This is a genomic window from Exiguobacterium sp. LL15 (assembly GCF_024436095.1).
GTDB lineage: Bacteria > Bacillota > Bacilli > Exiguobacteriales > Exiguobacteriaceae > Exiguobacterium_A > Exiguobacterium_A indicum.
In genome coordinates this window covers 1,735,762-1,793,308 of record NZ_JANFNX010000001.1, presented here as the reverse complement: position 1 = coordinate 1,793,308, position 57,547 = coordinate 1,735,762, and the positions used below count along the sequence as shown (strand labels likewise).

Here is a 57,547-nt window from a genome sequence, read left to right as displayed (position 1 = left end):
AGATTCCGCTCGGTCAGCTACTCTCAAACGGATTTCAGACGACACATGGTTCAATCCGACCAGCGCAAGACATCCGTTCGGCCCTTGCTCTTGCAGCAATCATCGTCCAAGCGAATCAAAACATGCAGCATGGCGGACAAGCATTCGCAACCTTTGACGATGATGTAGCACCATTCGTCGAAAAGACCTACCAACGCGAATGGACCAAACTACATGACCTCGTGCCGCATTGGAAGCGACGCAAGCGGGAGCGGCGCGCATGGCAGGAGACGTATGAAAAGACGTTTCAGGCGTGCGAAGCGTTCATCCATAATACGAATTCGATGCATTCACGCGGTGGGGGACAGGTGCCGTTTTTATCCGTCAATTATGGAACGAATACGACGCAGGCAGGTCGGCTCTTCCAGCGCGCCATGCTGACAGCGACGGAACGTGGGTTAGGAAGAGGGGAGACACCGATCTTTCCGATTCAAATCTTTAAAGTCAAACAAGGCGTCAACCTGTCACCGACAGACCCGAACTACGATTTGTTTCAACTTGCCACCCGCGTGACAGGAAAACGATTGTTTCCGAACTTTGCGTTTCTTGATGCACCATTCAACCGTCAGGAGCAACCAGGGGGAGCCGAGGTCGCGTACATGGGATGCCGGACCCGTGTGTTTGAAGATCGTGGAGACATTCCGTCCGTCACAGGGCGAGGGAACTTATCGTTTACGAGCATCAATCTCGTCCGTTTGGCACTTCAGAGTCAAACCGTCGATCAAATGTTCGAAGCCGTCCAAGAGACGACAAGACTTGCATGCCGGCAACTCATTGCGCGTTATGAGTTCCAGGCAAGTCGAACAGCTGACGCGTTTCCATTTTTATATCAACATGTCTGGAAAGACGGTGAGATGCTAAAAAGTACGGATCAGGTGGGTCCGGTCCTCAAGCACGGGACGTTAGCGGTCGGCTTCATCGGTCTCGCGGAATGTTTGACCGTTTTGACGGGCAATCATCATGGGTATTCCGAACTGGCGCACCAGATTGGTATTGCCTTGATTCAAGCGATGCGAACGGTCATCGACAACTATGGCGAGATGACGGGATTGAACTTCAGTTTACTGGCAACTCCAGCTGAAGGGTTATCAGGTAAGTTCACACGTCGTGATGCTAGTGACTTCGGTGAAATCAAAGGAGTGACCGATCAGCCGTATTACACGAATTCCTTTCATATCCCTGTCGATGCGCCCGTAACGATCCGTGAAAAGATTCAACTCGAAGCACCGTTTCATGCATTATGTAATGGTGGACATATCACCTATGTCGAGACAGATGGCGCCCTTGCCGGAAATCCACAAGCGATTGAAGACATCGTTCGTTTGATGGCGGAAGCTGGAATCGGCTATGGGTCAATCAATCATCCCGTCGATCGTTGTCTTGATTGTCGAACGGAGCAGACGATCGAGGATCAGTGTCCGGTTTGCGGAAGTAGATCGATCGAACGGATTCGACGCATCACAGGATATCTCGTCGGTACACTGGACCGTTGGAATGAGGCAAAACGGGCTGAAGAGCAGAATCGGGTGAAGCACGATGTTACGCGTTCTTTCCCTTCATCCTGATTCTGTCGTTGATGGACCCGGTCTGCGAACGGTCCTGTTTCTTGCCGGTTGTCCACACCACTGTGTCGGCTGTCATAATCCGTCCTCCTGGGACCCGACAGGTGGAGTGGAGTGGACGATTGAAGAAACAGTAGAACGGATTCAGGCGATCGGAAATCGTCGTTTGACATTGTCCGGCGGGGAGCCGATGCTTCAAGCGGCAGCACTTGTGCAACTACTTGAACGACTTGGACCAGACTATGACGTCATTTTATATACTGGCTATGTACTAGAGGAAATCTTAAGACGTCAACGATGGTATCCACTAATACTGCGACTAGATGGACTCATCGATGGTCCGTTCATCCTGTCGAAACTCGACCGAACGACACGTTTTCGGGGCAGCACGAATCAACGAATCTATGATCGACAGCAACTGCAAAAAAGAGTGTTACACGAAAACAAAAACTCCCCCGTCTGAATAGACAGGGGAGAAGCAAATCATGCATATTTTTGTTCTTGATCGACGGATTCGACGACTGCAAGTGTCGTCGTCCGTCGTTTTTTGATGAAGAACGATAAAATCAATGCCGCGAGTGCAAGTAACGTCGCGATGAAGAACGTATCATTGATCCCTTCGATCATCGCTTGCATCTGTAACCACTCCGGATTAGCAGCTTCTGGTTGTGAAGCGAATTCCGGGACGTGATGCTTCGTCCGCGACGTCATGATCGTCACGAGCAGACCTGAACCGATCGCACCCGATACTTGTGACAACGTATTGTTCAATGCCGTACCATGGGGCGTCAAGTGTTGCGGAATATGGTTCAATCCGTTCGTCATGACCGGCATCATGACCATCGAGATTCCAAGGAAACGTAACGTATACATGATGACGAGGAACGCATATGACGTATCCGCAGCGAGCTGACTAAACGAGAACGTCGTTAAGACCGTCAGTGATAAGCCGATGATCGCAAGGATCCGGGCACCGAATCGGTCGAACAGACGACCTGTGATCGGTGACATGATCGCCATGACGATCGCACCTGGTAACATCAAGAGACCAGAATGAAACGGTGAGATACCGCGAATCGTTTGGATGTAAATCGGCATCAAGATCATTGCGGAGAACATCGACATGTTCAAGACCATCGAAATTCCTTGCGATAAGGCGAACATCGGATAACGGAAAATCCCGAACTCAAGCATCGGTTCTTCGAGCATGAATTGGCGTATAATAAAGGAAGTCAGACTGATCACACCGATGATCAATGATCCGATGACCGTCCAAGATCCCCATCCAGCAGAACCAGCGGAACTAAATCCATACAACAAACCACCGAAACCAAAGCTTGAGAGAACGAGTGAGAACAAATCGAGTTTGAGTGTGCTACGAACTGTCTCTTTCTTCAATAAGAAGGCACCCGTGAACAGTACGAGTAATGCGATCGGTGTAACGAGATGGAACAACATCCGCCACTCATAATGTTCAAGAATCCAGCCGGACAATGTGGGGCCGATGGCTGGGGCGAACGTGATGACAAGTCCGAAGATCCCCATTGCTTGTCCGCGTTTCTCGATCGGGAAACCGGTCAAAAGAACATTCATTAATAATGGCATCATGATCGCAGAACCTGACGCCTGCATCATCCGCGCACCGAGTAGAAGCGGGAAGACGTGTGCTTGTCCAGCGATGATCGTACCGAGTGAGAACAGCGTCATCGCCGTCAAGAACAGTTGACGTGTCGAAAACTTCTGGACAAGGAAGGCTGACGTCGGAATCATGATTCCGTTGACGAGCATATAGCCCGTCGTCAACCACTGGGCGGTGCTTGCCTGAATACCGAACGATCCCATGATTGACGGTAAGGCGATATTAAGTAACGTTGAGTTCAGGACCGCAACGAACGCACCTGCCATAAGGACAGTTAAAATTAAATAAAGTCGTGATGATTGCTTGCTTGATTGCATTTCGTTATGCTCCTTTTGTACTACGAGTCTAAAATGTTAGACTTGAATTCTATGACTAACTTGGCTATCTTACCAGGCTAAGTCGAATGAATTCAAATTATTTGCTTCATACACTAAAATAAGTGATTGTTAAACCATTGCAATCATTTGAACAGAAAAGGACAAGACCATGAATCCAAAAAAGAAACAACTTCTAGATGCCGCCTATCAGCTATTCGTCGAAAAAGGATATCAATCGACGTCCATCCAGGACATTCTTGAGCACAGTAATGTTTCCAAAGGAACGTTCTATAACTACTTCTCCTCTAAAAATGAATTATTTATCGATGTATTCAATACCGTCTTTGAAAAGATGCGGACAGCGCGCAAGGAAATTCTCGTCGGACGAGATGTCTCGGATTATGAGACGTTCATTCAACAAGGTAACTGTTACTTGGAACTGATGCAAAAATATAAATTGTATACGTTGTTCGAAGAGGCGATTGCTTCAAATGAAAAAGAACTGAAGACGTTTATGGAGAATAACCGTCTTCTCGAGATCGAATGGACGTTTGAACGATTACGTGATTTATTCGGTCAGACGAAAGAACCGTATCTTCTAGATTTAGCGGTCATTTATACAGGAATGTTGCAATATGCGATGTACTTCTTCCGACAATCCGAACCGAACACACAACCGGAACGTGTCGTCCGTTACGTATTCAATCGATTGACGCATCTCGTCGAAGACGTCAGTCGGACGGAAGAACAGTTGATTCCGCCGCGCTTCCTATCCGTTTGGCTCGACCGTCCACAAGATGAAGTCGTCATTCGGAAGGATTTGTTTGAGAAGACGAGTGCGCATATGAAACGCTTGATTACCCTGTCATCGATTTCCGATGAATCGAAGGAAGCCCATGAAGAGGTTCTTGATTTCATCTATGAAGAACTACTCGAACGGAAGAAACCAAAAATTCATCTTCTACGCCGGGCACTCGAGACGATGGACGAAGATCCGGTCTTTGCGGGTCAGGAGATCATGGCAACCTATAAGGCGATGGTCGATGAGATTGCCCGTGTGCGGACCAAAACTTCCTAAAAAGGTTGCTTTTTGAAACTGACCAGATTACACTGAGACCATTCATGTTAGAAAAGGGGTCTCATCATCATATGTTTACTCAATGGAAAAAAGAGTGGTTCCTGCAACCAAAAGCGGATTTGCTGTCCGGAATCGTCGTTGCCTTGGCACTCGTTCCGGAAGCAATCGCGTTTTCGCTGATTGCTGGCGTTAATCCGATGGTCGGTTTATACGCTTCCGTCATCATTGCGATCGTCATCTCGATTGCCGGCGGTCGTCCCGGAATGATTTCAGCTGCGACCGGTGCGATGGCACTCGTCGTCGTCCAGCTCGTCAAGGACCATGGTGTCGATTATTTACTAGCTGCCGGTATCCTTGCCGGAATTCTACAAATCGCGTTCGGATTTTTAGGAATTGCTAAGTTATTACGGTTCATTCCTCGATCCGTCATGGTCGGATTCGTCAATGCTTTAGCGATTTTGATTTTCTCGGCACAACTGCCGCAGTTCGAAGGACAGAACTGGATCATGTACGCAATGGTCGCCGCATCACTCGCCATCATCTTGTTATTCCCACGCGTGACGAAAGCGATCCCGGCACCACTCGTTGCGATCACGATCATGACAGTGTTGACGGTCGTCTTCTCACTTGATACACGAGTCATCGGGGACATGGGGCAAATCGAAGCGGCGTTACCAAGCTTCTTCCTGCCGGATGTTCCGTTCTCGCTTGAGACGCTCCAAATCATCTTCCCGTATGCTTTGTCACTTGCATTCGTTGGGTTGATCGAATCGTTGCTGACAGCACGAATCGTCGATGAGATGACGGATACGACGTCGAACAAAGCGATGGAATCACGCGGACAAGGAATTGCGAACATCATCGCAGGTATGTTCGGTGGCATGCCGGGCTGTGCAATGATCGGTCAATCGGTCATCAATGTCACGTCGGGTGGGCGTGGTCGCTTGTCGACGTTGACAGCAGGTGTGTTTTTAATGCTGTTGATGTTTACGATGAATGATCTATTGATGACGATTCCGATGGGAGCACTCGTCGGCGTCATGTTCTTCGTCTCGTATGCGACGTTTGACTGGGGCTCATTCAAGATGCTCAAGACGTCACCGAAGAGTGATTCTGCTGTCATGCTCGCAACCGTTCTCGTCACCGTATTGACGAACGATTTATCAATGGGTGTTCTTGTCGGAATCTTGCTTGCTGCGTTATTATTTGCGTCAAAAATTTCTCGTATTCAAGTCGAGCGCAAGGAGCAAACAGATCGAGTCCGTTATACGATTCGTGGACCGTTGTTCTTCGCATCGACGACAGCATTTGCAGAACAGTTTCAGCTCGAAACTGATCCATCATCCGTCATCACACTTGATTTCTCAGCGTGTCACTTGTTTGATGATTCCGCTATCGAAGCAATCGAAAACGTCGTCTTGAAATACGAACGACTTGGAAAAAAAGTCGAACTCGTTGGATTGAATGAAGAGTCGCAGGCTCTTGTCGATCGACTAGCTCAGCGGATTGCGTAACGAATTTTATAAAAGGGGTGGCATTCCTAGGTACATTGGGAATGCCACCTCTTTCTATTGTCTCGACGAGTCATATACGCACTATGTATCCAATAATTGTATGATGTGATAAGGTGTAAGCTATTAAAAAAGAAAGTTATTATGAACTAACGTTAAAAACTTTAATTCAACTCACTTTAATAAGTAAACGAGGTTCACTAAATGAAAAATTACCATTTGAATAGAATACTCAATTTAAGGACAGTCGAAGCATATTTTTTGAGAGATGGTTATTTAACACCACCTATGTATTGCCTAATACTCATTGACTATCAACGTCCTAGCACTATTGACGATTTTCCTTATTTAAAAAATATTGATGGAATCTCGGAAGACGACTTTGGATATGATAATTTTATAAAAGCAATCATTATTTCACCTGAGGAAGTTACTCAAGAAACGTATGATGAATTATGTACCGTGGCAGGTGGTTTTTTAGAGGATAAAGAAGAGTGTCGATGGAATTTGGATATTGAAGTTATTGGTAATTTCAAACATAAAAATAATTTGGATGACATTTTTCCTTTACTCCAAAATGTATTAGAAAAATACAAGTGTCCTATAAATATTCATCATATTCCTATAGAAAAATTTAACTTCTTATCACAGGAATAAATGAGTATGATGTTTTAACATTCAAACCTACTACTCGTCCGATATGATTTATAAGATATCTATATGATCTTCAACTGTTGAAACGAACTAAAAGTCAAAGAATGACTGAATACCATGTATGAATTATGTTTTATCACTAAAAATAATAGCGAAACGATTTGAGGATTGAACATGTGCTGGAGAGGATAAGTGCGACGTGCTTTCAGTTTCGCTATACTAGAAACAAAAGGGGGCATTTAGGATGAAATGGTTTCGATTTGAGCAAGAAGGAAAAGTAGGTATCGGGGTTGAACGGGATGGCTCTACATATGATGTGACGGCACAAGTCTATACGGATTCATTGTTTGAAGTGATTTCACGTGAGTTCGATGTTGATCTTGATTTAGATATCGCGCCACTACTTAAAGGGGATGTTCGAAAACTGGCACCGTATATTCCGGCACGAAACGTCATCTGTGTCGGCAAGAACTACGCCGATCATATCAAGGAGATGGATACGGCGGGAGCGGGGAAATTCGTCTTGTTCACGAAAGCACCGACATCGATCGTTGGTCCGTTCGAATCGATTGAGCGGCATGCGGATTTGACACAGCAACTGGATTATGAAGGTGAACTCGCCATCATCATCGGCACGACGGGGCGTGATCTGACACCTGAGAATGCACTTGATCACGTGTTTGGCTACAGTATCGTCAATGATGTGACAGCGCGGGACTTACAAAAAGAACACGTCCAGTTCTTCCGTGGCAAATCACTCGATGGGTTCTGTCCGTTCGGACCGGTCATCGTCTCAGCGGACAGCTTTGATCCGCGTGACGTCCTTGTCGAGACGCGTGTGAACGGGGAACTCCGTCAATCGGGATCAACGGCCTTGATGTTGCGTGATGTCGTAACGATTTTAGTTGAAGTGTCACACGGGATGACACTTGAAGCAGGGGACATCATTGCGACAGGCACTCCGGCTGGTGTGGGTCACGGCATGAAACCACCGGTCTACCTTCAGACAGGGGATGTCGTCGAAGTATCGATTGAAGGAATCGGTCGCTTGCAAAATGAAGTCCAGTGAACGAAGATGACTGAAATGACCGATTTTCATTCACCACTTTCCAAGTTGCTTTGGAAAGTGGTTTTTTATTTTGTGAAAATCATCAAAAATTTAAAAAATGATTGATTCTAACCAATAAAACAGTCATAAAATGACCGTTTTTGATGTATAATGAAACTATAAGAACGGTTTCATGTCGAAAAAAGTCGTATTTTGAACGTTTTATAAAGAATTTATAAAAATTTTGAACGTTTTTGATTGATTTTTAGATGTAAACGCTTTATATTAAAGATGCGGAGGGAAACCTTATGTTAACCAAAAAACGCCATCAACTCATCCTTGAGCTTTTAGCCCGAGAAGAAGTCGTCAAGATGCAAAAGATCGTCGAACAAACCGGTGCGAGTGAATCCACGATTCGTCGGGATTTATCACAACTCGAGACAGCAGGTCATCTGCGTCGGGTGCACGGGGGCGCGACAGCGAACCATTTGCAAATTGAAGAACCGAGTTATTTCGAGAAGAGTGACCAACACGTCGAAGAGAAGGAACGGATCGCGCGAGCGGCTGCCGATCTGATCGAAGACGGGATGTATGTCTATCTCGATGCCGGAACGACGACGCTTGCCATCGTTCCGTATCTCGAAGAGAAGGCGATTACGGTCGTAACGAACAGTCTTCCTCTAGCGAACACGTTACTCTATCACCGTATCCCGACGTTCGTCGTCGGAGGGCAACTCAAGCATTCAACGCAAGCACTCGTCGGTTACAACGCACGTGAAGGAATGTTGATTTACCATTTTGATGTCGCGTTCCTTGGGATGAACGGTGTTCATCCGGCACAAGGCTTCACGACACCAGATCCGGAAGAGGCACTCGTAAAGAAGACAGCGATCGAATTAGCAAAACAATCGTATGTACTCGTCGATGAGACGAAGCTGGATGCGATCAGTTTCAGTCGTGTGGCGTCCTTGCAAGCGGCGACGATCATCACGACGACATCCAGTGAGCAAGAAGCGAAATACAGTCAATACACAGAGGTGGTGAACGCGAAATGATTTATACACTGACACTCAACCCATCCATCGACTATTATGTCACGTTACCGGTATTTGAGGCAGGACAAGTCAATCGTGTCGAACAGGCGGAAAAAGTGGCCGGAGGGAAAGGGATCAACGTCTCTCTCGTCCTAAAAAACTATGAGGTGGAAACACAAGCACTCGGATTCCTTGGAGGAAGTACCGGACAATTCATTCGGACGGAACTCGAGAAACGAGGCGTGTTGACGGACTTCACACCGATTCAAGATGAGACGCGAATCAACGTAAAGATTCGCGCCGATCAAGAATCTGAGCTGAATGCAGCGGGACCGAAGATTCAACCGGAAGAGCTGGAGCATTTATTATCCCGATTCAAGACGATGGAAGCCGGTGACATCGTCGTCTTCGCAGGTAGTATCCCAAGCAGTCTGCCGCATGATCTCTATCGTCATATCGCGACGATCCTGAATGAACGGAACGTCCGCTTCGCTGTCGATACGACGAAGGAAGCGATGCTTGAAGTCTTACCGCTCGGTCCATTTTTAATCAAGCCGAATCACCATGAACTCGGTGAAATCTTCGACGTCGAGATTACGTCGAAGGAGATGGCCGTTCCATACGCCCAACAGCTCGTCGAGCGAGGTGCCGAGAACGTCGTCATCTCATTTGCAGGAGACGGAGCACTGCTTGTCAATCGTGAAGGTGCCTATACGGCAAACACACCGGCAGGGAAGCTCGTCAATTCCGTCGGTGCTGGAGATTCACTCGTCGCTGGATTCGTCGCCAGCCACGCGCTCGGTAAATCACCAGAAGAAGCGTTCCGCTATGCGGTGACGACTGGTAGCGCGTCTGCTTATTCCTTTGGTCTTTGTACGAAGGAAGATATCGATCGTCTCATCAAAGACGTCAACGTCGTTGAACTCATTCAATCCTAAAAGGAGTGTGACTACTCATGAAAATTACTGATCTCTTGACACGTGATACGATTCAGCTCGATTTACAAGCGTCATCTAAAGCCGCTGTCATCGATGAACTCGTCAACGTCCTCGATCGGGCAGGAAAACTGAACGATCGCTCGGCATATAAAGAAGCGATTCTCGCACGGGAAGCGCAAAGTACGACAGGTTTAGGGGAAGGCATTGCCATTCCACACGCAAAAACAGCAGCAGTCAAAACACCAGCGATCGCTTTCGGTCGTTCGGCAGGTGTTGACTACGAAGCACTCGATGGTCAACCAAGTCGGTTGTTCTTCATGATCGCAGCGGGTGAGAACGCAGATAATGCGCACCTTGAAACACTTTCGAAACTATCGGTTTATCTGATGGATATGAACTTCCGCGATACGATCCTTGCGGCTAAAACGAAAGACGAAGTCATCGCAGCAATCGAAGCGAAGGAACGTGAAGAAGAAGGTCCAGTTGACGTCTCAAGCGACAACGTTGACCAAGACGCACCGTATATCCTCGCTGTCACAGCTTGTCCGACAGGGATTGCACACACGTATATGGCGGCTGATGCCCTTCGCCAAAAAGCAGAAGAGATGGGTGTCCGCATCAAAGTCGAGACGAACGGATCGACAGGCGTCAAGAACGGTTTGACACAACAAGACATCAACGATGCGACAGCGATCATCGTCGCTGCGGATAAAGCGGTTGAGATGGATCGTTTCAACGGGAAACACGTCGTTGAAGTACCGGTCGCACAAGGAATTCGTAAACCACAAGAATTAATTAACCGTGCCGTCAAACAAGACGCACCTGTATACAAAGCGAGCGGTTCAAGCGAAAGTTCAAAACCAGCGCGTGGTGGATTCTACAAACACTTAATGAGTGGGGTATCCGCAATGTTGCCACTCGTCGTCGCTGGTGGTCTCTTGATTGCGATCAGCTTCTTCTGGGGAATCAACTCTGCGAACCCGGATGATCCGTCATACAACGAGTTCGCTGCTCAGTTAATGTCGATCGGGAAAGCTGCATTCGGTCTCTTGATTCCGATCCTCGCCGGATTCATCGCGATGTCGATCGCTGATAAACCAGGTCTTGCTCCTGGTCTGATTGCTGGTTTCCTTGCAAGCAACGGTAATGCTGGTTTCCTCGGTGGATTGATTGCCGGTTTCCTTGCTGGTTACGTCGTGCTCTTGCTCGTTAAAGTCCTCAAAGGTCTCCCAGCAGCACTTGAAGGAATCAAACCAGTCTTACTCTATCCATTGTTTGGTTCATTCATCACAGGGATGATCATGTTGCTCGTCATCAATGAGCCGATCGCGAAGTTCATGACATGGCTCACGGATTCGTTGAACGGGCTCAGCGGTGGGAACGCAATCCTCCTCGGTATGCTCGTCGCAGGTATGATGGCAATCGACATGGGTGGTCCAATCAACAAAACAGCATATGTTTTCGGTACAGCTGCTCTTACAGCAGGTAACACGGAAGTCATGGCAGCCGTCATGGCAGGTGGGATGGTTCCACCACTCATCGTGGCTTTCTCATCAACATTATTCGCACGTAAGAAATTCACACCGCAAGAACGTGAAGCAGGTATCGCTGCTTACGCAATGGGTGCATCGTTCGTCACAGAAGGTGCGATTCCATTTGCAGCAGCCGATCCACTCCGCGTCATTCCTTCAAGCGTCATCGGTTCAGCTATCGCTGGTGCATTGACGATCGTCTTCGGCGTCTTGCTCCCAGCACCACACGGCGGTATCTTCGTCTTCCCGTTACTTGATGGTCCATCAGGTACGGTCATGGCAATCGTCGGTTACGCGGGTGCGATCCTCATCGGTTCACTCGTCGGTGCGGCAATCCTATCCTTCCTCAAAAAACCACTTGTTGACCAATCGGTCGCGAAAGCGGAAATGACAGAAGGAACAGGTACGAAAGCATCATAATTCATCTAAATCCTCTCCGTTTTCAAGCGGAGGGGATTTTTTGTTGAATTTTGACGGCTAACGGTGAAGAATAGAGGGCATACTGAATAAGAAGGAGGGATGGACATGGGTGGACAATCCTTACAAATCGGACCACGGACCATCAAGACAGGTCTTGCGGTCATCTTGGCGCTGTTGATCAGTAATCTGTTCAACCTCAGCCCGATCCTGCCTGCAATCTCGGCAGCGACGACACTCCTGCCTTCGGTCTATCAGACATGGAAACAATTTCTCGAGGAAGCAGAGGCCAACTTGATTGGTGCCTTTTTGACGTTACTCGCACTTTGGATTTTAGGGGATAATCCAGCCAATCCGCTCGCGATCGGAATCGTCATCATGGCAGCAATCTCGATTTTGCTAGCCTTTGGTTTCGGGCGGACGATTCCACACGTCGTTTTGATGATCATCGTCATTCTCGAAAGTGTGGCGACAGCGACCGAGCCACTTTGGCAAGTCGTCCTGATCCGTTACTTGCTCGTCATGCTCGGGATCGGCTGTGCGCTTGGCATCAATGCGCTGATCTTCCCGCCGCGCTATGGCAATGTCTACTATCAAAAAGCGACGAAACTCTTCGAAAAGCTGCTCGTCGTCACGCGAGCGATTGCCTTCGAAGGCAAGGTCGCCCCATATCGGGCGGCAATCGATAAAATGTCAAATTCGCTCCTTGAGACACAAAACTTGTTCAACCTACACAAGGAAGAGATTCGAGGAACGCGTCAGAAGCACGCCTCGCTCTTACGGAACCTCTTGATTCTCAAACATATGCAATCGTGCCTCGAACGTGGTGTCGCGACGGCAGAGCGCTTCAGAGAGCGAGAGAAGGCCCTTGACTCGATTGCGGACGATCTTCGGAGTGAATTGTTTTATCACTTGATGCATATCGCCCAGCGACAAGAGAAGGTCTTGCTGACATATGATCTCTTGTTGACGGAAGAACCACTCGCAATGGAGGATCTCGTCAAAGAGAACATCGCCTTCGTTAAGCACTCTTTCCTTGACCGCGATGAACTCGAGGAAGAAGTCATCATGGAAATCTTACCGATCGTCGTTTCGATGAATGAGTGGATCCAAGAGCTTGAAGCATTCGAAAAACGGCTCAATGGTGCGCTTCGTCGTCATATCACATCACTGACGATCGAACAAAAATCAGTCCGTGATAAAACATTTAATCGATTTAAACGTAAAAAAGCCATTGACGAAAGTAAAAAGTAAGCGTATAGTCCTCCTTAACGATACTTTACTTGCTAAAAGCATAACAGTATAACAGCATAACAGAACGAAAGATTAAGCGATGATGAAACCGAAGTAAAGACCATCTCCCTGTTTCAGAGAGCACGTGGCGCTGCGAACGTGTACACAGATGGTGTTGAATTACAGTTTCTGAGCTTCTTGCGTAAGCGAGCGGAGCACACCGTTATCCCAATCATAAGTGACTCAGTCGATGACTGGGTAATCAGGGTGGTACCGCGGCTTTCGTCGCCCCTGTCGAACAATATGTTCGGCAGGGGCTTTTTTGTTATCTCACATTCATTCAAGGGGGAACTCATATGTCTACACCAATCATTCCAAGTCATTTACGTCCACACGTCGCACCACAGCACTACGAAGACTACACGCCAACGGATCATGCCGTTTGGAGATACGTCATGCGACTGAATTTAAATACGTTACAAGATACAGCACATCCGGCATACCTCGAAGGGCTTGCTGCATCGGGCATCAGCCCGGAACGGATTCCGGACGTGCGTGAAATGACAGCGAACCTAAGCCGTGGAGGCTGGGGAACAGTCGCTGTTGATGGTCTCATTCCTGGCGTCGCCTTCTTCGATTTCCAAGGGCACGGACTCTTGCCGATCGCGACCGACATTCGGAAGGTCGATAACATTCTCTACACACCGGCGCCAGATATTTTGCATGAAGCAGCGGGGCACGCGCCAATCTTGATGAATCCGGTCTACGCGGAATTCGTTCGACGCTTCGGTGAGATCGGGGCACATGCCTTTAATCATAAAGCCGAGCATGACGTGTTCAAGGCACTAAAGAAATTGACGATTGTCAAAGAGAGCCCGTTCTCGACGCCAGCCGACATCGAGCAAGCTGAAGTCGAACTCGCGGAGACACGGACACACGTCAAAGGAATTTCGGAAGCGAACGAAATCTCACGTCTGTTCTGGTGGACGGTTGAATTCGGTCTGATTGGTAATATCGACAACCCACAAATCTACGGGGCAGGTCTTTTATCATCCGTCGGTGAAAGTCGCCACTGCTTAACGGACGCGGTCGTCAAACATCCATTCTCACTTGAAAAAGCACTTGCAACGAAACATGACGTGACGAGCATGCAAAAAGAACTCTTCGTTTGTGAATCGTTCGAACAACTCCGCGATGCACTTGAAGAATTCGCACAGTCGATGTCTTACATCCGCGGTGGCATCCACGGACTAACAAAAGCGGTCGAATCGGGTAACCTGTCAACGCTCGTCTTCGACAGTGGTCTCTCGCTCGTCGGTGTTCCTGAAACGCAAGAGATTCACGATTCGCTTCATCTCGTCAAACTAACAGGTCCGACAGCGCTTGCTGCGAACGGCGAAGTGTTGACAGGTCAAGGACTTGCAGATCATCCGGAAGGCTTTACACTCCTTCACGGCAAGGAATTGAACGAAGTATTGATGCAAGTCAAAGTCGGTGAACGTCTCGACTGGGCGGAAGGAAATGTTCGCGTCACAGGGGACATCACAGCGATTCAAAACGTCAATGGAAATCGGGCGCTCGTCGTCTTAGAAGCAGCGACGCTTGCAAACGACGGGAAAACGATGACGATGGACCGGATGGAATTGATCGTCGGTGACATCACGTCAGCATTCCCGGGAACGGAAGTTGAAGCACTGAAGCCGATTCCGGAAACGGTCGAGTTCGAACGAATCGAACGTCCGTTGACAGCGGCTGATCCGATCTTCGAAGTCGTCCGCGAGATTCGCGAAGGTCGTGCCGGACGAGAACGGTTACCGCAACTGATCGATCAGACACTCGTCCAGTTACCGGACGCTTGGTTACTCCGTCTTGAATTACTCGAGTTAGCGGATGAAGTCGATCAACCACGTCTGATTGCAGATCTCGAGCGCTTAAAAGCGACATCTGAGCAGCGAGATGAATTGATCACGCGTGGGATGGCCTTACTCGACGTCGTTCATCAATGAGTCGAACTCCGGTTCTGAACCTGTTAGAATGGAGACATTCGGTAAAAGGGGATGATCGGTTATGACAAATTATTATCAAGACGTAAAGGAATTCCACCGTGTGTTTTCACACCCTGGCGCAACGACGCCAACACCTATGACGGTCAATCGTGGAATCAAACGCTCGACCTGGACGGCAGAAGAAGCGGTCGTTGAGTTCCTGCATCAATCGGCGACGAGTGAAGCAGAATTTCTCGAAGCAATCGAACGTTTCAAGTCAGGACTTGATACAGCGGTCGAAAAATCGCTTCAGATGAAACAACCCGAAACAGATGTCGAACGGCTCGTCGGACAAGGGGATGCCTTGACGGACGCCCTCTACTTCATCATGGGAAGCTTCGTTGAGATCGGGCTTGATCCGGCTCCATTGTTCGAGATCGTCCAGCGTGCGAACATGGCGAAGCTTGGACCGGACGGAAAACCAATCTTCCGGGAATCGGACCAAAAGGTCATGAAACCGGAAGGCTGGCAACCACCGGAACCACAATTAGAAGCAGAAGTGCGTCGGCAAATCGCTGTAGCTTCGAGTTCGTCGAAAGCGTGATTCATGACGATAAAAAGAGAGGGATGACTGGTCTGCGAACCTGTCATCCCTCTCTTGTTGTATTTATTCACTTTTGACTTGATAACGCGATAAATCGAGTTGACGGGCGGTCAGGAACTCGACCCCTTCTGCTTCAAGTGCCAGTCGCTGTTCATCGCCTTCAAGCGATAGTTTTCCGCCAGCAGCGAGCACGCGGTGCCACGGTAGACGTTCCGTCTTACTCATACTGTGAAGAATCCGCGCTACTTGTCGGGCGCTACGCGGATGGCCGGCGAGTCGAGCGACTTGCCCGTACGTCATGACCCGACCAGCAGGGATCGAACGAATGATAGTCAGGACATCTTGCGTGAATGGTGTCATGTTTCGTCCGTAGCAACGACATACTGTTGAATCTTATCGTCTTCATCAAAGCCGATCGTCACATCGATGATGCCTTGTTGCAGGCGAATCTGGAGTTCGAGACGGTCCTTGATATCGTCCGCTTGTGCGATCGTCAACGTCGGGTCGACTTCAATCTCGACTTCGACGTGGAAATGATCGCCTTCCTTAATGACTTCTAGTTTACTAATGTCCTTGACGTCAGGGTCCTTCATGATTAGTCCGCCGAGACGTGCTGCCATCGTCTCATCGGCTTCACCCAGTGCACCAGCTGCGTTTTGCAGGAAGACATTCCCGACGACGTAAAACATCATCAGTCCGATGAGGATCGAAGCAATTCCTTCTGCCTGATGGAACGGTGTCACATGCGAGATGATGACGGCGAGCATCGCGACGACGCCACCAGCCGTTGCGACCAAATCTTCTAGGAACACAAGGCGTGTGGCTGGTTTCGCTTGTTTGAGTGAGCGGAAGCTGTCAAGAATCAAGCGTGGTCCTTTCGAGTCTAACTTCGCATCGTGCGCGATCTCTTGCATCGCTTTAACAAATACGCCACTCTCTAAGACGACACCGACGAACAAGACAGACAACGTAATCCAAAAGCCAGTTGATTCTGTCGGTTCGATGATGTGGGCGATCCCTTCATGAATCGTCTCGTACGCCATGATACCGACGAAGAGGATGGCACCGAGCAAGACGAGATTGACGAGACGACCGAAGCCGTTCGGGAAACGTTTCGTCGGTGCCTTTTTACTGAGGGCAGAACCGATGAAGACAAAAAATTGGTTAGCAGCGTCCCCGAGCGTATGCATCATCTCCGCGAACATTGCGACATTTCCCGTCAGGACGTAGGCAATTGCCTTGATGATGGCGATGACGGAGTTAACGATGCCTGCCGTCAGCGCCGACCGGTTTCCCCGGCGTAATAACGTAAAAAATTCTCCCATGATTGTACTCCTTTTAGTTAAGTTACATATTAGTTCATTTTATTATGTTACATCATTTTGAGAAAAACGACTATCTTCACACGAAAAAACCCACGCAAGCTGCGCGGGTTTAACTCGTCAAGACAAGTCGACTGTTTTATTGATTTCGTTCTCATCGTCCTTGCCGACAACTTTCTTCAATACTTGTTTGACGGATTTAGCAGTATTTCCAGTTTCCCAGTACTCGGCTGCTTCCGTGTTGACTTTAATCAAGACGACTTTCGGATCTTCATATGTCGTTCCGAGATAGGCTTCATAGCGTGGGCTCCAGAGCTCTTTTTTTCGTTCGATGTCTTCGACGAGTTCCGCTGTCCCGCGGATCGAGACATATGATTTGTCAACATATGCGACGTTGACGCTCGGATTCTTAAGTAGTTCTTGGTACTTGTCTGTTTCTTTTGAAGTGAGGAACCAGAGGTCGCCATCAAATTCGATATCCTGTGTCTGCATCGGACGCGATACGAGTCCTTCTGCTGAAATCGTCGTCAGCATCGCTGTTTCGATTTTATCAATCAGTTTCTTGACCGTTTCGACTGCTTCTTGATTCGTAGTATGGGTTGACATGTAACTCCACCTCATTCGTTAGATTTTTATGCTCACTTAGGCATTGTTCCCTGAATTTCAAAATGAAAACGTCCCCATGATAGAAAGAAGCAGTTTCGTTGCACCGTACAACGAGGAGGCGTACAGTGTAGGTACGCATTCGAAAGAAAAAGGAGAGACATACATGAAACTTAGTATTTTAGACCAATCCCCGGTCTCTAAAGGACAATCGCCATCTGATGCCTTACATGAAACGGTCGAGCTCGCGAAAATCGCGGACGAACTCGGCTACCATCGCCTGTGGGTATCCGAACACCACTTCGCTAAAACATTGGCTGGTTCAAGCCCGGAAGTCTTGATCGCTTACATGGCGGCAGTGACGAAACAGATTCGCCTCGGTTCAGGCGGTGTCATGCTGCCGCATTACAGTGCTTATAAAGTCGCGGAGAACTTCCGTGTCCTTGAAGGGCTTGCACCGAACCGGATCGACCTTGGACTCGGTCGGGCACCAGGCGGTATGCCGCTTGCGACACGTGCGTTGCAAGAAGGATCGTCGCCACGTTTTGGTGGAGCCGATTACGGCGAACAACTCGATGATCTCGTCGATTACTTGAAAGACGGAGCACCTGCCGGACACCGGTTCGCGGGACTCGTCGCAACACCAGAAGTCGATACGACACCAGAAGGTTGGTTGCTTGGATCAAGTGGGGGTAGTGCCTTGAACGCTGCGCAACGCGGATTCGGATTTGCCTTTGCCCACTTCATCAATGGACAAGGTGGACAAGAAGTGATGGACTACTACCGTCATAACTTCATGGCGACGTCGTTCAATGAGACACCACAAACGCTCGTCTCGATCTTCGTGACGTGTGCTGAAACGACGGAAGAAGCAGAACGGTTAGCTTCAAGCCTGGATCTGTCACTACTCCTACTTGAAAAAGGGGTCTCGTCGACAGGAACGCCAACTCCAGAAGAGGCAGCGGCGTATCCGTATACGTTCCAAGACCAATTCCGGATCGCTGAAAACCGGAAGCGGATGATCGTTGGTAACCCGGAATCCGTTGCAAAACAATTGCAAGAGCTCGCTGATTCCTACGGCACAGACGAAGTAATGATCGCTTCGATGATCGCTGACAAGGAAGCAAAACAACAATCATTGAAATTAATCATGGATGCCGTCAAAGCGACGGTCTGACCGATACGCACGTCCTTTCTCACGAAGTGAGGGAGGACGTGTTTTTTGCGTCTGCTACGGGAATGCTCTCGGATAAGATGTCATTACGAAGTCGGAGGAATCCGAATGATGCTGCACCGAATAAGCCGACTGTACCGACTCCAAGTAGCACGATGATAGATACATGATCACTGAGTAAACCAAACAATAGGGTACCGATCGGCATCATCGCCATTGCAATGGATTCCAGCACACCGATGACACGTCCGAGGTAAGCCGGATCGGTCTGTTTTTGAACGATGAGCTGCAGTGGAATGTTCATCCTTAAGACGAGCATGCCGTCGATGAACAATAGAATCATGAAAAAAGGTAATAGTAGAGCAGATGGAACATAGCCGAGTAGGGCAAGTGCAGGAAGCGCATAACAAGAGGCGATTAAAAAGAGCGACTCGAATATCGTGCGTAACGGACGTTTCACCGTAAAGCGAGGTAAGGCAAGAAGCAACGAAGCGACAAGAAGACCGGCACCGAGTGCGGACTCGACCAGTCCAAACCGAAATGGTGTGAATTGCAGTCGATCGAGCAAAATGATTGGTAACAGGATTTCGAAAGCGACAAAAAAGAAGTTCAGGACAATCGCCATCAGGACGAGTGTCGTCAAGACCGGTTGACGGAACAGATAACGGTAGCCCTCTTTAAACTCCGAGACGAAAGACGGAGTATCGGTAGTAGCCAGAGGAGAGGTATCCACTGCAAGAAAGCGGAGGCGGCTATTCCACCAGGCAGCAGAAGCAAACAAGAGGAACGGTAAGATCAAGAATTGCGTGATGGAGACAGTGGCGATAAGCAATCCCGCAACGAGTGGAGCGGTGATCGTTGAGGTCGATTGAATCGTCGAGAAAAGCGCGTTTCCGCGTTGTAACTCATCTTCTTCTACGAGTCGCGGTAACGAGCTTGATAAGGTGACGGATAGGAACGTCGACAGGCTCGTCAAGAGGACACTAGCAACGATGTAATGAACGGTATGTAGAGGGGCTTGTAGCGAATAGAGCAGAAGTCCGAACAAGACGAGTGCACTTAAGCTTTCGGTCATGACGATGATTCGTTTCCGGTTCCAACGATCAGCGAGGACACCAGCAACCGGTGAGAGCAAAATCCGTGGCACTGATCCTGCAAGCAGGACGAGCGCAAACTGAAAACCAGACGATGTTTCCCGTAAGACGGTCAGTCCAGCGACGAACGTAAAGAGACTTGCCGCAAATAATGAACAAAACTTTCCGAATAAGACACGCTTTAAATTAAATGACATCCTGTTCACTCCTTCAGAGTTAAATTTTATTGAACTTTAGTGTAGAATAAAGGAGTGGAAGAAAAATGTAAAGATAAAGTTCAATATAATTTAACTTTTATGATAAAAGGAGTGACCAGTGTGTTAGGGGAACGTATCAAACAGATCCGAAAACAGAAAAAAATGACGCAAACGGATGTTGCGACCGGCATCATCACGAAGTCAATGCTCAGTATGGTCGAGAACGGGAAAGCGACACCGTCTGTGCCCGCACTACAGGCGATTGCTAAGCGATTACAAGTGACGGTCGAGGAATTGATGCTCGATCCGCGGGATGTTCGGATGCGGGAACTCCTTGAAACAATCCGTTCACGAGATACCTCATATCATTCGGACGAAAAAGTTCGAGAAATTCTGCATCCGTATTTAGTGCCAGAGACAAACTCTTACTGGCAAGGACAGGTCTTTCAGGAATATGGGGATGCCCTCCGACCGTCTGACCCGGAGCTTGGTTTGACATATTTCGAGAAGGCAGAGCGAGTTTTTCAACAGCTTGGTCGTCAAGATGAACAATTACTTGCCCAAATCGCAAAAGTTTACTTTTTATTCAATCTCAAACGGACGAAGGAAGCATATGAGCTGATCGAAGCAATGGATATACCACGTGAGATTCCACTTGCACCGAAAACCTATTTAAAGCTTCAAATCCTGCGTGCGCTCCGAGCAAGTTTGTTCGATGATCACTACACAGAAGCGATCGCCTTATTGCGTGAAGGGGTTCAGTATATGCGGGAGCAAGATGTCTATTATCATGTCATTTCGTTTCAACGTTTCCTCGGATTGTTTTTATATCTAGAAGGGGAAATCGAACAATCACGGCAAGAGTTTGATCGACTGGAGCAGTTTTTTGCATTTAGTGAAACGACTGCCGTCGGACGAATCGAAGTCGATTTAACGAAAGGACTCATCGCGATTTTTGAAAACGATACGGACGGCATGCAAATGGCGTGGGAAAAACTCGTCACTGTGGCGATCGATGACGCGAAGCATTACATCGGACAACTCGAAGTCCATCTCCTTGTCAACGGCATCGAATTACCGAATCAGACGCTGCAGCAGAGCGTCGATAAGATATGGGAGATGCAAGATGCGTGGCTTGCCGCGAGTGGATTCGACCAAGCGATGATGCTACAGACTCTCGTACTAGCGATGCAACGAGGGATTGGTCAGGAACGGCTGGAGGATGTCATTCGATTGAAGGATGATCTTCAAAGCGAACGACTCAAAGGCGATCTTGAGCGAGAGATACAAGCATTGGTTAAGGTTCAATGACAAAAAAACAGGCATGAGGCGAGTGCGCTTCATGCCTGTTCGTGTAAGGATGTCGTTCTTCTGAAAATCAATAAGACGCATGCGGCGACGGAAACGATCAAGTGACCGATATAGACGTCTCCCGTCTGGATATAATGCAAGAGCATCGAGCCACCAAAAATCAATAAGGCAAGAAAGAGAAGCCGAACATACAGTGTTTTGTAAGACATGCAGACACATCCTTTCCATATCCAGTATATCCCAAAGTGAAGTGGTAAGACAAAAAACATCCACCCCGAGGGATGGATGAGGAAAGTTTAAAGTGATTTAAAGCCTAATAGTTTTTGCGTCCAGTAACGTTCCGATACACGGCTGATACCTAAAGCAGGTTCATTTGCATGAATGAACTGATCATTGTTCAGCATGATGCCAATATGTGTCGGACCAGCGGCATAGGTGTTTTCGAAGAAGATGATATCGCCACGCTTCGGTTGACGTAATTTTGATAACTTCGCTCCGAGATACCGATCATCGTTCCAGTAACCGTTGACGTTCGTCCGTCCGACAGCATAGCCAGCGGCATTCAACGTGTAATTCACAAAACCAGAGCAATCGAATCCACCATTGACGGGGCTACTTGATCCCCAGACGTATGGTGTACCAAGATATTGTTGCCCAATCGAGATCGCACGTTCCATCAATGTCGAACCAGGTACGGTCGTCACAGGAGGTGGTGGCGTGACCGGAGGCGTCGTCGTGACGGATCCCGTCGTGATGTAACTCTTCGCAACATAGTAGAGACCCGTTCCAATCTTGATCTGGTACCAGCCGCTATCTTTTCCTGTCGTTTCACCTGTGACATTGACCGTTGAGCCGTGTCCGACTTGCGTGAAGACTTTAGAAGACGTCGAAGGCAATGTGCGGACGTTCAGCCCGGTTGGGGCATTGACGCGATACGTCTTCGAAGCATCAACCGGCGTCACAGAGACTCCGGGAGTCGTTGGTGTTGTTGGTGGCGAAGCTTTTGTTGAAGCTTTGACATAAGTTGAAGCAACATACGCTTCTTTTCCGTCGAGCTTGACTTGGTACCACGAATCAACGGCACCTGTGACATCGAGTACTGTCTGATGGGGTAATGTCTTGTAAATTTTTGCGTTCGTTGCTGCAGCAGTCCGTACGTTCAAGCCTTCCTTCGCATTAACCGTGTAGATCTTCGAGCGATCGACCGCTTTAATGACGTTCTTGACGGGTGTCGTCGTAGCAGGTTTTGACGTAGACGTTACTTTCACTGTCTTTTTATCAACTAATGATGCATGGATAAAAGCTACTTGCTTCTTATACGTGATTTGATACCAATCACCGGATTTTTTCGTAACAGTCAGAACGCTATTTTTTGCCAGTTTTCCGAGTGATTTCGAACTCGTCGTTGCTTGTTGGCGGACGTTGACAGCATCGGTGTTCGTTATGTAGGTCGTCGTTGTCGTAGTCTTTACTGTCGTCGCCTTGACGTATGCTGAAGTGATGAAGGCTGGTTTTGACTGGTAACGGATTTCGTACCAGCTGTTGACCTTCTTGACTGCTGTCAGCTTCGTTCCTTTTTTCAGTGTCGTGATGACCTTCGCGGAAGTCGAGGCAGCCGAGCGAATGTTGACGTTATCCGTCAATGTTAAGGTCGTTGACGCAGCAGAGACCGGTCCAGTTGAACTGATCAAGGCGATCGTCGTAAGAGCGAGAAATGTCTTCTTCACGTGACGTAGCTCCTTCCAAATAGATAGGTAAAAATCGTTGTTACCATTTTGTCATAAAAAGTGCTAATTCCCCTGATTTTAAAATATATTTTTGTTCTAAAAAACTACGCGGTTGTTTTAATAAAAAAATGAATAGCTCGATACAGTATTTTCAAAAAAGTTCGAGTACACTAGAAGTACTCGGAAGGAGGCTACACATGTTACGCCGTTTTTATCAATATTATATCCCGCATAAACGTTTATTTTGGCTTGATTTCATATCTGCCTTATTCGTCGGGGTTTTAGAACTTGCTTTTCCACTCGCTGTCCAGTGGTTCATCGACTCCTTGTTGCCAAACGGTGAGATGAACTGGATCATCCTCGTCAGCGTCGGATTATTAGCACTCTACATCATCAGCACGTTGATGCAGTTCGTCGTCAACTATTTTGGACATAAGCTCGGGATCAATATCGAGACCGATATGCGTCGTCAACTGTTCAGCCATGTGCAGAAACAGTCGTTCCGCTTCTTCGATAATACGAAGACCGGTCATATCATGAGTCGGATCACGAATGATTTGTTTGATATCGGGGAACTTGCCCATCACGGTCCGGAAGATGCCTTCATTGCCGTCATGACATTGCTTGGTGCGTTCTCGATCATGTTGACGATCAACGTACCACTCGCGCTCGTGACGATCATTGCGGTACCGTTTTTGATCTGGCTGATTAGTTATGCGAACGTCCGGATGAATAAATCGTGGGACCGGATGTATGGTAACATCGCGGAAGTCAATTCGCGCGTCGAGGACAGTGTCTCTGGTGTCCGTGTCGTCCAGTCATTCACGAACGAAGCTTACGAAATCGAGCGTTTTGAAAAAGACAACGCGACGTTCCGGCAGTCGAAGATCAATGCCTACAAGGTCATGAGTAAGAGTCTATCCGGCATCTACTTGACGACCCGTTTGATGACGCTTGCCGTCTTAGTCGTCGGTGCCTACTTGACGTATCGCGAAGCTTTAACGGCAGGGGAACTCGTCGGATTCATTCTTTATATGAACATCCTGCTGAAGCCAATCGACAAAATCACCGCATTACTTGAGATGTATCCAAAAGGGATGGCTGGCTTCAAACGCTTCCTCTCGATGATTGATGAGGATGCATCGATTCCGGATGCGCCAGACGCACTCGTCGTTGATCGGTTGAACGGTGGCATCACATTCAAGGATGTGGCGTTCGGTTATGAAGCCGATCGTCTCATTCTAGAGAATATCAATCTGACGGTCGAACCGGGTCAGACAGTCGCGTTCGTCGGAACATCAGGGGCAGGGAAGACGACGATCTGTTCGTTGATTCCACGTTTTTACGATGTTCTAGATGGCGCAATCACGATTGACGGAATCGATATCCGGCAGATGACGAAGGAGTCTCTGCGACAACAAATCGGGATCGTCCAGCAGGATGTCTTCTTGTTCTCAGGGACGATCGCTGAAAATATCGCCTACGGTGACCTGAATGCGACGCACGAAGACATCGTGCAAGCGGCGGAACGTGCCCATCTCGGTCCGATGATCGCGGATCTTCCGGATGGGTATGCGACACAAATCGGCGAACGGGGACTCAAGTTATCGGGTGGGCAAAAGCAACGACTTGCCATTGCACGGATGTTCCTTAAGAACCCGCCGATTTTGATTCTCGATGAAGCGACGTCTGCGCTCGACACGGAAACGGAAGCACTGATCCAAGAATCGCTCGCCGAGTTGTCCGAGAACCGGACGACGCTCGTCATTGCCCATCGTTTAGCGACGATCCGGAATGCGGATAAGATTTTCGTCGTTACGAAGGACGGCATCGTCGAAGAAGGCTCGCATGACGAACTGATGAATCAAGGTGGTTATTTCTCCCGGTTGTTAGAGAGACAACGAGTTTGAATCGATTTGAAAGATTGGAAAGCAATGGACATGTTCCGTTGCTTTTTTTGTTCGTTCAAAAATAAGATTGTGTATGCTAATTTTAGGGAAAACGATTTATAGAAAAGAAGGCGAGGTGGAAGGATGTACGGTCAATTCTGTGAGAACTATGATGAGAGTTATCCCGTCTTGCGGGAAGAGACGTCACATGATTTCCATCGTTTTTTTGCACTGTCTTACACGATTCATGATACTGTCTTTGAACAAACTGTATATGAAAGACTAATGCGGACGATCAAACACAAGACATCGCGTTTTTCAGCGCTTCGGAGCCGTTATACGCCGTTACTTGTCGCCCATGTTCAATTGAATAGCACGGATCCCGATGTTCTCATCGAAGAGATCATCGTTGCGGAAAAGAAGATTAAACATCGCCTGATTCGTGATAAAGGGGTTCGTCCATTTTTTGCTCTCAACGAAGTATTGAATCGGCGTCAAGGAATCGATGCCTTTCCCTATATGGAACGGCTGCACGCGACACGACCTCATCTAAATGTAGCAAAGCAGTACGTCGTGACATCGACCTTGCTTGAACAGCAGCCATTACCAGAAGAATTTCTAGAGCGGGTCAATACATCGGAAGAGTGGCTCGCGCAATTCATGGAACGAACGAGTGAACGTGTCATTACGGCGCAAATCTTAGCGGCGCATCCAGATCCTTCAGCGCAACAGGAACGAATCATTGCGTGGCGGGAACTGTTAGAGCGGAGAGAGATCATCATCTGGGATCGTTTAATGCCGATTCTTGCGTTACTCCCTACAATGGAACGTGTCGACTGGATTTATGTGACCCGGATCGTCGACCGGGAGCGGGCACGGAATCGATTTTCAGACGAGGTCAACTGGTTGATTGCCTTTCATTTGTTGCTCGCTAAAACAGGTGTGACACGAGTTCAAGCCACGTTGTTATTGCTGGCTGCACTAGAGTTGACGAAAAAACCGTAAAACGAAAAACGAACGAGGAGTGGCGCGCGCCATTCCTCGTTCGTTTGGTTTAGTGACTTAATCGAACGTCGTAAACGTCGCATGTCGTTCGACCGGATACAGTTCCGTACCGGCGACAGCGTTCAAGATCAACTGGTTCCGCGAGACGGACATACCAAGATTATCCGCAGCCGGACCGTGTGATAATTCTAAATTAGCGGTTGCGTATAGATGGTGGGCTGTCTCGACCGAACGCACGATTTGGTAGTCGGCATCGACTTTCCAGGCATTCGGTGCTTCGAATACGATATCAAGTCGGTCGATGAAGCTCGGAAGGGATGGCGAAAAACCAGTTGCCGCAATGACGGCATCTGTTACGGACATACGTTCATCCTCAAGTTCTTGATGTTGCATCGCAATCGTGAACCGCTCATCGTACGTAATCTCTTTTACTTCAAGATTCGCGCGGATCGCGACCTGTCGTTGTTCCTCTTCCGTCAAATCATAGAGATGGGCGTAGATCGATTGCAGGGTCTCCGGACTGATACCGTTCTGAGAGCGGGCAAACTTCTTGACCGACTCTTGTCGTACTTCGAGTGGAAGTTGGTTGAAGTACGTGACGTAGCTCGGTGAAAAAATTTCTTCTCCGAGTTTGCCGGTCTCAAGTGTCTCAAACAGTGTCGAACGCGCAATCCACTCGAGTTCAGGACGCTCTGAAGCAGGCGTCGTCAAGAGATCAAGGAAAATCTCGGCGGCACTTTGACCGGAGCCGACGATGCTGATTTTGTTGCGCTGAAGTAAATTTGCCTTGTTCATGACATATTGCGTATTGTGGATGACGCGTTCGTCAAACGTATCCGGGATGGCGGGTTTTGAACCAGTGCCGATGACGACGTTTCGTGCTTCGAACGTTTCGCGTTTACCGGTCGAGACATCTTCGACGAGGACTTCAAAACTATCACCGGTGTCTTGCACGTCGATGACACGTGTCGAAAAGCGGAGATCTTCAAGTTGTGTTGCGACCCAACGTAAGTAATCGTTGTAACCTTGTCTTGAAATCAGAAGTTTTTCATAGAAGTAAAACGTGTGGAGACGGTGAATCGATCGTAAGTAATTGAGATAGGAAAACGAACTTGTCGGATCGGCGAGTGTGACGAGATCGGAGATGAAGCTCGTCTGCATCATCGAGTCCTGGATCATCATGCCGGGATGCCATGAAAATTGTTCGCTTTCGTCAAAAAATAACGTCTTTAAATCTGTCGGATGCGCAAGTGCGCTCAATCCTAAATTCATCGGACCAATGCCAATGCCGATTAAGTCATACATAGAAAAAGCCTCCCAATTCGATATTGTTCTAAAACAATACCCGAAAAGGAAGGCGGACGAAACGTCAGGCTGAAGCTTTACAGCTGGTCGGTCGTCGTTGTTTTGGTTTCGACCGTCATCGTTTTCCCATCACGGATGATCGTCAAGGAGAGCGGTCCATCTGATTTGATCAGTGCCGTTTTGATGTCAACGAATGCTTTGATTTCGGAGTCATTGATTTTCGTGATGACATCACCTGTTTTCAGTTTAGCCGCAGCAGCTGGACTGTTCGGTTCGACTGACATGACGACGACACCTGTTTTTTGACTGTCTGGTAGTTTGACTTGATCTTTAAGATAACCGGCAGGGAACGCCGCAACGTCTTGTAAGGACACACCGAGCGTCGGATGCTCAACTTTACCGTTTGTTTCAAGCTGTTTGAGGATTGGTAATGCATCATCGATCGGGATACTGAAGCCGACGCCTTCAACACCAGACTCAGCGATTTTCATCGAGTTGATTCCGACGAGTTGTCCTTGTTCATTGATCAAGGCACCCCCTGAGTTACCAGGGTTGATTGCGGCATCCGTTTGAATGACTGTCGTATTGAAGTCGTCTTGTCCATCACTGTTCGTATCGACCGGTACGGTCCGGTCTTTCGAACTGACGATTCCGCGTGTGACGGAGTTTTGGAACTCACCGAGCGGGTTACCGATTGCAAGGACCGTTTGTCCGGCTTTTAAGTCCGCTGATTTCCCGAGTGTGATGACGCCCGGAACATCGCTTGCGTCAACTTCAAGCACAGCTAAGTCATAGGTTTCGTCGCTACCAAGCAACTTGGCTGAGAGCGTCTTGCCGTCATTCAACGTTACATCGAGTTTTGATGCCCCATCGACGACGTGATGGTTCGTAATGATGTATGCTTTACCGTCCTCTTTCTTATAGATGACACCGGACCCTGAACCAGCCGCTGCTTCTTGTTGCGACATCGAGTTGCCCGCTTGATAGTTCGTTACGGTCACGACAGATTTTTGAGCCGTAGCAACTGCGTTCGTCACCGGATCATTCGTCGTCGTTGAGACTTGTTTTGGCATACCATTTGATAGTGGGGTATCAGCGACCTGCTGTTCTTGATCGAGTAGGATCGGAAAGGCAACCGTAGCCGTCAAGACCGCGCCGATGATGCCTCCAGTCAATCCAGGTAAAAGTGCTTTCGTTTTTCCAGCCATAAGTCATCATTCCTCTCTGTATGATTTCTGATTTCATCATAGCAAATGAAACAACCTCTTCACTGATTACGGGAGACATTCCGAAATGACTCATCATTCCCCATAATTCGACGACAATTTCTAAAAGTTGAGATAATCAGGTCAGTTCGATACACTGAAGCTGTCTCGAACATATATTTCATTAACAGAAAGAGAGTGTGGAACATAATGCTATTGCGTCTAGTCTATGGAGCAGGATTGTTGTTTGCGGGAGTTGGTCATTTCCGTAATGAAAAAGGATTCGTCAGCATCATGCCGTCGTTCATTCCGTTCAAGCGCTTTTTCGTTCAAGTGACAGGTGTCATCGAAATCGCTTACGGTGTCATGTTGTTGACAGGAAAAGGGGTGCACCTCGTCCGTAAGACTCTTCCTGCCTTCTTATATGCAGTCTTACCCGCAAACGTCAACATGGCAGTCAATCCGAAGCCGATTAATGGAAAACGTCTTCCGTCTTGGTTGCTTTGGACACGGTTGCCGCTCCAATGGGGACTCGTCTCTCTTGCGAAACGCCTGAAATGAATCGGAACAAAAAGCCGCCAAATTGGCGGCTTTTATTGTTAAAAACGTTTGTTGACAGCAAGTAAGGAAGCTTTTGCAATCTCTTCGTAGGTAGAATCGTTCGGGTGGAATTGGTCACTCGATAAATCACGTTTGACGTCACGCACGAGATTAAACGTGTCGATGATCTCGACATCGTACTCGATACCGAGCGTCCGTGATTTTGCGTTCCAATCTTGGACGATGGCATCGAATGCTTCACCGTTTTCCGTCGCGCGGAAAGGATTATAGAGCCCGACGTAGAAGATGACAGCATCCGGATTTTGTTCTCGTAGGATACTGAACGTCTTTTTCAAGTTCGCTTGTGCCGTCGTGACGGTTTCGGCTGTCTTCTTCGCATTGAAGTTTGCGACGCCTTCACCACGATTGAATAAGTCATTTCCGCCAATCGTCACCGAGATGACTTTTGCTTGTTTGATTGAGCGTAAGACTTCTTTTTGTTCTAGTTGTTTCAGTAAATCTTCCGTCCGGGCACCACTGACGGCAAGATTCTGGAAGCGTTCGACAGTGTTATCTTTGACAAGATCGCGTCCGACGATTGCAGCGTAACTATTGCCGTTTGATGCTCCGACACCACGTGTCAAGGAATCACCAAGCGCGACGTACGTCCCGCCTTTTTTGACAGGCTCTTCCTTCGTAGGTGTCAAGACGGCACGTTTTGGTGGGTTGACGACGTCACTATAGGCACTGACGAAGCCGTATCCAAAGATTGCCGTCAAAACGAGTGAGACGGTTAAAAACAGGGGCCAGCGTAATCGCTTCATGAACGTTCCTCCTTCTAGGTTCTAACCTGATTGTAGCAAAAGTTGAAAGAATGTGCGGAAATGAAGTGTTCTGACAAGTCAAATGATTCATTATTCCGCTAGAATAGACAATAAGAGGTGAGAGACGTGAAACCAACAGTGAAATTAGAAGGTGTAACAAAGGTGATCGGAAAAAAGACGATCATTGATAATATCTCGTTTGAGATCCAACCAGGTGAAGTCTTTGGCTTCCTTGGACCGAACGGGGCAGGAAAAACGACGACGATCCGGATGCTCGTCGGCTTGATTAAACCGACGTCCGGTAAAATCACGGTCTGTGACTTCGACGTCCGCAAACAGTTCGTCCAAGCGATGGAGCGGATTGGCTCGATCGTCGAGAATCCAGAGTTGTATAAGTATTTAACGGGTCGCGAAAATCTACAAGTCTTTGCCCGGATGTTACCGAATGTCGATGAGGCTCGGATTCAGGAAGTCATCGATCTCGTCGATTTGACGGCGCGTGTTGATGATCAAGTCCGGACATACTCGCTCGGGATGCGTCAGCGTCTCGGCATTGCACAAGCATTACTCGGACGACCAAGCGTCTTGATTCTCGACGAACCGACGAATGGTCTCGATCCGATGGGGATTCGGGATTTACGTCAATTCATCCGCCGGCTCGTCGAGGAAACGGGACTGTCGGTCCTTGTCTCGAGTCATATCTTGGCTGAGATTGAAATGCTAGCTGATCGAGTTGCGATCATGAGTTATGGCAAAATCGTTCAAGTCGGAACGGTCAAGGAACTGGTCGAGTCGCTCGCACCAGGCGTTGACTGGCGTGTTGACGATGCCTTTAAGGCGAATGAGATTTTATCAGCATCCGATTTAGTCCAAGTGTCCGAAGTCGTCGATGCGAATACGGTTCATACTTTGATGGATGCAAGCAAGACACCAGCGCTCAATAAGCAGCTGCTCGAAGCAGGGGTCGAAGTCTGGACGATTGAACGGAAGGTCCAAACGCTCGAAGATCTATTCATCACGTTAACGGGAGGCGATCACATTGCGTAATCCGAACATGATCGGTCTCGTACGAAATGAAGTGACGAAAATTGCTTCGAAACGTCGTTTTGCCGTCGTTGCGATCATTCTCGTCGTTCTTGTCTCGATGTTTACGTACGCACAGTACCGAGACATCCAAGAACAAATCAAAAAGCAGGGAACGCTCGATTGGCGGGTTGAGTTACAACAAGACATCGTCGACACGCAGAACCGTCTTGCTTCCAGCAGTATTCAAGATGAGTTCCGTCAGTTCCTGGAGTTTGACCTCAAACAAAATCAATACTATCTCGATAACGACATCAACCCGAACTATCCGGGAGCCCCGACGTTCATCCGGATCTTCTTCTCGCAAGGATTGACGCTGATCTTACCGCTATTCATCATCGTCATCATGGCGGATATCGTCAGTGGGGAGCAAAATGATGGAACGATCAAGACGCTCCTGTCGCGACCAGTCCGGCGCTGGAAAATCCTGATGGCGAAATGGTTGACGGTGTTACTCTATACGTCGATGTTGATGGCATTGACCGTTGCCGTCTGTTACGCGATATCCGGGATCGTCCTCGGCTATGACGGCTGGACCGCACCGATCTTGACCGGTTTCCAAGCCTCACCGAGCGGTACGTTCTCGACCGAGTTCGTGCATACGTTACCGATGTGGGAGTACCTCTTGATGGCAGTCGGTCTAGCGTGGATCGTCACAGCCGTTGTCGGAACGATCGCCTTGATGGTCTCTGTTCTCGTCAAAAACACAGCGACAGGGATCGGGATCATGATGGCAGTCTTGATTTCCGGTACGTTACTGACGACGCTTGGTTCAAGTTGGACGAGCTCGAAATATCTCGTCAACGTCAATTTCGGACTGATCAACTATCTCGATGGACAAGCACCACCAATCGAAGGAATGACGCTTCCGTTCTCACTTGCTGTCCTCGGTTGTTGGACGGTCGCGGCGCTAATCGTTGCGTTTTGGAACTTCACACAAAAAGATATGTATTAAGACGAACGGGTCCACCTATAGAGGGGGACCCGTTTTTCATGGATGAAGCGACAAACGATCGTATGTCTCGATTATTTTTTGATACTGAAGTTGTGTCGATAACGAAGCATCTACTATCAGAATCGGGGAAATCGACTGGTCCATCTGATACTGGTGTTCTGCGAACGTACCGATCATCGATGGATCCGTCGCCGTGTGATACGTCCGGCACCAGTCAAGGAATTCATTGGAGCCTGTAAAATCTGGGTATCGTGCTTTTTCGCGCGCGATGAGACGTTCCATCCGAACCGATTCGTCGAGCGACAGGAAGACAAGCAAGTCCCGATTGATGAAACCATCCGGATGCCAAGCGAAGACAGAGCCGGAGACGATGTAATCGTTGTAAGACATAAGATCTGCTTCATACATGGAAAATCGCTCGGAGACGTCTCGCTTTTCAGTGAACGTCGTATCTGTCCAAAGATAATGGTCGGTATCAATCCAGGGAATCTGTTCAGCTTGTCCGATGAAGGCGCCCAGTGTACTTTTTCCGGTACCTGATCCACCAATGATTTGAATACGCACGACAATCGGCTCCTTTCGAAATAATGTACCGGCACGCAGAACAGGCCCGGGCATGATGCCGGACCTGTCGCTTGGAAGAACGAATTCTCCCTATGTCGCCTCGTGCAAGCACAAGACATGGAATCGAGAGGCAGTGCCTCTAATAGGAAGCCGATGCAGGTCAGCCTCCGCGCTACGTACCAATCGTACTTTTATCATACTGATTCCAAGAATTGGTGTCAAACCTGCTCGAAAGGGTTTATATTCTGTGTAAACCGTCAAAAGAGAGAATAACGATGATTAGAGGAGGAACGACCATGGCAGATTGGGGCATCATGCTGACAGGCGTCGTCATTTGTGGGTGGTGCATCTTTAGTGCCATTTATGACGATTTCATCCGTCGCGTATAAGACGAGCAAGTGGAAGCCGTCCAGAATGGGCGGTTTTTTCATTGATTTTTTTAATCCGAGTAAGTGGCTGTGGTACACTCGAATCAGAATGAAAAGATAGAGAATGGGTGAAGAAAAATGAAGAAACAACCAGTCATCGTCATCGTCGGACCGACGGCAGTCGGAAAAACGAAGACGGGCATTGAACTAGCCAAACGATTAAACGGAGAAGTCTTATCGGGAGACTCCGTCCAAGTCTATCAAGGCATGGATATCGGATCAGCAAAAGTGACGACCGAAGAGATGGAAGGGGTGCCGCATCATCTGCTTGATCTTGTGACACCGGATGATGAGATGAGTGTAGCGCGTTTTCAGACGGTTGCCCGAGCGACGATCGATGAGATCGCAAGTCGGGGTAAGTTACCGATCATCGTCGGTGGAACAGGGCTTTATATCCGTTCGATTTTATATGATTACCAGTTCACTGAGCAGGCGGAAGATCCAGCCTTACGGGCTGAACTCGAAGCGTACGCGGCGACGCACGGTGCGAACGCGCTACATGATCAGTTGAAGGAACTTGATCCGGTGCGTGCCGAAGCGATTCATCCGAATAACATTCAGCGGGTCGTGCGGGCGATCGAGGTCGCGCGGACCGGTCAGACACAAACGACCGGTAGTAAGCCTGCACTTTACGAGAGTCTACTGTTCGTCCTACACATGGAAGACCGGGATCGCTTGTATGATCGGATCGATCAGCGGGTGGATTTGATGGTCGAAAGTGGGCTTCTTGAAGAAGTGGCGCGTCTGGATGCTGCCGGGTATCGACACACGAAGGCGCTACAAGCGATTGGTTATAAAGAGATGTTACCGGTCCTTGACGGGGCACCACTCGATCCTGCCGTCGATATGCTGAAACGGAACACGCGACGCTTCGCGAAACGTCAATTGACGTGGTTCCGTCACCAATTTGATGGCGTTTGGGTGGATATGGGAAAGTTTTCATTTGAAGAAACGTTCAAAATTATCTATGATAGAACTGTAGAGTTTCTGAAAGCGGTTAAATAAGAGTTGCCCGAAGACAGAAACAGATAAAAAGAGGGGGCACGGGGAATCATGAAAGCGACATACAACATTCAGGACGTCTTTTTAAATCAATTACGGAAAGATGCAGTCCCGACAACGGTTTTCTTAATCAGCGGGTATCAATTACGGGGGCTGATCAAGTCATTCGATAACTTCACGGTCATTTTGGAGTCGGAAGGCAAACAGCAGTTGATCTACAAGCACGCAATCTCGACGTTCGCACCAGCGCGCAACGTGACGTTATATGAGCAAGAAGAGACACAAGAAGTCTCTCGCTAAGTAAAAAAGACGACCGGGGGGTCGTCTTTTTTTGTTGACTTCATTATTTATACGCTGGCTGAGCAAGCGTACGAAGAACGTCGACAGGATATCGTTCTAAGTCAAGGATATCAAATCCGATAAATCCGGTATGATCGGATTCAGCGAAGTAGAACGTAACTCCTTGGAGGTGAGACGAACTTTTCGGAATCGTGTTTCGCAATCGGAGCGAGAAACGATCTGTATGTTCTGCGTATAAGAATGCTTGTGAATGGACGGCGCGGATCACGTTCGCTTCTTCATTGAAACATTCAATCCCGACGATGCGTCCCTCTTGATCAACGTCTACGTTGAGGAATTCATTTTCTTCTAGCTCGTCCGTTTCTTCAATCGCGGGAGTAAATGTTTCTGGGAAGAGATATAGATATCCCATTTCTGCTTCTTGATCATAAGTCATTCGAATCGTCATCTATGTCACATCCAAGCCTAATGATTTTTTTACAACAACGGTGTCAGTTCCTCGACCGCCTCTTCATAACGTCGGAGCGAGACATCCTTATAGAGGCATGTCTTCTGCAGACGTTCTTCCTTCGTCATCTCGTCCTGATACGTTTTTAAGATGAAACTGTTGCGTAACATCGACGGTGTCAAGACCCGTTTATTATCGGACCGTTCATTCAACTGACGCATCATCTTCGTGATCATGACGATCGACAGTTGCTTCGGTGCATTTTTGCTGTAAACCCAGCGGAACGTCATCCGAGCAAAGTCGAAGGCGACGAAAAAGGGGTCGGTGCTGTGATAACGGGGACGGACCGGTTCCGGAATCGTCTTCAAGTAACGCAACATGATGTCTTGATCTTCCCGCTCGAGATGGAGCAGGTAACGGTTACCAAGGCGATCGTGGACAGTCATCTCTTGCTGGGCGAAATTAAGGTCATGCATCTTCAAACCAATGATGTGATGAACACGTAGACCGTAGCGATAAAACAATCGAAGGATCAGTTCGTTTCGATCGATTAAAAACGGACGTGCCTTCAATTGATGTTCCGTCAAGCCGCGATCGGATTGATTCGTCCGGACCAATTGTTCATATTCCTTGAAGGAAGCGACGTGTTTTGCCGTCAATTCGTGCGTCGGTTGTGCGTATTCAATCAGCTTCGCCTTCGTTTGTCGAATCTGATAATTGACTTGATTGATGACGGTGACGATCCGGGCAACCGTTGCTTGCTGGTAGAGTTTCTCTTCGATCAAGTATTCATTGATGAACGTCTTCCACGTCTCGATCGAAATCGCCTTGAAATCGTCGATCGTCTCGAGTGGTTGGTCGACATCGGTCATGTAGCGATGGACTTCGATTAAATCATAGCGATAGCGGCGGACGGTCGAAAGTTGCCGTCCACTTGTCGTTAGATAAAACAAATAGCGTTCAATGAACTCTGGAAGCGTATACGACTGTTCGCGTGCCATGGTTTTCCTCCCCTTATCGTAATCTTTCTTCCATCATAAACCGAACGGATGTTTCCTGTCCAAAAAAGTTCAGACGAACCGGTGCCTGTGGTATGATAAAGGGCGCAGTACGTCTTTACTCGTGAAAGGAATGATATTATGTCAGAACGCGTCATCGTCGTTGGTTGCCAGCTCCCCGGTGTCCCGGACCATGTCTATGAAGAATCGGTCACGGAGCTCGAAGCACTCGTCACGACTGCGCATGGTGTCGTCGTCGGTCGTCTGGATCAAAAACGACAAGTGATTGATCGCCGTACGTTCATCGGAAAAGGAAAGGTTGAAGAACTCGTTGCTTTAGCAGACGAACTTGAACCTGATTTAATCATATTCAATGCCGAGGTCACGCCCGGTCAGATGAAGAATATCCGGATCGCCTTGTCGGACCCGGAAGCGATCAAATTGATTGACCGGACGCAGTTGATCCTCGATATCTTCGCTGGCCGAGCCCAGTCACGCGAAGGGAAATTGCAGGTCGAACTGGCACAGATGAGTTATCTCTTACCACGTCTTGCCGGGCAGGGAACACAACTGTCACGTCTTGGTGGCGGAATCGGGACGCGTGGACCAGGTGAATCGAAACTCGAGACGGACCGCCGTCATATCCGGCGTCGGGTCGATGAGATCTCGAAACAACTCGAGACATCCGTCGCGCACCGTGCCCGTTACCGGGAACGTCGCAAAGAGAACCAAACATTCCAAATCGCGCTCGTCGGTTATACGAATGCCGGCAAATCAACGATCTTCAACCGGTTGACACAAGCCGACACATACGAGAAGGATGAGTTGTTCGCGACGCTTGATCCGTTGACACGTCAAGTAGATTTGCCGGAAGGTGGTCAAATCCTCCTGACGGATACGGTCGGTTTCATTCAAGATCTCCCGACGAAGTTGATCGCGGCGTTCCGTTCGACACTCGAGGAAGTGCTGGAAGCCGACTTGATCCTCCATGTCGTTGATGCGTCGAGTGAGCATTACTTGAATCAGATGCAGACGACGAACGATGTCCTCGATGAACTCGGTGCCGGTGACATTCCGCAACTGGAAGTCTACAACAAGAAGGATCAATTGAACCGCTTGTTCACAGGTGGAAAACTGCTGATTTCTGCGCTTGACCCGCAGGATATCGAGCGCTTGATCGAAGAGATCGAACGTTCGATCAGCGAAATCCTCGAGTATCTCGAGATTCGTATTCCAGTTGACGGATTTGCCCATTACAATCCGGCGAAGGAAGTCATGATGAATTTGAAGGAATCGTTCGAAGAAGATGGTTCCGTCATTCTAAAAGGTTACTTGCGTAAAGATACGCGTCTATACGCGACATTGAAACAATACGAGGTGTAAACATGTTTTCAGAATTAACCCATTACGAAACGCTCCGTCCGCTCATTGACCGGGCGGAGGAACAAATCGCCCCGTACGTTAAGAAAGCGCAAGAGGTCGCGGAATACAATCAATTCCGTGTCCTCGATGCGTTCCGACGTCACAAGGTCAGTGATTTTCACTTCATGCCGTCAACAGGTTACGGCTACAACGATGAAGGACGCGATACGCTCGAACGGATCTATGCCGATGTCTTCGGTGCGGAAGCCGGTCTTTGTCGTCCGCAAATCATTAGCGGAACCCATGCGATCGGTATCGCGTTGTTCGGTTTGTTATTGCCAGGAGACGAATTGCTATATATCACAGGAAAACCATACGACACGCTTGAAGAGATCGTCGGAATTCGTGGTGACGGACGCGGTTCATTAAAGGAACTGGGCGTCCAGTATGATGTCGTCGAGATGAAAAACGCCGAGACGATCGACGTACCGGCCGTTCTCGAACGGATCACACCGCAGACGAAGGTCGTCGGGATTCAGCGTTCAAAAGGGTATGCGACGCGACGTAGTCTGCCGGTCAACGAGATCGGAGAAGCGATCGCTGCCATCAAAGCTGTTCATCCGCATGTACTGATCTTCGTCGATAACTGCTACGGTGAATTCGTCGAGACGATCGAACCGACGCACGTCGGGGCGGACTTGATGGCAGGGTCGTTGATTAAGAATCCGGGTGGTGGTCTTGCGAAGACCGGCGGTTATCTCGTCGGTCGGACTGATTTGATTGAACGAGCGTCATTCCGGATGACGACACCAGGGATTGGCGCCGAAGCCGGTCCATCGTTATCCGCACTTCCGGATATGTACCAAGGTTTCTATATGGCACCACATACGGTGAGCCAAGCGTTGATGGGTGCGATGTTCACGTCGAGCATGCTCGGTCAGTTCGGCTTTGACACGGCACCGCACCATACGGCAGAACGGACGGATTTGATTCAATCGGTTTCGTTCCATGCGCCGGAGCCGATGATTGCCTTCTGTCAGGCGATTCAAGCCGCTTCACCCGTCAATGCACATGCGTTACCGATTCCGGATTATATGCCGGGCTATGCGGACGATGTCATCATGGCAGCAGGAACATTCGTACAAGGATCATCGATTGAGTTGTCAGCGGATGGTCCGATCCGTGCGCCCTATACCGCATACGTCCAAGGTGGTTTGACGTATAGCCACGTCAAGATTGCCATTATCTCAGCCGTCAATCACTTGATGGAAAAACAATTAATTCCAGAAAAAAACGTTTAATACTAGAATATCTCGTGAAAAGACCTCTGAACGACTTCATGTAAAGTGATTAAAAAAGTTGTGTTAACTTTTCTTACATCGCTTGACAAGTTGCCTGACAGAGGTTTATTCTCATGGAGTAAGGAAAAAGGAGGAACCACATGGCAGACTCATCACGCCAGTCCAAGCCACTATTTCCCATCGGAGTCGTTCAAGAGTTGACCGCGTTATCTGCCCGCCAGATCCGATACTACGAAGAACAAGGACTGATCAAACCGGAGCGGACAGAGACGAAGCGTCGCCTCTATTCGTTCAACGATGTCGATCGTCTGTTGTCGATCAAGGAATACCTGGATCAGGGACTGAATATCGCAGGGATCAAATTGATTTTTGAAAACGATCTCGTCAAACGCGAACGCGTTGCGGAGAGCGTCGTCGAGACGCGCCCGGAACTATCTGACGGCGAATTGTATAAACTCCTGAAAAATGAATTGAAGGAAGCAGGACGACATGGAAAGACGTCGCTCATCCAAGGTGAGCTCGGGCGTTTCTTCAAGTAAGGACCTGTAACCATATAAAAACGAATCGGAGAGGGGATTTGTCACATGACACGTCGCAACATTACACGAGAAGACATTTTGAAAATCGCTAAAGCTGAGGATGTACGCTTCATTCGCTTACAGTTCACAGATATCCTCGGAACGATCAAGAACGTTGAGATTCCAGTAAGCCAATTGGAAAAAGCACTTGATAACAAAATGATGTTCGATGGTTCATCGATCGAAGGATTCGTCCGGATCGAAGAATCAGATATGTATCTCTTCCCAGACTTGAACACATGGGTCGTCTTCCCATGGACAGAAGATGGAACAGGGAAAGTTGCACGTTTAATCTGTGACATCCACAATCCGGATGGCACGCCGTTCGCAGGAGACCCACGTGGTCAGCTCAAACGGGTACTTAAAGAGATGGAAGAGCTCGGTTTCTCATCATTCAACGTTGGACCAGAGCCAGAATTCTTCCTCTTCAAGAAAGATGAAAAAGGTCGTCCGACACTTGAATTGAACGACCAAGGTGGATACTTCGACCTCGCACCAGTCGACCTCGGTGAAAACTGCCGTAAAGAGATCGTCATCGAGCTCGAGAACATGGGCTTTGAAATCGAAGCATCACACCACGAAGTCGCTCCAGGTCAGCACGAAATCGACTTCAAATATGCGGATGCGATCACGACAGCGGATAACATCCAAACGTTCAAACTCGTCGTCAAGACGATTGCTGCGAAGCACAACTTGCACGCGACATTCATGCCAAAACCACTCTTCGGTGTCAACGGATCAGGCATGCACGCGAACATGTCGCTCTTCAAAGGCAACGAGAACGTCTTCTTCGATGAAGGCAACGAAGACATGCAATTGTCGGATGATGCACGTGCCTTCACGGCAGGTATCCTCAAACACGCTCGTGCGTTCACAGCGGTTTGTAACCCGACAGTCAACTCATACAAACGTCTTGTTCCTGGCTACGAAGCACCTTGCTACGTCGCATGGTCAGCACGTAACCGTTCACCACTCGTCCGTGTTCCTGCAGCACGTGGACTCTCGACTCGGATCGAAGTTCGTTCAGTCGACCCAGCAGCGAACCCGTACCTTGCGCTTGCGACATTGCTCGCTTCAGGTCTTGATGGAATCAAGAACAACTTGAAAGCACCGGCTCCAATCGACCGCAACATCTACGTCATGGACAAACCGGAACGCGTTGCAAACGGAATTGATGATCTTCCATCAACACTCAGCCACGCACTCGAAGTCTTGAAAGCGGATGACGTCGTCATGCACGCTCTCGGCGATCACATCGCAGAGCACTTCGTTGAATTGAAAGAAATCGAATGGGATATGTTCCGGACGCAAGTCACGGAATGGGAACGCGATCAGTACATGGTCTTGTTCTAATCCAACTCAAGCACTTTCGGACTTCTGTCCGGAAGTGCTTTTTTCATAGCGCCGACAGGGATTGAGTCAAGGATGTGGAAAGATACAAGAGTACAAAGAAAGGGAGACGATACATCATGAAAAAAGGATATGAAGGCAAAGAAATCACGGTCTATTTTGATTCGGAAGTCTGCATTCACTCTGGTCATTGTGTACGAAGTCTACCAACTGTCTTTGATGTCAAGCGGCGTCCGTGGATTGAAGCGGACGGGGCACCAGTGGACGATGTCATGCGGGTCGTCGACGGTTGTCCGAGCGGCGCCTTATCTTACGAACGGAGGGAAGCAAATGGAGCTGAAACGAGCGGAACGTAAAATCGAAGCCCATCAGGAAGGGGAAGTGATTGGGGAAATCACTTACAGCGATACGAACAACGGCATGTGGATCATTGATCACACATACGTCGATCCCGCGCACCGCAATCAACAGATCGGGGAACAACTCGTTGCCGAGATCGTCAACTGGGCACGAGAAGCAAACGTCAAGCTGTTACCGTTATGTCCGTTTGCGAAAAAAGAGTTTGAACATCAATCCGATTATCAGGACGTACAAGCAAATACGTGAACACAAAAATCTCCTCTAGTCTCTCAAGACCAGAGGAGATTTTTTCGAGTCATTGTTTATGATCCCTAACTTTCATTTTGCGAGAAACCATCAGCGTGCCGAAATAGGCGATGACGTACAACACAATCAATCCTTGTTTTAGCAGATAAGGCAGATCCATTTGACTCGCGATTATAAAAATGACGCACAGCAATATCAAATAGGGTATGAACTGCTTATTTGGCATATCAGGACCTCCTTCACTATCCATTTATTTCTATTATAATGATAACACAAGAGATACATCGAAATAGGCTAAAGATGAATAAGTTGCTTACAGATACAATCGTAGAAACGCCATCGTGACGACACCCATCACGACCGTCCAGGATAAACTTTTACTGAAAATCGCGACCGCCATGGTCGGGAGGGCGGCGAAGACATGAAGCGTCGAAACCGTCGGAAACGCCTCATCTTGAGCGATGAGGAGATTCTGAAAAAAGAGGGCACCAAGCAGGCAGACAGGAATGAACGAGAGCCATTCTGTTACGAGGCGCGGTAACGTTAGTCCATGAAGGATGAGAAACGGTAAGACGCGTGGAATCCAAGTGACGAGTCCACAAGCTAAAAAAAGAGCGATTAATTCCGGGCGGATTTCCATCGTGTGATCACGACTCCTATACTTGCACCACCGAGCGTCGCGCAAAGAACGGCGACTTCTGGAGAAAAGTAGCGCATGGTTATGTAAAGCAATAGTAAGACAATCAGTAGGAGGCAACTATTCACGGCAATACGGGAACGTTCCCCTTCAAACTGTAAGTATAATAAGCCGATGAACATCGCTGTCAGGGCAAAATCGAGACCGAAGCGCTCGGGATCAGGAAACCAGCTGCCGACAAGGGCGCCGAGAACGGTTGCGACGATCCAGCTGAAGTAAGCAGTCAGATTCAAGCCATGCATGAAGGACGGGGAGAGCTTCCCTTTTTGGGCAGTGTTCATCGCGACAGCGAACGACTCATCCGTCAGTAGCGTTCCGGTACCGAGGCGGTCGCGGAGATGACGTGTCTCGACATGTGGCGCAAGCGTCAGACTCATTAACAAGTGCCTGAGATTGACGATGAACGTCGTCAGAATGATGGCAGAAGCAGGACCATTTAATAGTAAGAGACTCGTGATGATGAACTGAGCGGCGCCGGCATAGATGAAGACGGACATGAATCCGACTTCAAGAGGGGATAAGCCGGAGGCACGACCGACGATCCCAGCTGAAAAACCGATGCCGATATATCCGAGGACAGTGGGTAGACAGGCACGGACGCCTGCTTGAAAGGCTGATGACATTCGATTCCTCCTCTTTTTTAAGAGCATAGCACTCATGCGGAATATCGTCACCAACTGGTCAATATTTTCATCATTTTTTTCGACATATTCGACTTGATTTGGTGGTAAAGAGTAAGTGGTACGGCAAAATCAGTTAGGTAAAGGAGCGTTTTTCATGCACAAATTAATGAAAGATTCAAACCGGTTCGTTTCAGACATGGTCGACGGACTCGTACTAGCTCACCCTGATTTGTATAAAAAGGTCGAAGGGGTCAATGTCGTCGCACGGAAAGTGCCGCTTGATGGAAAAGTCGGACTCGTTTCTGGTGGGGGAAGTGGGCATGAACCAGCGCACGCTGGATTCGTGGGGGACGGTATGCTTGCTGCGGCTGTTTGCGGGGAAGTCTTTACGTCACCGACACCGGACATGGTGCTCGAAGGTATCAAGGCAGCCCATGGTGGAAAAGGTGTCTTACTCGTCGTCAAGAACTACTCGGGTGATGTCATGAACTTCGATATGGCGAAGGAACTCGCTGAACTCGAGGACATCGAAGTCGACACGGTCGTTGTCAATGATGACATTGCTATCAAAAAAGAGGAAGACCGTCGTGGTGTCGCGGGAACCGTCTTCGTCCATAAGATTGCTGGTGCTGCAGCTGCAGATGGAAAATCACTGAGTGAAGTCAAGGCAGTCGCAGAAAAAGTCATCCAGGGCGTTCGTTCGATCGGAATGGCACTCTCGCCATGTTACATGCCGGAGAGTGGCAAGCCAGGTTTTGAGTTGCATGATGACGAGATGGAAATCGGAATCGGGATCCATGGTGAAAAAGGACTTGAACGAAAAGCGGTCGCTTCCGTTGATGCGATCGTTAAAGAGTTGCTCGATCGTCTGACGAAAGAGGTACCAGACAAAAAAGTTGCCGTCATGGTGAATGGGATGGGTGGAACACCAGAATCCGAACTGTATATCACGTATAAATACGTCGCGGAAGAACTTCAGGCACATGGGTACGAGATTGCCCGTTCGTTCGTTGGAAACTATATGACGTCGCTCGAGATGCACGGATTCTCAATCACGCTTTTACCAGTGGATGATGAACTGCTTGGGTATCTCGATGCAGAAACGAAAGCGATTGGATTCTAATTTAGATAAACGGGGTGTACAAAGATGAAGTTGACGACGGAACAGTTACGAAGCGCGCTCATCAAAGCAGCGGAAAAGATTGAACAGCACAAGGATGAATTGACGGACCTTGACCGGGAAATCGGTGACGGGGACCACGGGATCAATATGTCACGTGGCTTCCAAGCAGTCCAAAAGACGTTAGAAGAACACGGCGAGTATGAGGACTTAGGAGCTTTGTCGAAAGAGGTCGGGATGACGCTGATCAAGACGGTCGGTGGGGCATCCGGTCCTTTGTACGGCACGGCATTCGTTAAGTTCGCTGGTGCGTTCAAAGGGAAAACGGAAGTCGAAGGTGCAGAACTCGCGGATGCTTTCCATGAAGCGACGGAAGGCATCAAATCGCGTGGGAAATCGGAATTCGGTCAAAAGACGATGGTCGATATCTGGACACCGTTCCAAGAGGCGCTCTCGCAAGAAGAGGATTTGAAAGCGGCAATCGATCAAGCGCTTGCTGATACGAAAGCGCGTATCGCAACGAAAGGGCGTGCGTCTTATTTCGGTGAAGCGACGGAAGGCGTCCAGGACCCAGGTAGTCTATCAAGTGCGTTGTTACTTGGCGAAATCGCGGAGGTGCTTCATGGTTAATCTTGTACTCGTTTCCCATAGTGAAAAGCTTGCGACTGGACTAAAGGAACTGTTGGCAGAGATGGCACCGGATACGCCAGTCTTAATAGCAGCAGGTCTTGAGGACGGTAGCATTGGAACGGACGCGACGCGAATCGAAGAAACACTAAATACACTGGACGATGATGGAGTCGTTTTAACGGATATCGGTTCTGCGACGATGAACACGGAACTGGCCCTTGAACTATATAGTGGCGAACGGACGGTTCGGTTTATCGACGCACCACTCGTCGAAGGTGCGTTTTTAGCGGCAGTCTTAAGCGGACAGTCGAAATCCGTTGATGAGATTGAAGACGGATTGAAAAAAGAGTTCGGTAAATAATTGGTGAAGCCCTCGATACTGAAGACAAAGTGCAATTGTTCTCTAATGAGAAGGATTGCGCTTTTTTGTTCGCTTCGAATCGTTTTCCTGGGACAAGCATCGCGCCGCTTCGCTTCGCTGCAGGGTCGCTCTTGCTTGTTTTTCCCTAGGAAGCGATGTCGAGTGAACAAAACGCTTCTCTGATCTTTCTTCCGAGTATAAAAAAAGATGCGTCACACGCCACTCCTACAGGAACAAGCGCATATTTACGCTGTCAGAGACAAATAAGACCCGCTTTCCTGCTTGAATGAAGCAGGAAAACTGACTGGTGTCTCGCCTGAGGAAAGGGCGTGAAAAAACGCATCATTTTTTGGAGTCAGCCCTTTTGTCTACAGTCTGAGCTCTCTTTGCAATAAAGCGAAGAGTGGTTTTTTATTTGGATATCAAAAACCCGGTCCCTCTGCAAAAGGAACCGGGTCAATTGTTTTATTTTGATGGTTTGAAGACCATTGTCGCTTCCACCGCTTTTTGCCATCCAGCATAGCGTTGCTCACGATCGTCTTCTTTCATCTCTGGTTTGAACTGGTGATCCAGCTTCCATTGTTGTTTGATTTCCGCTTTATCTTTCCAGTAACCAACAGCTAATCCAGCAAGGTAAGCTGCACCGAGTGCTGTCGTTTCGTTAATTTGCGGACGATCGACAGGAACGCCGAGAATGTCCGATTGGAACTGCATCAAGAAGTTGTTGGCTACTGCACCACCGTCGACACGGAGTGTCTTCAGTTCGATCCCAGAATCTTGTTCCATCGCTGTTAACACGTCGCGTGTTTGGTAAGCGAGTGATTCAAGCGTTGCCCGAACGAAATGCTCTTTATCTGTTCCGCGTGTTAACCCGAAGATTGCGCCACGAACATCTGAATCCCAGTACGGCGCACCGAGACCAACGAAGGCAGGAACGACATAAACACCGTCTGTTGAGTCAACTTTCGTTGCGTAACCTTCTGAATCTTTCGCATTTTTCAGCATCCGGAGTCCATCACGGAGCCACTGGATCGCAGAACCGGCGACGAAAATCGAACCTTCCAGCGCATATTCCACTTTTCCATCGACGCCCCAAGCGATCGTCGTCAAGAGTCCATGATCAGAAGAAACAGCTTTCTCACCTGTGTTCATGAGCATGAAGCAACCTGTTCCGTATGTGTTTTTCCCTTCACCTGCTTCGAAGCACGTTTGACCGAAGAGTGCTGCTTGTTGGTCACCCGCAATACCAGCGATTGGCACTTCGTAACCGAAGAAGTGATACGGTACCGTTTTGTCGTAGACTTCACTCGACTGACGAACCTCTGGCAACATCGAAGCAGGAACACCGAGGATATCGAGTAACTCTTCATCCCATTTTTGTTCGTAGATGTTATACATCAATGTTCGTGAAGCGTTCGTGTAGTCCGTGATGTGCGTTTTTCCACCAGACAGTTTCCAAACGAGCCACGTATCGATCGTACCGAAGAGCAATTCACCGTTTTCCGCTTGCTCCCGCGCACCTTCGACATTATCAAGGATCCATTTGACTTTCGTTCCAGAGAAGTAGGCATCAATCAGAAGTCCTGTTTTATCGCGGAACTTCTGGTTCAAACCTTGTTCTTTTAAATCGTCACAGATACCAGACGTTTGACGCGATTGCCAAACGAGTGCGTGATAGACCGGTTTACCTGTTTCTTTGTTCCAGACGACCGTCGTTTCGCGTTGGTTCGTAATGCCGATTCCGGCGATTTGCTCAGGTTTGATATCTGCTGTTCCGAGTGCTTCGGCCATGACGGCAAGAATCGAACCCCAGATTTCGTTTGCATCATGCTCGACCCAGCCTGGTTGTGGGAAGTACTGTTTGAATTCCCGTTGTGCCGAATTGACGATTTTCCCATCGTGATCGAAGATGATCGCACGTGAGCTTGTCGTACCTTGGTCGAGTGCTAGGATATACTTGTTTTCCATTTCGAAATCCCCCTTGAGCGGTATGTGTTAGTGAGACGTGATCTTAGTAGATCAATTGATAGATGAACACGGCAATCGCTCCACCGATGATTGGACCAACGACAGGAATCCATGAATAGCCCCAGTCAGATGAACCTTTATTCGGAATCGGTAGGATAGCGTGCGCGATACGCGGTCCAAGGTCACGAGCCGGGTTGATGGCATACCCTGTTGTACCACCGAGCGAGAGACCGATGACGACGACGAGTAAACCGACGATGAGTGGTTTTAAGCCGTCTCCGAACGTCGTTAAACCAAGTGCCAAGATACCGAAGACGAGAACGAATGTCCCGATGATCTCAGAAATCAAGTTCGACGGCGTATGACGAATCGCTGGACCTGTTGCGAACACACCGAGTTTTGCGGCTTGATCATCAGTCGCTTCAAAATGTTTCATGTAATGAAGCCAAACGAGAATGGCGCCGATGAAAGCTCCGACAAGTTGTCCGGCAATGTAGATCGGAACGTCTGCCCACGGTAGGTCAGAGTTCAAAGCAAGTGCAATCGTCAATGCGGGGTTCAAGTGTGCTCCGCTTTCAGCAGCGACGAATGCTGCTGTCATGACGGCAAGACCCCAAGCGAACGTGATGACGATCCATCCGCTGTTTTCCGATTTCGTCTTTTTCAAGACGACACCGGCGACGACTCCATCCCCGAGCAGGATGAGGATCATCGTACCGATCATTTCTAGTACAAAGTTATTCATGCAAAAACCCTCCCTTTGGATTAAAGCAGATAATGGCCTTTCTACTTTAAATTACTCCGATTTGAGAACGTTTTCAATACATATAATTGAAATATAGGAATGGAAATTTTTTATTTTGATGTTTAAAGATACGAAAAAGTGGATAAGAAAACACCTCTTCCTGCCTGCAAGCAAGCAAAAGAGGTGTTACCGACGACGTTTTTTTCTTTTTTTAGGTCGAAACCAACTGCTGGAATAATCTAGTAGGATATGAATCGTACTCGCCACCATGATGCCAACGATGAATGCAGGCAAGGAAGCAAACCACGAATCAATCGTAGCAGAATCAAGAACCTGAAAATATAGACTTATAAATAGTAGGGGAATCAGAATCGCAGCACTATAAAGAAGCCGAATGATGTCTCCGATGATCAGTCCATGCGACCAGATCGATCGGTGAGGCATGATCTTGACATACGGCATCCAAAGAACTCGAAATGGTCCAAAGCGATAATACGGTTCTGACTTTAAATCGAGGTCGGGTGACAACCAAAGGGTACCGACAGCGATACCGATGGCAGTCGGTAACCAATCGGTTTGTTGCGTTGCGACCGAATACGCAACGTAACCCGTCAGTGCGACGGTATTGACGGTATCATGTACATTTCCTGATGGCATGAAAAAAGACCAGTCGTAACTGGTCCCTCCGTCAATGAATCGTCCGATACACGCCGATTACCTTACCAAGAATGGAGACATTATCGAAATACATCGGATCCATCGAGTCATTTTCTGGTTGTAGACGTACCTGTTGATCTTCTAAGAAGAACCGTTTCACCGTCGCTTCGCTATCTTCGGTCATAGCTACGACGATTTCTCCGTTTTCTGCTGTGTTTTGTTGGCGCACGATGACACGATCGCCGTCAAGAATACCTGCGTTAATCATCGATTCACCATCGATCGTCAACATGAAGACCGTCTCGTTCCCTACATAATGTGCAGGGAGTGGGAACTGTTCTTCGATGTTTTCAATCGCTGTAATCGGAAGACCTGCTGTGACTTTCCCGATGACGGGAACATGGACGATGGCTTCCGTGATTTCTTCAGGCTTATCAAGCAATATCTCAATCGCACGTGGTTTCGTCGGGTCACGGCGAATCATTCCCCGTTTCTCGAGTCGATCCAAATGACCGTGTACCGTCGAGCTAGACGCGAGTCCGACTGCTTCTCCGATTTCACGAACTGATGGTGGATACCCCTTCAGTTTCACTTCAGAGACGATGTAGTCGAGAATCTCTTGTTGGCGCTTAGACATTTTCCGCATACGAATTGCCACCTCTTTCTGGATTGAAGTTTGAAATGTAAGAATATATGTTTCTAGATTCACTATAACATAGAACAAATGAGCGTACAAACAATTGTTCGACATTTTGTGTTGACCGAACACGGGTTCTGTGTTTATTATGAGTTATGCGAACAATTGTTCCGCGAACGTTTATTCTAACTCATTCATTTCATATTTGGAGGGATTCATGATGATTCATACGATTCGTACTCATGCTTTTTCAATTCTCTTCTATGCATTAAGTATTGCCTTCGTGATCTTTTTACTCACACCGCGCCCGGATGAAAAAGTGGCGCAACTAATGACTGCTTCCGTTACGGTCGATGAGAACGCTACAGTTGAACAAATCGCTGAAGTCTACAATGACGGTTCGATGTCAGATGAAGAATACGTCAACTGGTTGATTAAAAATAATGATGTCGAGACAAAACACGTCATCTCAAAAAGCAAAATCGTTGTACCAATCGCACAACAATGACAAAATGGAAAAGTTGTGAAAGAACGAACAGGGATGTGAGGTACGATGAAGGTCGTGATTTATTGTCGGGTGTCGACCGAAAAAGAAGCACAAGATAGTTCGATTGAACGCCAACGGATGGAACTTTCGAAGGTCGCGTCTCAAAAGGGTTTTGATGTCGTGGATGTCGTCTCTGAAAAAGAGAGTGGATATGACGTCGATCGGGAAGGGATGCTGACGGTTCTTGATCATGTGACACGTGATGCGGTAGATGCGGTCCTCGTAACGGATGACACACGGATTGGTCGAGGGAATGCGAAAATCGCTATTTTGCACACGTTTAAGAAGCACGGTGTTCGGTTGATGACACTTGATTCCGATGGAGAATACCAACTTGCTGATGCAGAAGCGATGGTCCTTGAGATCGTCTCACTCGTGGAAGAATATCAACGTAAACTGCATAATGCAAAAATCGCGCGCGGCATGCGGCGAGCGGTCGAACAAGGCTTTCGCCCGGAACGAAATCTGAATCGCCAAGGAGAGAACGCCGGGCGTAGCCGAAAGGACGTACCGATCGAAGAAATCGTACGTCTTCGAGAGCTCGGACTGACGTTTTCAGATATCGCCATTACGCTTCGCGGGATGGGACATGATATTTCAAAGGCAACGGTCAATCGTCGATACCTTGAATACCGCGAATTGACGCCTAGCCCGGAATGAGAAGCAAGTAACCCGTCGACTGACGCGGTTAACTTGCTTTTTTTAGTAAGCTCTTTTACAGTAAGAATACAATTGAACTACTCAAGTTTGAGTCGTACAGAAAGAGGGATTCCATGTTATCACAAGAACAATTAGATCGAATCAACGCATTAGCGAATAAATCAAAAGTCGAGCCGTTATCAGAAGCAGAAGCGGCAGAGCAAAAAGAGTTACGTGCAGCGTATCTCGCAGCATTCCGTGGATCGTTCAAAAACCAACTCATGGGCATGAAGATTGTTGATGAAGAAGGTACGGACGTAACACCAGAGAAATTAAAACAAGCACAAGAAGAAGAACGGAATAAACAATAATCGTTTGTTTCTTCTATAGAAGAAAGAGGTTCGCGTTAAGCGGACCTCTTTTTTGTTTAGCGCTGTTAGATGAGGAAACATTGCACGATAGCAATACATCTTAATAACGATCTTTCATCAATTCATGCATCCTGTATGAGTCGATAGAACGGCTATAGATAGCGCATTCATTTTAATGTGACATACTATTTAGAAAAGTTGTATCACATTTAAGAGTGTGCTAAAATGAGTAGGAATTTGTGAAAAAGAGAGAGGATGATTGTTTTGACGAACATGACGACAGTAGAACAATTAGCAATTAATACGATTCGTACCTTATCGATTGATGCCGTACAAAAGGCGAACTCGGGTCACCCAGGTATGCCAATGGGAGCAGCGCCGATGGCATTCTCGCTTTGGGCGGATCATATGAACCACAACCCTAAAAATCCAGAATGGTTCAACCGCGACCGTTTTGTACTTTCAGCCGGACACGGTTCGATGCTTCTCTACTCACTCCTCCACCTATCGGGATATGATCTATCAATGGATGATCTTAAATCATTCCGTCAATGGGGATCAAAAACACCAGGTCACCCGGAATACCGTCACACGGCTGGTGTAGATGCGACGACAGGTCCACTTGGTCAAGGGATTGCAATGGCAGTTGGTATGGCGATGGCAGAACGTCATCTTGAAGCAAAATACAACCGTGACGATCTCAACGTCGTCGATCACTTCACATACGGAATTTGTGGAGATGGAGACTTAATGGAAGGTGTCTCAGCTGAAGCGGCTTCACTCGCAGGTCACCTTGGTCTTGGTAAATTGGTCGTATTGTATGATTCAAACGATATCTCACTTGATGGCGATCTCGATAAATCATTCTCTGAAAACGTCCAGAAGCGCTTCGAAGCGTACAACTGGCAAGTCATTCGCGTAGAAGACGGAACGGATATCGATTCGATTTCGAAAGCAATCGCGGCGGCGCAAGCAGAGACGACAAAACCAACATTGATCGAAGTCAAGACAGTCATCGGCTTCGGTTCACCGAACAAATCAGGGAAATCGGCTTCTCACGGTGCACCACTCGGTGAAGCGGAAATCAAATTGACGAAAGCTAGCTACATTTGGGATCACGAAGAGTTCTACGTCCCTGAAGAAGTCAAATCATTGTTCGACGAGCGGATCGTCCAACGTGGTGCTTCTGCGGAAGACGCATGGAACGAAACGATGAAACAATACGAAGCAGCTCATCCAGAATTGCATGCGGAACTCGTTCGCGCGATCGCAAACGAATTGCCAAGCAACTGGGAAGCAGATCTTCCGACGTACGACTTGTCATCGAAAAAAGCGACACGTCAAACGAGTGGTGAAGTCTTGAACGGTCTTGCGAAGAACGTTCCGACATTGTTCGGTGGTTCAGCTGACCTTGCAGGATCGAACAACACGATGCTCAAAGGCGAAGCAGACTTCGATATCGACCCAAGCGGTCGTAACATCTGGTTCGGTGTACGTGAATTCGCAATGGCTGCGGCTGTCAACGGTATGGCACTTCACGGCGGCGTCATTCCTTACGGTGCGACATTCTTCGTCTTCTCGGATTACCTCCGTCCAGCTGTTCGTTTAGCAGCATTAATGGGGCTTCCATCAATCTTCGTCTTGACGCACGACTCGATCGCTGTCGGGGAAGATGGTCCAACACACGAGCCAGTCGAGCACTTGATGAGCTTCCGTGCAATGCCGAACGTCACGATCTACCGTCCAGCAGACGGAAAAGAGACGATCGCAGCATGGAAAACAGCGGTTCAAGCGAAAGACAAACCAACACTTCTCGTCTTGACACGTCAAGGTCTTCCTGAACTTGAAGGCACGACGACAGAGGGCGCTGAAAAAGGTGGTTATGTCATCGCTGGTGACGTCACGAAAGCTGATACGCTCTTGCTCGGTACGGGTTCAGAAGTGCACCTTCTTGTCGAAGCACAAAAAGAACTTGGTGAATCAGCAGCTGTCGTTTCGCTTCCATCATGGGAAGTATTCGAAGCACAGTCAGCAGAGTATAAAGAATCAGTTCTTCCAAAACACATCACGAAACGTGTTGCGATCGAAGCAGGCGCTTCGCTCGGTTGGTACAAATATGTAGGAACAGAAGGACAAGTCATCGGAATCGATCGTTTCGGTGCATCTGCGCCTGGAGACTTCCTCTTGAAAGAATACGGCATGTCTGTTGAGAACGTTTTAGCGACAGTCAAACAACTCGGATAATCTTTTCCGGAAAAACGGGTCCGATCTTACGTCGGGCTCGTTTTTCATCTATTATCATCTATGCAAACAATTGGAATTATAGTATAGTAAAAAGCGACGTTTTAAGTTAGAGGAGGAAGCAACTTGGCTACATGGATTTGGATTTTAATTGCCCTTCTTTGCTTGGTAGCAGGTGTCGCCCTTGGTTTCTATATCGCTCGTCGATACATGATGAACTACTTGGAGCAAAACCCACCAATCAACGAAGATATGATTAAGACATTGATGATGCAAATGGGTCAAAAGCCATCACAAAAGAAAGTCAACCAAGTGATGCGTTCAATGAGTGGTTCAATGAAATCACCTAAAAAATAAGCTGTACGAAAGGGGACTAAATGGTCTCCTTTTTATTTGCTATTTTTTAGAAAGAGAACTAATCTAAAATGTGAGACTATTTCAAATAATCATAGGATTTAAAAAAGGGGGGAGACTTGAATGGGAGTCTTCAGGAAACTCGGTTGGTTTTTCCGGCGAGAATGGAAAGCGTATAGTCTTGGGGTCGTCAGTTTGATTTTTGTAGCGGCGTTAGAGTTGATTCCGCCAAAAATCATCGGGACGACGGTCAACGGTCTGAGTGAGGGAAGCTTGACGAAAGATGATTTGATTCGTCTCGCAGGTACGTTGTTGCTCATCGGGGTCGCGACATATATCATTCGTTATTTTTGGCGCTTTTATATCTTTGGAGCATCGATTCGTCTCGGTCGATTATTGCGCAGCCAACTGTATGGACATTTTTCAGATTTGGATCAATCGTTCTATAAGAAATATCGGAGCGGGGACTTGATGGCGCATGCGACGAACGACGTACAGGCGGTATCGATGACAGCAGGTGCCGGTATTCTCACGCTCGTCGACTCGGTGACGATGGGGAGCTTTGTCATCATCACGATGGTCACGACGATCAGTTGGAAATTGACGCTCGTATCACTTCTACCGATGCCGCTGATGGTCTACTTGACGTCACGCTACGGGAAAATGTTACATTCGCGTTTTCACGACGCGCAGGAAGCATTCTCCGATTTGAATGACAAGGTCGCGGAAAGTATTAGTGGTGTCCGCGTCTTAAAAGCAACAGGGGAAGTGGAATCTGACGTGCAGACGTTTACGGATCTATCGGATGACGTCGTCCAAAAGAACCGTCGTGTCGCAAAAATCGATGCATTATTTGATCCGACGATTTTTGGATTAGTCGGTCTATCGTACATCATCGCTGTCGGATATGGTGCATATCTGTTACAACAAGGTGAAATCCGAATTGGTGACATCGTCTCATTCACTACATATCTTGGTTTATTGACATGGCCAATGCTTGCCTTCGGTTGGTTGTTCAACATTGTCGAACGTGGTCGTGCTTCCTACGATCGGATCGAGCGAATGCTTGCGATCGAACCGGAAATTAAAGATGCGAAAGAAGCAGCAACAAGTGTTTCCTCACCTGAACTCCACGTTGGGATTGAGCGTTTCATCTATGATACGCAACCGGTCTTACAAGACATCGATGTGACGTTGAAGCCCGGTAAATCGCTCGGAATCGTCGGGAAGACAGGTGCTGGGAAATCGACGTTCGTTCGCTTATTGTCTCGCGAATACGACGTCAAACAAGGCGCCATCACGATTGGTGGACGAGACATCAAACAATTGACGCGTGACACCGTCCGTCGTCAAGTGGCGATCGTTCCACAGGATCATTTCTTATTCTCCGCGTCGATTGCTGATAATATTGCCTTTGCAAAACCGGATGCATCAATGGAAGACATCATGGAAGCAGCTCGGATCGCAGCGGTTCATGATGATATTCTTGGATTTAAGGAAGGGTATGCGACGATGGTCGGGGAGCGTGGGGTGACGTTATCCGGCGGTCAAAAACAACGGATCTCGATTGCCCGGGCATTACTAGCAGACTGTCCGATTTTAGTGCTCGATGATGCCTTATCTGCGGTTGATGCCAAAACTGAGGAAGCGATCATCCACCACTTCCGCACGGCGGATCACGATCAGGCACAAATCATCGTTGCTCATCGCCTGTCGGCTGTGTCACATACCGATGAGATCATCGTCCTTGAAGACGGTCGGATCATCGAGCGAGGCACACATGAGCAGTTACTCGCTCATGACGGTTGGTATAAAGAGACGTACGATCGTCAGCAACTAGAATCACTCGTCGAACAAGGAGGGCGTTCTAATGAATCATGATATCAATGAAAAAGCCGTCCTGAAACGATTACTTGATTTCGTCAAACCGTTCAAAAAGCAGGTCAGCATCGCCTTCATCCTGCTGTTCATTACGACAGCGGCAAAACTCGGGGGACCGTATCTCGTCAAGATTTTCATTGATGAATACGTCGCACCGGGTACATATCCCGTACAGGAAGTCGCACTTTTGTTTACAGCGTACTTGTTACTGCATACGACAGGGATCATCGTCGATTACTTACAGGCGTTCGAATTCCAAAAGATTGCCTTGCAAGTCATTCAACGCTTACGGATTGATGTGTTCCGGCACGTCATGCACTTACGGCTTGCCTATTTTGACCGGACGCCTGCTGGAGTGCTCGTGTCCCGGATCACGAACGATACGGAAGCGATCAAGGAGCTCTACATCGGTGTCCTGTCGACATTCGTGCAAAGCGGCGTTCAGTTGATTGGAACATATATCTTCCTCTATCTGCTAGAGCCGCGACTCGCGACGATTGCGTTACTATTGTTACCGCTGTTTTATTTCATCATTTGGATTTACCGGAAGTATTCGACGAAGTATTACGCGGAAGTCCGCGATTTACTATCGAAAATCAATGCCCAACTGAACGAATCCATCAACGGGATGGCAATCATCCAACAATTCCGCCAAGAAAAACGCTTAATGGCAGAGTTCGAGGAGACGAACGTCGCCCACCAAAATGGACGTTATAAGAACTTGAAGCTCGATAGTTGGTTACTGCGACCCATCATTGAATTGTTACTGGCGGTTTCGATCGCAACACTCGTAACATATTTCGGTGTCCTATCGTTCTCGCAAACGGTCCAAGTCGGTGTCGTCTATGCCTTCATCAGCTACATGGAGCGGATTTTCCAACCGGTTCAGCAAATCATGCAACGGTTGTCCGAGTTCCAACAAGCTGTCGTCTCAGCAGACCGTGTGTTCAAGGTCCTCGATACGGATGAGCCGGAACCAACGAAACAACTCGAAGGAGATGCACGAGTATCGGAAGGACATATCGTCTTTGAAGACGTGCGCTTTAGTTATGACGGAGAGAAAGATGTCTTGAAAGGAATTTCGTTCGAGGCGAAAAAAGGACAGACGATTGCCCTCGTTGGTCATACGGGAAGTGGAAAAAGTTCAATCATCAATATCTTGATGCGCTTTTACGCATACCAATCGGGTCGGATTTTGATCGATGGTCAACCGCTTGAGCAGTTATCAGAAGAAGAACTACGACAGCATGTCGGACTCGTGTTGCAGGATTCATTCTTGTTCACGGGAACGGTCGCGGACAACATTCGATTATTCGATAGTTCGATTTCCTTTGATCGTGTCGAAGCAGCTGCTAAATTCGTACAAGCGGACGGATTCATCAATCAACTGGATCATCAATATGACAGTCCCGTTGCGGAACGGGGGGCGACGTTCTCAGCTGGGGAACGTCAGTTAATCTCCTTCGCACGCACGATGGCGCGGGATCCGAAAATCCTGATCCTTGATGAAGCGACGAGTTCGATCGATACGGAGACAGAGGAGAAAGTGCAAGTCGCACTTGAACGGATGCGTCAAGGGCGGACGACGATTGCTATTGCCCACCGTCTATCGACAATTCAAGATGCAGATTTGATTCTTGTATTGCATCAAGGGGAAGTGATCGAGCAAGGAAATCACCAAGAATTGATCGCACAAGATGGTCTGTATAAGAAGATGTATCAGTTGCAATCCGGTCATGTCACGGTTTCTTAAAAAAATAGACAAAAAAAGCCTGCCAGGCGATCTCGCCCGGCAGGTTGTTTGTTTTGATTAGTAGACTGTAACTGTAACGTTTTGGCGTCCCCAGTTGAGTGCTTCTTGTTGTGAACCAACGAGAAGGTCAAGTTTGTTACCTTGGATTGCGCCACCACGGTCGAGTACGATTGCTTCACCAATGCCTTCGATGTGCATACGTGTACCGATTGGGTATTGTGAAGAAGCTGCTACGATACGCATACCATTGTACGTGATCGTATTTGTAACGTCATAACCGCTTGCTGTCAACGCACGACCGTTGTAGAGTTGGCTACCGTTGTTAGATGGGTCGTTCGTGTAAGCACTGACGTTCATCGTCACTTTCGTACCTGATTTTGCAGGTGTTGATTGTTTTGTTGCAGTAGCTGGTTTAGCTGCTGCTTTTGGTGCTGGCTTCGCAGCAGGTTGTGCTTTTGCTGCTGGTGCTTTCGATACGCCAGCGAGTGAAGTATAGTCGCTGTGTACGTAGCGCGTTTTACCATCGATTGTTGTTTTGATCCATGCACCAACTTTACCTTCTACGTTGACTTTTTCGCCTTTGTAGAGGTTACCGACATCTTTCGAGCTTGTCGTTGGTTGTGTGCGGACGTTTAGTACTGCCGTAGTAACTGTCGCTTTTTTAAAGTCGAATGAGCCTGCTGCAGACGTATACGCACCATGGACATAACGTTTTTGACCGTTAACTGTTGTTTTGATCCATGCGCCAGAACGTCCTTCGACATTTAATGTTTGACCTTTATATACATTGCCTACGTCTGCTGATGCAGTTGTAGGTGCTGTGCGTACGTTGAGTACTGGTGTATTTACTGTTACCGTTTCTGAGGCAGCCTCTGTCTCTTGGGCAAATCCTACTGATAGAGCTGTTGCTGCAAGACCGGCAGCGAAAACTGCTTTTTTCATTATTGATGTCCTCCTGACATATGCTGTGTTTACTGTTCCTACTTTACACGGCAAATCTGACCTGTGCGTTTACAGGTCAATGTCATTCGAGTTACAAACCGAGCTTTTGTGACAACAAGATTGCAAAAGGACGGTTTTTGTCATCGATAGGACATACTGATTATGAGAAACGGACGTTTATAGGTATTTTGGCTTACTGAATATAAAAAATTCGCACAATTCAACAGAAAAAAGCCTTAAAGATAGAAAGTGTTGAATCCTTCTATCGTCTGATGATGAAAAAGTGAAACGGATGATACGTAGATCAATACTTGACGATCGTCGTCACGCCGAACGCTGTCAGGTAAGAACGATGATACAATTCCTGCATCCAATCGTTAGCGGAGAGCTGAAACGTGCCGTGAATCGTTTGGTACGTTCGCTGGCGAATATTGATTTCGATTGGCTCTAGTAGCGGAGTGGACGGTAGATGGTCATGCATGCTGTCATTTTGATTTTCGATATAGAGCAGCTCGAGGACATCTCCTTCTTCCATATAACGCTGTAGATAAATCATGAACTCCCACTGATCGGCACCTTCGATCGTATACAAGTAATGCATCGTGAATCGACCGCGCTT

At 48.1% G+C, this 57,547-nt stretch carries 59 protein-coding genes and 1 other annotated feature (2 of these 60 running past the window's edge); of the genes, 37 read left to right on the top strand and 22 right to left on the bottom strand.

Features of this window, described 5'->3' with window-relative positions:
• A protein-coding gene (locus NOM72_RS09410; RefSeq protein WP_255999042.1) for an anaerobic ribonucleoside triphosphate reductase crosses the window boundary here: on the top strand, positions 1-1,604 show its 3' portion. Its footprint begins 226 nt before the window's first position; only the last 1,604 of its 1,830 coding nucleotides appear in the window; the start codon falls outside the window, past its left edge; its stop codon occupies positions 1,602-1,604.
• Positions 1,576-2,064: a 4Fe-4S single cluster domain-containing protein gene (locus tag NOM72_RS09405; RefSeq protein ID WP_058265172.1), complete on the top strand. Its 489-nt coding sequence runs from the start codon at positions 1,576-1,578 to the stop codon at positions 2,062-2,064. The genes NOM72_RS09410 and NOM72_RS09405 overlap by 29 nt, the downstream gene beginning before the upstream one ends.
• A gap of 20 nt (positions 2,065-2,084) precedes the next feature.
• Here the strand turns inward: NOM72_RS09405 and NOM72_RS09400 are convergent, their stop codons facing one another.
• Positions 2,085-3,557 (bottom strand): DHA2 family efflux MFS transporter permease subunit, encoded by a 1,473-nt coding sequence (locus NOM72_RS09400; protein ID WP_023467723.1) that lies wholly within the window; start codon positions 3,555-3,557, stop codon positions 2,085-2,087.
• Between the two features lie 169 nt (positions 3,558-3,726).
• Here NOM72_RS09400 and NOM72_RS09395 point away from each other — a divergent pair, with 169 nt between their 5' ends.
• The 10 genes from NOM72_RS09395 (at position 3,727) to NOM72_RS09350 (ending at position 15,591) form a co-directional block, all read left to right on the top strand.
• A complete protein-coding gene (locus tag NOM72_RS09395) occupies positions 3,727-4,635 on the top strand; it encodes a TetR/AcrR family transcriptional regulator (protein ID WP_035398167.1) in 909 nt (302 codons plus the stop codon).
• A gap of 71 nt (positions 4,636-4,706) precedes the next feature.
• Positions 4,707-6,149 (top strand): SulP family inorganic anion transporter, encoded by a 1,443-nt coding sequence (locus NOM72_RS09390; protein WP_023467725.1) that lies wholly within the window; start codon positions 4,707-4,709, stop codon positions 6,147-6,149.
• A 201-nt stretch (positions 6,150-6,350) separates the two neighbouring features.
• Positions 6,351-6,803, top strand: a complete 453-nt coding sequence (locus NOM72_RS09385; RefSeq protein WP_023467726.1) for a hypothetical protein — start codon at positions 6,351-6,353, stop codon at positions 6,801-6,803.
• A gap of 241 nt (positions 6,804-7,044) precedes the next feature.
• Entirely contained in the window at positions 7,045-7,869 is an 825-nt protein-coding gene (locus NOM72_RS09380; protein WP_255999036.1) for a fumarylacetoacetate hydrolase family protein, read from the top strand.
• 287 nt (positions 7,870-8,156) lie between these two features.
• Positions 8,157-8,903: a DeoR/GlpR family DNA-binding transcription regulator gene (locus NOM72_RS09375; RefSeq protein WP_023467728.1), complete on the top strand. Its 747-nt coding sequence runs from the start codon at positions 8,157-8,159 to the stop codon at positions 8,901-8,903.
• A complete protein-coding gene (pfkB, locus tag NOM72_RS09370) occupies positions 8,900-9,820 on the top strand; it encodes a 1-phosphofructokinase (RefSeq protein ID WP_023467729.1) in 921 nt (306 codons plus the stop codon). Before NOM72_RS09375 ends, pfkB begins: the two co-directional genes overlap by 4 nt.
• Positions 9,821-9,837: 17 nt before the next feature.
• Positions 9,838-11,772 carry a PTS fructose transporter subunit IIABC gene (locus NOM72_RS09365; protein ID WP_023467730.1) on the top strand — a complete coding sequence of 645 codons (1,935 nt, stop codon included), beginning with the start codon at positions 9,838-9,840 and terminating at the stop codon, positions 11,770-11,772.
• Between the two features lie 105 nt (positions 11,773-11,877).
• Positions 11,878-13,023: an FUSC family protein gene (locus NOM72_RS09360; RefSeq protein ID WP_023467731.1), complete on the top strand. Its 1,146-nt coding sequence runs from the start codon at positions 11,878-11,880 to the stop codon at positions 13,021-13,023.
• A 70-nt stretch (positions 13,024-13,093) separates the two neighbouring features.
• Positions 13,094-13,298 (top strand) — a binding site (T-box leader).
• Positions 13,299-13,358: 60 nt separating this feature from the next.
• The gene (locus NOM72_RS09355) at positions 13,359-15,008 is read left to right on the top strand and encodes an aromatic amino acid hydroxylase (protein WP_023467732.1); all 1,650 of its coding nucleotides are present in this window, start codon (positions 13,359-13,361) and stop codon (positions 15,006-15,008) included.
• Positions 15,009-15,069: 61 nt separating this feature from the next.
• Complete coding sequence (locus NOM72_RS09350; protein ID WP_214860788.1) at positions 15,070-15,591, top strand: pyrophosphohydrolase domain-containing protein; 522 nt, start codon at positions 15,070-15,072, stop codon at positions 15,589-15,591.
• Positions 15,592-15,654: 63 nt separating this feature from the next.
• Here the strand turns inward: NOM72_RS09350 and NOM72_RS09345 are convergent, their stop codons facing one another.
• From NOM72_RS09345 to NOM72_RS09335, 3 genes are all read right to left on the bottom strand, one after another.
• Positions 15,655-15,951 carry an MGMT family protein gene (locus NOM72_RS09345; RefSeq protein ID WP_023467734.1) on the bottom strand — a complete coding sequence of 99 codons (297 nt, stop codon included), beginning with the start codon at positions 15,949-15,951 and terminating at the stop codon, positions 15,655-15,657.
• Entirely contained in the window at positions 15,948-16,916 is a 969-nt protein-coding gene (locus NOM72_RS09340; RefSeq protein ID WP_035398151.1) for a cation diffusion facilitator family transporter, read from the bottom strand. The genes NOM72_RS09345 and NOM72_RS09340 overlap by 4 nt, the downstream gene beginning before the upstream one ends.
• 117 nt (positions 16,917-17,033) lie before the next feature.
• Positions 17,034-17,519: a pyridoxamine 5'-phosphate oxidase family protein gene (locus NOM72_RS09335; protein ID WP_029341225.1), complete on the bottom strand. Its 486-nt coding sequence runs from the start codon at positions 17,517-17,519 to the stop codon at positions 17,034-17,036.
• Between the two features lie 163 nt (positions 17,520-17,682).
• Between NOM72_RS09335 and NOM72_RS09330 the strand changes: the two genes are divergently transcribed.
• A complete protein-coding gene (locus NOM72_RS09330) occupies positions 17,683-18,693 on the top strand; it encodes an LLM class flavin-dependent oxidoreductase (RefSeq protein WP_023467737.1) in 1,011 nt (336 codons plus the stop codon).
• 19 nt (positions 18,694-18,712) lie between these two features.
• On the opposite strand, the gene NOM72_RS09325 is transcribed toward NOM72_RS09330, so the two are convergent.
• A complete protein-coding gene (locus tag NOM72_RS09325) occupies positions 18,713-19,981 on the bottom strand; it encodes an MFS transporter (protein ID WP_058265185.1) in 1,269 nt (422 codons plus the stop codon).
• A gap of 120 nt (positions 19,982-20,101) precedes the next feature.
• On the opposite strand from NOM72_RS09325, the gene NOM72_RS09320 reads away from it, so the two are divergent.
• Entirely contained in the window at positions 20,102-21,292 is a 1,191-nt protein-coding gene (locus tag NOM72_RS09320; RefSeq protein WP_255999011.1) for a helix-turn-helix domain-containing protein, read from the top strand.
• A 29-nt stretch (positions 21,293-21,321) separates the two neighbouring features.
• On the opposite strand, the gene NOM72_RS09315 is transcribed toward NOM72_RS09320, so the two are convergent.
• A complete protein-coding gene (locus NOM72_RS09315) occupies positions 21,322-21,501 on the bottom strand; it encodes a hypothetical protein (protein WP_023467740.1) in 180 nt (59 codons plus the stop codon).
• Between the two features lie 87 nt (positions 21,502-21,588).
• Positions 21,589-23,019: a C40 family peptidase gene (locus NOM72_RS09310; RefSeq protein WP_255999007.1), complete on the bottom strand. Its 1,431-nt coding sequence runs from the start codon at positions 23,017-23,019 to the stop codon at positions 21,589-21,591.
• A 197-nt stretch (positions 23,020-23,216) separates the two neighbouring features.
• On the opposite strand from NOM72_RS09310, the gene NOM72_RS09305 reads away from it, so the two are divergent.
• A complete protein-coding gene (locus NOM72_RS09305; RefSeq protein WP_023467742.1) occupies positions 23,217-24,929 on the top strand; it encodes an ABC transporter ATP-binding protein in 1,713 nt (570 codons plus the stop codon).
• Positions 24,930-25,052: 123 nt separating this feature from the next.
• Positions 25,053-25,913 (top strand): DUF4003 family protein, encoded by an 861-nt coding sequence (locus NOM72_RS09300; RefSeq protein WP_055967159.1) that lies wholly within the window; start codon positions 25,053-25,055, stop codon positions 25,911-25,913.
• 57 nt (positions 25,914-25,970) lie between these two features.
• On the opposite strand, the gene NOM72_RS09295 is transcribed toward NOM72_RS09300, so the two are convergent.
• Both NOM72_RS09295 and NOM72_RS09290 read right to left on the bottom strand, forming a co-directional pair.
• Positions 25,971-27,218, bottom strand: coding sequence for a lysine N(6)-hydroxylase/L-ornithine N(5)-oxygenase family protein (locus tag NOM72_RS09295; protein WP_058265188.1), 1,248 nt, complete (start codon positions 27,216-27,218; stop codon positions 25,971-25,973).
• A gap of 77 nt (positions 27,219-27,295) precedes the next feature.
• Entirely contained in the window at positions 27,296-28,426 is a 1,131-nt protein-coding gene (locus NOM72_RS09290) for a S1C family serine protease (protein ID WP_023467745.1), read from the bottom strand.
• Positions 28,427-28,633: 207 nt separating this feature from the next.
• Between NOM72_RS09290 and NOM72_RS09285 the strand changes: the two genes are divergently transcribed.
• Entirely contained in the window at positions 28,634-28,984 is a 351-nt protein-coding gene (locus NOM72_RS09285; RefSeq protein WP_029341233.1) for a DoxX family protein, read from the top strand.
• 38 nt (positions 28,985-29,022) lie between these two features.
• On the opposite strand, the gene NOM72_RS09280 is transcribed toward NOM72_RS09285, so the two are convergent.
• Positions 29,023-29,787, bottom strand: coding sequence for an SGNH/GDSL hydrolase family protein (locus tag NOM72_RS09280; protein ID WP_023467747.1), 765 nt, complete (start codon positions 29,785-29,787; stop codon positions 29,023-29,025).
• 126 nt (positions 29,788-29,913) lie between these two features.
• Between NOM72_RS09280 and NOM72_RS09275 the strand changes: the two genes are divergently transcribed.
• Together NOM72_RS09275 and NOM72_RS09270 are read left to right on the top strand one after the other, a co-directional pair.
• Positions 29,914-30,834: an ABC transporter ATP-binding protein gene (locus NOM72_RS09275; protein ID WP_023467748.1), complete on the top strand. Its 921-nt coding sequence runs from the start codon at positions 29,914-29,916 to the stop codon at positions 30,832-30,834.
• Positions 30,827-31,825: an ABC transporter permease gene (locus tag NOM72_RS09270; protein ID WP_023467749.1), complete on the top strand. Its 999-nt coding sequence runs from the start codon at positions 30,827-30,829 to the stop codon at positions 31,823-31,825. The genes NOM72_RS09275 and NOM72_RS09270 overlap by 8 nt, the downstream gene beginning before the upstream one ends.
• 36 nt (positions 31,826-31,861) lie before the next feature.
• Here the strand turns inward: NOM72_RS09270 and NOM72_RS09265 are convergent, their stop codons facing one another.
• Positions 31,862-32,389 carry a P-loop NTPase family protein gene (locus NOM72_RS09265; protein ID WP_023467750.1) on the bottom strand — a complete coding sequence of 176 codons (528 nt, stop codon included), beginning with the start codon at positions 32,387-32,389 and terminating at the stop codon, positions 31,862-31,864.
• A gap of 506 nt (positions 32,390-32,895) precedes the next feature.
• Here NOM72_RS09265 and miaA point away from each other — a divergent pair.
• Together miaA and hfq are read left to right on the top strand one after the other, a co-directional pair.
• Entirely contained in the window at positions 32,896-33,822 is a 927-nt protein-coding gene (gene miaA, locus NOM72_RS09260) for a tRNA (adenosine(37)-N6)-dimethylallyltransferase MiaA (protein ID WP_023467752.1), read from the top strand.
• Positions 33,823-33,870: 48 nt separating this feature from the next.
• Positions 33,871-34,119 carry an RNA chaperone Hfq gene (gene hfq, locus NOM72_RS09255; protein ID WP_023467753.1) on the top strand — a complete coding sequence of 83 codons (249 nt, stop codon included), beginning with the start codon at positions 33,871-33,873 and terminating at the stop codon, positions 34,117-34,119.
• Between the two features lie 43 nt (positions 34,120-34,162).
• On the opposite strand, the gene NOM72_RS09250 is transcribed toward hfq, so the two are convergent.
• Entirely contained in the window at positions 34,163-34,567 is a 405-nt protein-coding gene (locus NOM72_RS09250) for a DUF2283 domain-containing protein (RefSeq protein ID WP_023467754.1), read from the bottom strand.
• A gap of 29 nt (positions 34,568-34,596) precedes the next feature.
• Positions 34,597-35,568: a tyrosine-type recombinase/integrase gene (locus tag NOM72_RS09245; protein ID WP_023467755.1), complete on the bottom strand. Its 972-nt coding sequence runs from the start codon at positions 35,566-35,568 to the stop codon at positions 34,597-34,599.
• 138 nt (positions 35,569-35,706) lie between these two features.
• On the opposite strand from NOM72_RS09245, the gene hflX reads away from it, so the two are divergent.
• From hflX to NOM72_RS09215, 6 genes are all read left to right on the top strand, one after another.
• Positions 35,707-36,948: a GTPase HflX gene (gene hflX / locus NOM72_RS09240; RefSeq protein ID WP_255998998.1), complete on the top strand. Its 1,242-nt coding sequence runs from the start codon at positions 35,707-35,709 to the stop codon at positions 36,946-36,948.
• 2 nt (positions 36,949-36,950) lie between these two features.
• Entirely contained in the window at positions 36,951-38,228 is a 1,278-nt protein-coding gene (locus NOM72_RS09235) for a methionine gamma-lyase family protein (RefSeq protein WP_075642069.1), read from the top strand.
• 140 nt (positions 38,229-38,368) lie between these two features.
• Positions 38,369-38,767, top strand: coding sequence for a MerR family transcriptional regulator (locus tag NOM72_RS09230; RefSeq protein ID WP_023467758.1), 399 nt, complete (start codon positions 38,369-38,371; stop codon positions 38,765-38,767).
• 45 nt (positions 38,768-38,812) lie between these two features.
• Positions 38,813-40,159 carry a type I glutamate--ammonia ligase gene (glnA, locus tag NOM72_RS09225; RefSeq protein ID WP_023467759.1) on the top strand — a complete coding sequence of 449 codons (1,347 nt, stop codon included), beginning with the start codon at positions 38,813-38,815 and terminating at the stop codon, positions 40,157-40,159.
• A 116-nt stretch (positions 40,160-40,275) separates the two neighbouring features.
• Complete coding sequence (locus NOM72_RS09220; RefSeq protein ID WP_041255043.1) at positions 40,276-40,512, top strand: (4Fe-4S)-binding protein; 237 nt, start codon at positions 40,276-40,278, stop codon at positions 40,510-40,512.
• On the top strand, positions 40,487-40,762 hold the full coding sequence (locus NOM72_RS09215) for a GNAT family N-acetyltransferase (RefSeq protein WP_035398130.1): 276 nt from the start codon (positions 40,487-40,489) through the stop codon (positions 40,760-40,762). The genes NOM72_RS09220 and NOM72_RS09215 overlap by 26 nt, the downstream gene beginning before the upstream one ends.
• Before the next feature lie 49 nt (positions 40,763-40,811).
• On the opposite strand, the gene NOM72_RS09210 is transcribed toward NOM72_RS09215, so the two are convergent.
• The 3 genes from NOM72_RS09210 to NOM72_RS09200 all read right to left on the bottom strand — a co-directional run bounded on the left by NOM72_RS09210 (position 40,812) and on the right by NOM72_RS09200 (position 42,082).
• Positions 40,812-40,988, bottom strand: coding sequence for a hypothetical protein (locus tag NOM72_RS09210; protein WP_156357180.1), 177 nt, complete (start codon positions 40,986-40,988; stop codon positions 40,812-40,814).
• 87 nt (positions 40,989-41,075) lie between these two features.
• Positions 41,076-41,402, bottom strand: a complete 327-nt coding sequence (locus tag NOM72_RS09205; RefSeq protein WP_255998991.1) for an AzlD domain-containing protein — start codon at positions 41,400-41,402, stop codon at positions 41,076-41,078.
• Complete coding sequence (locus NOM72_RS09200; protein ID WP_023467762.1) at positions 41,381-42,082, bottom strand: AzlC family ABC transporter permease; 702 nt, start codon at positions 42,080-42,082, stop codon at positions 41,381-41,383. Before NOM72_RS09200 ends, NOM72_RS09205 begins: the two co-directional genes overlap by 22 nt.
• A gap of 154 nt (positions 42,083-42,236) precedes the next feature.
• On the opposite strand from NOM72_RS09200, the gene dhaK reads away from it, so the two are divergent.
• Genes dhaK through dhaM form a run of 3 tightly spaced genes read left to right on the top strand, consistent with a single transcriptional unit; the run spans position 42,237 to position 44,193 of the window.
• The gene (gene dhaK / locus NOM72_RS09195; RefSeq protein ID WP_050678343.1) at positions 42,237-43,205 is read left to right on the top strand and encodes a dihydroxyacetone kinase subunit DhaK; all 969 of its coding nucleotides are present in this window, start codon (positions 42,237-42,239) and stop codon (positions 43,203-43,205) included.
• Positions 43,206-43,229: 24 nt separating this feature from the next.
• Entirely contained in the window at positions 43,230-43,832 is a 603-nt protein-coding gene (gene dhaL / locus NOM72_RS09190; RefSeq protein WP_255998987.1) for a dihydroxyacetone kinase subunit DhaL, read from the top strand.
• On the top strand, positions 43,825-44,193 hold the full coding sequence (gene dhaM / locus NOM72_RS09185; RefSeq protein ID WP_255998986.1) for a dihydroxyacetone kinase phosphoryl donor subunit DhaM: 369 nt from the start codon (positions 43,825-43,827) through the stop codon (positions 44,191-44,193). Before dhaL ends, dhaM begins: the two co-directional genes overlap by 8 nt.
• 465 nt (positions 44,194-44,658) lie before the next feature.
• Here the strand turns inward: dhaM and glpK are convergent, their stop codons facing one another.
• The 4 genes from glpK to lexA form a co-directional block, all read right to left on the bottom strand.
• Complete coding sequence (gene glpK / locus NOM72_RS09180; protein WP_023467767.1) at positions 44,659-46,161, bottom strand: glycerol kinase GlpK; 1,503 nt, start codon at positions 46,159-46,161, stop codon at positions 44,659-44,661.
• Between the two features lie 43 nt (positions 46,162-46,204).
• Positions 46,205-46,906, bottom strand: coding sequence for an MIP/aquaporin family protein (locus NOM72_RS09175; protein ID WP_023467768.1), 702 nt, complete (start codon positions 46,904-46,906; stop codon positions 46,205-46,207).
• A gap of 186 nt (positions 46,907-47,092) precedes the next feature.
• Positions 47,093-47,563: a metal-binding protein gene (locus tag NOM72_RS09170; protein WP_023467769.1), complete on the bottom strand. Its 471-nt coding sequence runs from the start codon at positions 47,561-47,563 to the stop codon at positions 47,093-47,095.
• A 31-nt stretch (positions 47,564-47,594) separates the two neighbouring features.
• Complete coding sequence (gene lexA / locus NOM72_RS09165) at positions 47,595-48,209, bottom strand: transcriptional repressor LexA (protein WP_023467770.1); 615 nt, start codon at positions 48,207-48,209, stop codon at positions 47,595-47,597.
• Between the two features lie 211 nt (positions 48,210-48,420).
• On the opposite strand from lexA, the gene yneA reads away from it, so the two are divergent.
• The 7 genes from yneA to NOM72_RS09130 all read left to right on the top strand — a co-directional run bounded on the left by yneA (position 48,421) and on the right by NOM72_RS09130 (position 55,986).
• Complete coding sequence (gene yneA / locus NOM72_RS09160) at positions 48,421-48,708, top strand: cell division suppressor protein YneA (protein ID WP_023467771.1); 288 nt, start codon at positions 48,421-48,423, stop codon at positions 48,706-48,708.
• Positions 48,709-48,753: 45 nt separating this feature from the next.
• Entirely contained in the window at positions 48,754-49,407 is a 654-nt protein-coding gene (locus NOM72_RS09155) for a YneB family resolvase-like protein (protein ID WP_029341251.1), read from the top strand.
• A 113-nt stretch (positions 49,408-49,520) separates the two neighbouring features.
• On the top strand, positions 49,521-49,757 hold the full coding sequence (locus tag NOM72_RS09150) for a DUF896 domain-containing protein (RefSeq protein ID WP_023467773.1): 237 nt from the start codon (positions 49,521-49,523) through the stop codon (positions 49,755-49,757).
• Between the two features lie 273 nt (positions 49,758-50,030).
• A complete protein-coding gene (gene tkt, locus NOM72_RS09145; protein ID WP_241492332.1) occupies positions 50,031-52,001 on the top strand; it encodes a transketolase in 1,971 nt (656 codons plus the stop codon).
• A gap of 123 nt (positions 52,002-52,124) precedes the next feature.
• The gene (locus NOM72_RS09140; protein ID WP_012370001.1) at positions 52,125-52,355 is read left to right on the top strand and encodes a YneF family protein; all 231 of its coding nucleotides are present in this window, start codon (positions 52,125-52,127) and stop codon (positions 52,353-52,355) included.
• Positions 52,356-52,475: 120 nt separating this feature from the next.
• Entirely contained in the window at positions 52,476-54,233 is a 1,758-nt protein-coding gene (locus tag NOM72_RS09135; protein ID WP_023467775.1) for an ABC transporter transmembrane domain-containing protein, read from the top strand.
• Positions 54,223-55,986: an ABC transporter ATP-binding protein gene (locus tag NOM72_RS09130; protein WP_023467776.1), complete on the top strand. Its 1,764-nt coding sequence runs from the start codon at positions 54,223-54,225 to the stop codon at positions 55,984-55,986. The genes NOM72_RS09135 and NOM72_RS09130 overlap by 11 nt, the downstream gene beginning before the upstream one ends.
• Before the next feature lie 57 nt (positions 55,987-56,043).
• On the opposite strand, the gene NOM72_RS09125 is transcribed toward NOM72_RS09130, so the two are convergent.
• Positions 56,044-56,928 (bottom strand): SH3 domain-containing protein, encoded by an 885-nt coding sequence (locus NOM72_RS09125; RefSeq protein ID WP_023467777.1) that lies wholly within the window; start codon positions 56,926-56,928, stop codon positions 56,044-56,046.
• 304 nt (positions 56,929-57,232) lie between these two features.
• Positions 57,233-57,547, bottom strand: the 3' portion of a protein-coding gene (locus NOM72_RS09120) for a hypothetical protein (protein ID WP_255998977.1). It continues 117 nt past the right edge of the window; the window shows 315 of its 432 coding nt (coding positions 118-432); its start codon lies beyond the right edge, outside the window; it ends in the stop codon at positions 57,233-57,235.

Excerpts from the sequence above, each read along its gene's own strand:
- NOM72_RS09155 (WP_029341251.1), top strand. The coding sequence starts at position 48,754 with ATGAAGGTCGTGATTTATTGTCGGGTGTCGACCGAAAAAGAAGCACAA.
- NOM72_RS09215 (WP_035398130.1), top strand. The coding sequence starts at position 40,487 with ATGGAGCTGAAACGAGCGGAACGTAAAATCGAAGCCCATCAGGAAGGG.
- NOM72_RS09125 (WP_023467777.1), bottom strand. The coding sequence starts at position 56,928 with ATGAAAAAAGCAGTTTTCGCTGCCGGTCTTGCAGCAACAGCTCTATCA.
- NOM72_RS09340 (WP_035398151.1), bottom strand. The coding sequence starts at position 16,916 with ATGGGAGAATTTTTTACGTTATTACGCCGGGGAAACCGGTCGGCGCTG.
- NOM72_RS09345 (WP_023467734.1), bottom strand. The coding sequence starts at position 15,951 with ATGACACCATTCACGCAAGATGTCCTGACTATCATTCGTTCGATCCCT.
- NOM72_RS09175 (WP_023467768.1), bottom strand. The coding sequence starts at position 46,906 with ATGAATAACTTTGTACTAGAAATGATCGGTACGATGATCCTCATCCTG.
- glpK (WP_023467767.1), bottom strand. The coding sequence starts at position 46,161 with ATGGAAAACAAGTATATCCTAGCACTCGACCAAGGTACGACAAGCTCA.
- NOM72_RS09395 (WP_035398167.1), top strand. The coding sequence starts at position 3,727 with ATGAATCCAAAAAAGAAACAACTTCTAGATGCCGCCTATCAGCTATTC.
- NOM72_RS09205 (WP_255998991.1), bottom strand. The coding sequence starts at position 41,402 with ATGGAAATCCGCCCGGAATTAATCGCTCTTTTTTTAGCTTGTGGACTC.
- NOM72_RS09405 (WP_058265172.1), top strand. The coding sequence starts at position 1,576 with ATGTTACGCGTTCTTTCCCTTCATCCTGATTCTGTCGTTGATGGACCC.
- NOM72_RS09365 (WP_023467730.1), top strand. The coding sequence starts at position 9,838 with ATGAAAATTACTGATCTCTTGACACGTGATACGATTCAGCTCGATTTA.
- NOM72_RS09295 (WP_058265188.1), bottom strand. The coding sequence starts at position 27,218 with ATGTATGACTTAATCGGCATTGGCATTGGTCCGATGAATTTAGGATTG.
- miaA (WP_023467752.1), top strand. The coding sequence starts at position 32,896 with ATGAAGAAACAACCAGTCATCGTCATCGTCGGACCGACGGCAGTCGGA.
- NOM72_RS09200 (WP_023467762.1), bottom strand. The coding sequence starts at position 42,082 with ATGTCATCAGCCTTTCAAGCAGGCGTCCGTGCCTGTCTACCCACTGTC.
- NOM72_RS09135 (WP_023467775.1), top strand. The coding sequence starts at position 52,476 with ATGGGAGTCTTCAGGAAACTCGGTTGGTTTTTCCGGCGAGAATGGAAA.
- NOM72_RS09305 (WP_023467742.1), top strand. The coding sequence starts at position 23,217 with ATGTTACGCCGTTTTTATCAATATTATATCCCGCATAAACGTTTATTT.
- NOM72_RS09245 (WP_023467755.1), bottom strand. The coding sequence starts at position 35,568 with ATGGCACGCGAACAGTCGTATACGCTTCCAGAGTTCATTGAACGCTAT.
- lexA (WP_023467770.1), bottom strand. The coding sequence starts at position 48,209 with ATGCGGAAAATGTCTAAGCGCCAACAAGAGATTCTCGACTACATCGTC.
- NOM72_RS09380 (WP_255999036.1), top strand. The coding sequence starts at position 7,045 with ATGAAATGGTTTCGATTTGAGCAAGAAGGAAAAGTAGGTATCGGGGTT.
- tkt (WP_241492332.1), top strand. The coding sequence starts at position 50,031 with ATGACGACAGTAGAACAATTAGCAATTAATACGATTCGTACCTTATCG.
- NOM72_RS09355 (WP_023467732.1), top strand. The coding sequence starts at position 13,359 with ATGTCTACACCAATCATTCCAAGTCATTTACGTCCACACGTCGCACCA.
- NOM72_RS09385 (WP_023467726.1), top strand. The coding sequence starts at position 6,351 with ATGAAAAATTACCATTTGAATAGAATACTCAATTTAAGGACAGTCGAA.
- NOM72_RS09220 (WP_041255043.1), top strand. The coding sequence starts at position 40,276 with ATGAAAAAAGGATATGAAGGCAAAGAAATCACGGTCTATTTTGATTCG.
- NOM72_RS09330 (WP_023467737.1), top strand. The coding sequence starts at position 17,683 with ATGAAACTTAGTATTTTAGACCAATCCCCGGTCTCTAAAGGACAATCG.
- dhaL (WP_255998987.1), top strand. The coding sequence starts at position 43,230 with ATGAAGTTGACGACGGAACAGTTACGAAGCGCGCTCATCAAAGCAGCG.
- NOM72_RS09400 (WP_023467723.1), bottom strand. The coding sequence starts at position 3,557 with ATGCAATCAAGCAAGCAATCATCACGACTTTATTTAATTTTAACTGTC.
- NOM72_RS09325 (WP_058265185.1), bottom strand. The coding sequence starts at position 19,981 with ATGTCATTTAATTTAAAGCGTGTCTTATTCGGAAAGTTTTGTTCATTA.
- dhaK (WP_050678343.1), top strand. The coding sequence starts at position 42,237 with ATGCACAAATTAATGAAAGATTCAAACCGGTTCGTTTCAGACATGGTC.
- NOM72_RS09210 (WP_156357180.1), bottom strand. The coding sequence starts at position 40,988 with ATGCCAAATAAGCAGTTCATACCCTATTTGATATTGCTGTGCGTCATT.
- hflX (WP_255998998.1), top strand. The coding sequence starts at position 35,707 with ATGTCAGAACGCGTCATCGTCGTTGGTTGCCAGCTCCCCGGTGTCCCG.
- NOM72_RS09350 (WP_214860788.1), top strand. The coding sequence starts at position 15,070 with ATGACAAATTATTATCAAGACGTAAAGGAATTCCACCGTGTGTTTTCA.
- yneA (WP_023467771.1), top strand. The coding sequence starts at position 48,421 with ATGATTCATACGATTCGTACTCATGCTTTTTCAATTCTCTTCTATGCA.
- NOM72_RS09390 (WP_023467725.1), top strand. The coding sequence starts at position 4,707 with ATGTTTACTCAATGGAAAAAAGAGTGGTTCCTGCAACCAAAAGCGGAT.
- NOM72_RS09170 (WP_023467769.1), bottom strand. The coding sequence starts at position 47,563 with ATGCCATCAGGAAATGTACATGATACCGTCAATACCGTCGCACTGACG.
- NOM72_RS09285 (WP_029341233.1), top strand. The coding sequence starts at position 28,634 with ATGCTATTGCGTCTAGTCTATGGAGCAGGATTGTTGTTTGCGGGAGTT.
- NOM72_RS09300 (WP_055967159.1), top strand. The coding sequence starts at position 25,053 with ATGTACGGTCAATTCTGTGAGAACTATGATGAGAGTTATCCCGTCTTG.
- NOM72_RS09235 (WP_075642069.1), top strand. The coding sequence starts at position 36,951 with ATGTTTTCAGAATTAACCCATTACGAAACGCTCCGTCCGCTCATTGAC.
- hfq (WP_023467753.1), top strand. The coding sequence starts at position 33,871 with ATGAAAGCGACATACAACATTCAGGACGTCTTTTTAAATCAATTACGG.
- NOM72_RS09360 (WP_023467731.1), top strand. The coding sequence starts at position 11,878 with ATGGGTGGACAATCCTTACAAATCGGACCACGGACCATCAAGACAGGT.
- glnA (WP_023467759.1), top strand. The coding sequence starts at position 38,813 with ATGACACGTCGCAACATTACACGAGAAGACATTTTGAAAATCGCTAAA.
- NOM72_RS09230 (WP_023467758.1), top strand. The coding sequence starts at position 38,369 with ATGGCAGACTCATCACGCCAGTCCAAGCCACTATTTCCCATCGGAGTC.
- NOM72_RS09130 (WP_023467776.1), top strand. The coding sequence starts at position 54,223 with ATGAATCATGATATCAATGAAAAAGCCGTCCTGAAACGATTACTTGAT.
- NOM72_RS09150 (WP_023467773.1), top strand. The coding sequence starts at position 49,521 with ATGTTATCACAAGAACAATTAGATCGAATCAACGCATTAGCGAATAAA.
- NOM72_RS09280 (WP_023467747.1), bottom strand. The coding sequence starts at position 29,787 with ATGAAGCGATTACGCTGGCCCCTGTTTTTAACCGTCTCACTCGTTTTG.
- NOM72_RS09315 (WP_023467740.1), bottom strand. The coding sequence starts at position 21,501 with ATGTCTTACAAAACACTGTATGTTCGGCTTCTCTTTCTTGCCTTATTG.
- NOM72_RS09375 (WP_023467728.1), top strand. The coding sequence starts at position 8,157 with ATGTTAACCAAAAAACGCCATCAACTCATCCTTGAGCTTTTAGCCCGA.
- NOM72_RS09250 (WP_023467754.1), bottom strand. The coding sequence starts at position 34,567 with ATGACGATTCGAATGACTTATGATCAAGAAGCAGAAATGGGATATCTA.
- pfkB (WP_023467729.1), top strand. The coding sequence starts at position 8,900 with ATGATTTATACACTGACACTCAACCCATCCATCGACTATTATGTCACG.
- dhaM (WP_255998986.1), top strand. The coding sequence starts at position 43,825 with ATGGTTAATCTTGTACTCGTTTCCCATAGTGAAAAGCTTGCGACTGGA.
- NOM72_RS09290 (WP_023467745.1), bottom strand. The coding sequence starts at position 28,426 with ATGGCTGGAAAAACGAAAGCACTTTTACCTGGATTGACTGGAGGCATC.
- NOM72_RS09335 (WP_029341225.1), bottom strand. The coding sequence starts at position 17,519 with ATGTCAACCCATACTACGAATCAAGAAGCAGTCGAAACGGTCAAGAAA.